The organism is Pseudomonas sp. CAN1, from assembly GCF_030462585.1.
Lineage (GTDB): Bacteria > Pseudomonadota > Gammaproteobacteria > Pseudomonadales > Pseudomonadaceae > Pseudomonas.
The window spans coordinates 1-52,503 of sequence record NZ_JASMRU010000034.1; the positions used below are offsets into that span (position 1 = coordinate 1).

45 protein-coding genes and 2 pseudogenes are annotated in these 52,503 nt (G+C 67.2%); 24 read left to right on the forward strand and 23 right to left on the reverse strand.

Annotated elements, in window-relative coordinates:
• A partial coding sequence (locus QO207_RS26870; protein ID WP_301535302.1) for a branched-chain amino acid transport system II carrier protein occupies positions 1 to 407 on the forward strand: 407 nt, incomplete at its 5' end.
• Between the two features lie 293 nt (positions 408 to 700).
• Positions 701 to 1,168, forward strand: coding sequence for a hypothetical protein (locus QO207_RS26875; protein ID WP_301535303.1), 468 nt, complete (start codon positions 701 to 703; stop codon positions 1,166 to 1,168).
• A gap of 95 nt (positions 1,169 to 1,263) precedes the next feature.
• On the opposite strand, the gene QO207_RS26880 is transcribed toward QO207_RS26875, so the two are convergent.
• The 3 genes from QO207_RS26880 to QO207_RS26890 form a co-directional block, all read right to left on the reverse strand.
• Complete coding sequence (locus QO207_RS26880; protein WP_301535304.1) at positions 1,264 to 2,412, reverse strand: 2-methylaconitate cis-trans isomerase PrpF family protein; 1,149 nt, start codon at positions 2,410 to 2,412, stop codon at positions 1,264 to 1,266.
• Positions 2,409 to 2,945: a flavin reductase family protein gene (locus QO207_RS26885; RefSeq protein WP_301535305.1), complete on the reverse strand. Its 537-nt coding sequence runs from the start codon at positions 2,943 to 2,945 to the stop codon at positions 2,409 to 2,411. The genes QO207_RS26880 and QO207_RS26885 overlap by 4 nt, the downstream gene beginning before the upstream one ends.
• Before the next feature lie 112 nt (positions 2,946 to 3,057).
• Positions 3,058 to 4,020 (reverse strand): LysR family transcriptional regulator, encoded by a 963-nt coding sequence (locus QO207_RS26890; RefSeq protein WP_301535306.1) that lies wholly within the window; start codon positions 4,018 to 4,020, stop codon positions 3,058 to 3,060.
• A 137-nt stretch (positions 4,021 to 4,157) separates the two neighbouring features.
• Here QO207_RS26890 and QO207_RS26895 point away from each other — a divergent pair, with 137 nt between their 5' ends.
• The 10 genes from QO207_RS26895 (at position 4,158) to QO207_RS26940 (ending at position 17,328) form a co-directional block, all read left to right on the forward strand.
• Positions 4,158 to 5,522, forward strand: coding sequence for an LLM class flavin-dependent oxidoreductase (locus QO207_RS26895; RefSeq protein ID WP_301535307.1), 1,365 nt, complete (start codon positions 4,158 to 4,160; stop codon positions 5,520 to 5,522).
• An 11-nt stretch (positions 5,523 to 5,533) separates the two neighbouring features.
• The gene (locus tag QO207_RS26900) at positions 5,534 to 6,898 is read left to right on the forward strand and encodes an acyclic terpene utilization AtuA family protein (RefSeq protein WP_301535308.1); all 1,365 of its coding nucleotides are present in this window, start codon (positions 5,534 to 5,536) and stop codon (positions 6,896 to 6,898) included.
• Positions 6,895 to 7,206, forward strand: coding sequence for a DUF4387 domain-containing protein (locus QO207_RS26905; protein WP_301535309.1), 312 nt, complete (start codon positions 6,895 to 6,897; stop codon positions 7,204 to 7,206). The genes QO207_RS26900 and QO207_RS26905 overlap by 4 nt, the downstream gene beginning before the upstream one ends.
• 29 nt (positions 7,207 to 7,235) lie before the next feature.
• Positions 7,236 to 8,621: an MmgE/PrpD family protein gene (locus tag QO207_RS26910; protein WP_301535310.1), complete on the forward strand. Its 1,386-nt coding sequence runs from the start codon at positions 7,236 to 7,238 to the stop codon at positions 8,619 to 8,621.
• A 90-nt stretch (positions 8,622 to 8,711) separates the two neighbouring features.
• Entirely contained in the window at positions 8,712 to 10,145 is a 1,434-nt protein-coding gene (locus QO207_RS26915) for an MFS transporter (protein ID WP_301535311.1), read from the forward strand.
• A 124-nt stretch (positions 10,146 to 10,269) separates the two neighbouring features.
• Positions 10,270 to 12,129, forward strand: coding sequence for a DUF1302 domain-containing protein (locus QO207_RS26920; RefSeq protein WP_301535312.1), 1,860 nt, complete (start codon positions 10,270 to 10,272; stop codon positions 12,127 to 12,129).
• Positions 12,130 to 12,173: 44 nt separating this feature from the next.
• Positions 12,174 to 13,520, forward strand: a complete 1,347-nt coding sequence (locus tag QO207_RS26925; RefSeq protein ID WP_301535346.1) for a DUF1329 domain-containing protein — start codon at positions 12,174 to 12,176, stop codon at positions 13,518 to 13,520.
• 302 nt (positions 13,521 to 13,822) lie between these two features.
• Positions 13,823 to 14,587, forward strand: coding sequence for an SDR family NAD(P)-dependent oxidoreductase (locus QO207_RS26930; RefSeq protein WP_301535313.1), 765 nt, complete (start codon positions 13,823 to 13,825; stop codon positions 14,585 to 14,587).
• 104 nt (positions 14,588 to 14,691) lie between these two features.
• Positions 14,692 to 16,098 carry a cytosine permease gene (locus QO207_RS26935; protein ID WP_301535314.1) on the forward strand — a complete coding sequence of 469 codons (1,407 nt, stop codon included), beginning with the start codon at positions 14,692 to 14,694 and terminating at the stop codon, positions 16,096 to 16,098.
• A gap of 423 nt (positions 16,099 to 16,521) precedes the next feature.
• The gene (locus QO207_RS26940) at positions 16,522 to 17,328 is read left to right on the forward strand and encodes a helix-turn-helix transcriptional regulator (RefSeq protein ID WP_301535315.1); all 807 of its coding nucleotides are present in this window, start codon (positions 16,522 to 16,524) and stop codon (positions 17,326 to 17,328) included.
• Between the two features lie 84 nt (positions 17,329 to 17,412).
• Here the strand turns inward: QO207_RS26940 and QO207_RS26945 are convergent, their stop codons facing one another.
• The 12 genes from QO207_RS26945 to QO207_RS27000 all read right to left on the reverse strand — a co-directional run bounded on the left by QO207_RS26945 (position 17,413) and on the right by QO207_RS27000 (position 29,043).
• Positions 17,413 to 18,687: an acetyl-CoA hydrolase/transferase family protein gene (locus QO207_RS26945; protein ID WP_301535316.1), complete on the reverse strand. Its 1,275-nt coding sequence runs from the start codon at positions 18,685 to 18,687 to the stop codon at positions 17,413 to 17,415.
• An 84-nt stretch (positions 18,688 to 18,771) separates the two neighbouring features.
• Positions 18,772 to 19,050, reverse strand: coding sequence for a muconolactone Delta-isomerase (gene catC, locus QO207_RS26950; RefSeq protein ID WP_301535317.1), 279 nt, complete (start codon positions 19,048 to 19,050; stop codon positions 18,772 to 18,774).
• A 16-nt stretch (positions 19,051 to 19,066) separates the two neighbouring features.
• The gene (locus QO207_RS26955) at positions 19,067 to 20,365 is read right to left on the reverse strand and encodes an MFS transporter (protein ID WP_301535318.1); all 1,299 of its coding nucleotides are present in this window, start codon (positions 20,363 to 20,365) and stop codon (positions 19,067 to 19,069) included.
• Between the two features lie 191 nt (positions 20,366 to 20,556).
• On the reverse strand, positions 20,557 to 21,444 hold the full coding sequence (locus QO207_RS26960) for an acyl-CoA thioesterase II (protein ID WP_301535319.1): 888 nt from the start codon (positions 21,442 to 21,444) through the stop codon (positions 20,557 to 20,559).
• Positions 21,445 to 21,454: 10 nt separating this feature from the next.
• Positions 21,455 to 22,159, reverse strand: coding sequence for a 3-oxoacid CoA-transferase subunit B (locus tag QO207_RS26965; RefSeq protein WP_301535320.1), 705 nt, complete (start codon positions 22,157 to 22,159; stop codon positions 21,455 to 21,457).
• Between the two features lie 2 nt (positions 22,160 to 22,161).
• Positions 22,162 to 22,851 carry a 3-oxoacid CoA-transferase subunit A gene (locus QO207_RS26970; protein WP_301535321.1) on the reverse strand — a complete coding sequence of 230 codons (690 nt, stop codon included), beginning with the start codon at positions 22,849 to 22,851 and terminating at the stop codon, positions 22,162 to 22,164.
• Positions 22,852 to 23,051: 200 nt separating this feature from the next.
• Positions 23,052 to 23,753, reverse strand: coding sequence for an SDR family oxidoreductase (locus QO207_RS26975; RefSeq protein ID WP_301535322.1), 702 nt, complete (start codon positions 23,751 to 23,753; stop codon positions 23,052 to 23,054).
• A 12-nt stretch (positions 23,754 to 23,765) separates the two neighbouring features.
• The gene (locus tag QO207_RS26980) at positions 23,766 to 24,818 is read right to left on the reverse strand and encodes a cyclase family protein (protein ID WP_301535323.1); all 1,053 of its coding nucleotides are present in this window, start codon (positions 24,816 to 24,818) and stop codon (positions 23,766 to 23,768) included.
• Between the two features lie 127 nt (positions 24,819 to 24,945).
• A complete protein-coding gene (locus QO207_RS26985) occupies positions 24,946 to 25,848 on the reverse strand; it encodes a LysR substrate-binding domain-containing protein (RefSeq protein WP_301535324.1) in 903 nt (300 codons plus the stop codon).
• A gap of 138 nt (positions 25,849 to 25,986) precedes the next feature.
• Entirely contained in the window at positions 25,987 to 26,877 is an 891-nt protein-coding gene (locus QO207_RS26990; protein ID WP_301535325.1) for an MBL fold metallo-hydrolase, read from the reverse strand.
• A 79-nt stretch (positions 26,878 to 26,956) separates the two neighbouring features.
• Positions 26,957 to 27,838, reverse strand: a complete 882-nt coding sequence (locus QO207_RS26995; RefSeq protein ID WP_301535326.1) for an alpha/beta fold hydrolase — start codon at positions 27,836 to 27,838, stop codon at positions 26,957 to 26,959.
• A gap of 8 nt (positions 27,839 to 27,846) precedes the next feature.
• On the reverse strand, positions 27,847 to 29,043 hold the full coding sequence (locus QO207_RS27000; protein WP_301535327.1) for an acetyl-CoA C-acetyltransferase: 1,197 nt from the start codon (positions 29,041 to 29,043) through the stop codon (positions 27,847 to 27,849).
• A 290-nt stretch (positions 29,044 to 29,333) separates the two neighbouring features.
• Here QO207_RS27000 and QO207_RS27005 point away from each other — a divergent pair, with 290 nt between their 5' ends.
• The gene (locus tag QO207_RS27005) at positions 29,334 to 30,572 is read left to right on the forward strand and encodes an OprD family porin (protein ID WP_301535328.1); all 1,239 of its coding nucleotides are present in this window, start codon (positions 29,334 to 29,336) and stop codon (positions 30,570 to 30,572) included.
• 252 nt (positions 30,573 to 30,824) lie between these two features.
• On the opposite strand, the gene QO207_RS27010 is transcribed toward QO207_RS27005, so the two are convergent.
• From QO207_RS27010 to QO207_RS27020, 3 genes are read right to left on the reverse strand one after another with little or no spacing between them, the layout of a single operon-like run.
• A complete protein-coding gene (locus tag QO207_RS27010; RefSeq protein WP_301535329.1) occupies positions 30,825 to 31,640 on the reverse strand; it encodes a CoA ester lyase in 816 nt (271 codons plus the stop codon).
• Positions 31,641 to 31,653: 13 nt separating this feature from the next.
• The gene (locus QO207_RS27015; RefSeq protein ID WP_301535330.1) at positions 31,654 to 32,814 is read right to left on the reverse strand and encodes an acyl-CoA dehydrogenase family protein; all 1,161 of its coding nucleotides are present in this window, start codon (positions 32,812 to 32,814) and stop codon (positions 31,654 to 31,656) included.
• Positions 32,815 to 32,861: 47 nt separating this feature from the next.
• On the reverse strand, positions 32,862 to 33,689 hold the full coding sequence (locus QO207_RS27020; RefSeq protein WP_301535331.1) for a MaoC family dehydratase N-terminal domain-containing protein: 828 nt from the start codon (positions 33,687 to 33,689) through the stop codon (positions 32,862 to 32,864).
• Between the two features lie 160 nt (positions 33,690 to 33,849).
• Between QO207_RS27020 and QO207_RS27025 the strand changes: the two genes are divergently transcribed.
• A complete protein-coding gene (locus QO207_RS27025) occupies positions 33,850 to 34,749 on the forward strand; it encodes a LysR substrate-binding domain-containing protein (RefSeq protein WP_301535332.1) in 900 nt (299 codons plus the stop codon).
• Here the strand turns inward: QO207_RS27025 and QO207_RS27030 are convergent.
• The 4 genes from QO207_RS27030 to QO207_RS27045 form a co-directional block, all read right to left on the reverse strand.
• Positions 34,746 to 37,838: an efflux RND transporter permease subunit gene (locus QO207_RS27030; protein ID WP_301535333.1), complete on the reverse strand. Its 3,093-nt coding sequence runs from the start codon at positions 37,836 to 37,838 to the stop codon at positions 34,746 to 34,748. The genes QO207_RS27025 and QO207_RS27030 overlap by 4 nt on opposite strands.
• On the reverse strand, positions 37,835 to 39,010 hold the full coding sequence (locus tag QO207_RS27035; RefSeq protein ID WP_301535334.1) for an efflux RND transporter periplasmic adaptor subunit: 1,176 nt from the start codon (positions 39,008 to 39,010) through the stop codon (positions 37,835 to 37,837). The genes QO207_RS27030 and QO207_RS27035 overlap by 4 nt, the downstream gene beginning before the upstream one ends.
• The gene (locus QO207_RS27040; protein WP_301535335.1) at positions 39,007 to 40,449 is read right to left on the reverse strand and encodes an efflux transporter outer membrane subunit; all 1,443 of its coding nucleotides are present in this window, start codon (positions 40,447 to 40,449) and stop codon (positions 39,007 to 39,009) included. Before QO207_RS27040 ends, QO207_RS27035 begins: the two co-directional genes overlap by 4 nt.
• Before the next feature lie 138 nt (positions 40,450 to 40,587).
• Positions 40,588 to 41,271: a response regulator transcription factor gene (locus QO207_RS27045; protein WP_301535336.1), complete on the reverse strand. Its 684-nt coding sequence runs from the start codon at positions 41,269 to 41,271 to the stop codon at positions 40,588 to 40,590.
• A gap of 177 nt (positions 41,272 to 41,448) precedes the next feature.
• On the opposite strand from QO207_RS27045, the gene QO207_RS27050 reads away from it, so the two are divergent.
• The 3 genes from QO207_RS27050 to QO207_RS27060 all read left to right on the forward strand — a co-directional run bounded on the left by QO207_RS27050 (position 41,449) and on the right by QO207_RS27060 (position 44,255).
• A complete protein-coding gene (locus tag QO207_RS27050) occupies positions 41,449 to 42,141 on the forward strand; it encodes a response regulator transcription factor (protein ID WP_301535337.1) in 693 nt (230 codons plus the stop codon).
• Positions 42,119 to 43,492, forward strand: coding sequence for a HAMP domain-containing sensor histidine kinase (locus QO207_RS27055; RefSeq protein ID WP_301535338.1), 1,374 nt, complete (start codon positions 42,119 to 42,121; stop codon positions 43,490 to 43,492). Before QO207_RS27050 ends, QO207_RS27055 begins: the two co-directional genes overlap by 23 nt.
• 106 nt (positions 43,493 to 43,598) lie before the next feature.
• Positions 43,599 to 44,255: a class I SAM-dependent methyltransferase gene (locus QO207_RS27060; protein ID WP_301535339.1), complete on the forward strand. Its 657-nt coding sequence runs from the start codon at positions 43,599 to 43,601 to the stop codon at positions 44,253 to 44,255.
• A 60-nt stretch (positions 44,256 to 44,315) separates the two neighbouring features.
• Here QO207_RS27060 and QO207_RS27065 read toward each other — a convergent pair whose 3' ends face one another.
• Positions 44,316 to 45,071 carry a DUF899 domain-containing protein gene (locus QO207_RS27065; RefSeq protein ID WP_301535340.1) on the reverse strand — a complete coding sequence of 252 codons (756 nt, stop codon included), beginning with the start codon at positions 45,069 to 45,071 and terminating at the stop codon, positions 44,316 to 44,318.
• 94 nt (positions 45,072 to 45,165) lie between these two features.
• Here QO207_RS27065 and QO207_RS27070 point away from each other — a divergent pair, with 94 nt between their 5' ends.
• The 7 genes and pseudogenes from QO207_RS27070 to QO207_RS27100 all read left to right on the forward strand — a co-directional run.
• Entirely contained in the window at positions 45,166 to 46,362 is a 1,197-nt protein-coding gene (locus QO207_RS27070; RefSeq protein ID WP_301535341.1) for a helix-turn-helix domain-containing protein, read from the forward strand.
• Between the two features lie 41 nt (positions 46,363 to 46,403).
• A complete protein-coding gene (locus QO207_RS27075; protein WP_301535342.1) occupies positions 46,404 to 47,054 on the forward strand; it encodes a glutamine cyclotransferase in 651 nt (216 codons plus the stop codon).
• Between the two features lie 65 nt (positions 47,055 to 47,119).
• A complete protein-coding gene (locus QO207_RS27080; protein WP_301535343.1) occupies positions 47,120 to 47,569 on the forward strand; it encodes an isoprenylcysteine carboxylmethyltransferase family protein in 450 nt (149 codons plus the stop codon).
• A gap of 96 nt (positions 47,570 to 47,665) precedes the next feature.
• The gene (locus QO207_RS27085; RefSeq protein ID WP_301535344.1) at positions 47,666 to 48,358 is read left to right on the forward strand and encodes a response regulator transcription factor; all 693 of its coding nucleotides are present in this window, start codon (positions 47,666 to 47,668) and stop codon (positions 48,356 to 48,358) included.
• A pseudogene (locus QO207_RS27090) lies at positions 48,358 to 49,760 on the forward strand (histidine kinase sensor domain-containing protein). The gene QO207_RS27085 and the pseudogene QO207_RS27090 overlap by 1 nt, the downstream one beginning before the upstream one ends.
• Before the next feature lie 81 nt (positions 49,761 to 49,841).
• Positions 49,842 to 52,076, forward strand: coding sequence for a TonB-dependent siderophore receptor (locus QO207_RS27095; RefSeq protein WP_301535345.1), 2,235 nt, complete (start codon positions 49,842 to 49,844; stop codon positions 52,074 to 52,076).
• 16 nt (positions 52,077 to 52,092) lie between these two features.
• Positions 52,093 to 52,503: pseudogene (locus QO207_RS27100) on the forward strand (alpha/beta hydrolase); the annotation flags it as partial.

The following is a 52,503-nucleotide window of genomic DNA, read 5'->3' on the forward strand; positions in this document are numbered from 1 at the left end:
AGTACTTCTGCCGCATCGTGCCGCTGTCGTACCGCAGCCTGGTGGTGATCCTCGCCGGCTTCTCGCTGCTGGTATCGAACCTGGGCCTGACCAAGCTCATCCAGTTCTCGATCCCGGTACTGACCGCCATCTACCCGCCGTGCATCGTGCTGGTGGCGCTGAGCTTCTGCGCCAGCCTGTGGCGTTCGCAGACCCGCATTGTCGCCCCGGTGATGGTGATCTCCTTCGTCTTCGGCATCATCGATGCGCTGAAGGGCGCCAAGCTCGACGCCTGGACGCCGGCCTGGATGGAACACCTGCCGCTGGCCGAACAGGGCCTCGCCTGGCTGATCCCCTCGGTCGCCATGCTGGCCGTGATGGTGGTCATCGACCGCCTGCTGGGCAAACCCCAGGAAGCGATGGCCTGATCCCCGCCATCCCTGAAAAAAAGCCGCCCACGAGGCGGCTTTTTTATTGCCTGGAGAAATCTGCGGCAGTCTTTTTGTATGGGTGTAAATTCATGTAAATCAATTAACTACAGTATTTTTTGCCTGAATGGATCTACGTAAGGCTGACTGGTTCTACGTGAAGGTGGGGTACTTATCGCCCCTGGCGAGAGTCCGCTACCGATCCAAAGCGGACATCTTCGAAAATGGTGTTTAGACATCGCGAGTAGTGTTAAATCCTGCCGTGTAATCAGGACAGAACCAGGGAGCGTTCAATGCTTCATCAAATTCGGGCCATCTGCCACAAAGCAGGCTTTTCCAAAGGCCCCTGCGCCTGGCTTGCTATCGATGAGGTACCAATCGAGCAATGGATGGCGGGCCATATCGATGACCCAGAGGTCTCGAAGCTCGGATTGTCGCTAATGTGGCTACTGGACGAAGAGGAGGACGCCCTCGCTGAGCGCCGTTTTGCCCCGGGCGAGGATGGTACATCCACCTTAGTCCCGCTGCTGGTATGCAGCGACGATATGGATTTTGATTGCACTGTGCTGATGACAGAGCAGGTCATCGAGGGAGGAAAACTTCACTGGCGCCGCTTTGGCTGGAGCGCGTCGGGCGGTTTGGAGGTAGGGGTATCAACACGCTGGATCGCCGACAGCAAGCCAGTAAGTTTCGCTTTGAGCGACTTCAGCGATGCACTAAGCGAGCTGAAAAGAATAATGCGGCACTGTCGAGAGAACTGAGCCTCTTTCATCCACGCTTCCGTTTCTGACCGGAAGCTGCCGTTGCCCACGACAGCTTTCCTTTCTGGTGGAATCGTGAGGCCAGATACAACTACTCAGGGTACAAAGGCCACGCCCGCCATCAGGCAGCGTGCCGTGCGGCGGAAGCCGAGCAGGCTGAATTCCGGGCTGCCGTTGACTGAAGCCAATGAGACCCCTACCTCCATGACACCCAGTGGATGGCCGATTCTCAGCTGCTGTGATGCGGGCTCATGGCGGGACAGTCCGTGGGCGATCGATCCGCTGATCCGCGACGCTGCCGCCAGGCAGATTGCGCCGGTGGCCGCGAGGCTGTCGTGGCATTTGCCAAGGAAGATGAGGCGTGCGCGCACGTCCATGCTCGAAGCCGGATGAGGCTCGCCACAGCTGTCATGAAAGCTGGCCGGTTCGGCGAGGCTCAGCAGCAGCGGGAGGCCCGGTCGATCCTGGCTGCGCCAATCATCCCAGAAGCCCAGGCGCTGACCTGCCTTGGCCTGTATTTCGGCCATGCGCTGGATGAGTTGCGGGTTGGCACTGATCGCGTCGGGTGACTCGCTGCCTTCCAGGCCGAGATCGGCCGCAGCGACCATCACGCAGGGGTTGCCGGCGTCGCAGAGGGTGATCTCGATGGACTCTCCGTTCTCCAGCAGCAACGTTTCGCTCGGCTGGCCCGTCGGCAATAGGTGGCCAGTGGTAGCGCCAACGGTGCCGGTATAGTCCAGCAATATTCCGGCACCGCTGCCCGGCACGCCGGCGATCACGCAGTCACCGCTGACCTGCGCCTTGCCAGCCTGCACCGGGACCTGGGCGACCAGGATGCTGTCGGTGTTGCGGTTGTAGATGCGCACGGTGGTCAGCGGCTCGCGTGCCTCGACCAGGCCTTCGTCGATGGCGAAAGGTCCCACCGCCGCCGAGATGTTGCCGCAGTTCGCGCTGTAGCCGATCAGGTCGCGCTCGATGTCGACCTGGGCGAACAGGTAGTCGACGTCGGCATCCTCGCGCGAGGACGGGCGAATGATGGCGACCTTGGAGGTGACCAGGCGCGAGCCGCCCAGGCCGTCGATCTGCAGAGGGTCCGGGCTGCCCATGATGCGCTTGAGTAGCGCATCGCGAGCGGGCTCCGCGGCGGGCAGGTGGTGTTCGTGAAAGAACAGCGCCTTGCTGGTGCCGCCGCGCATGAGCACACAGGGAATGCCGCGTTGTTCCGCCGCCGCCTGAAGGCTCATGCCGAGGCGCTGCGGCTGGCGCGCAGGCCGGCAGCCGGATCGTGGCTGCGGGTAGCCAGGTAGCGGCCCGAGCCGAAGGCCAGCGGCTCGCGGTCGCTATGGCCGATGCGCAGGACCCGGCCCAGGTAGATGACGTGGTCACCGCCGGGGTATTGGGCGACTTTCTCGCACTCCAGGTAGGCCGTGGTGTCGGCCAGTACCGGCGCTGCATGCGCGCCGTCGAGCAACTCTATGCCGGCGAACTTGTCATCCCTGGACTGGGCGAAGTGGTTGGACAGCGCCACCTGGTCCTGGGCAAGGATGTTGATCGTGAAATGCGTGCCGGCCTGGAAGGCCGAGTAGCTGCGCGAGGACAGCGCCTGGCTCCAGAGCACCAGCGGCGGGTCCAGGGACACCGAGCTGAAGGAGTTGGCGGTAACACCGTGGGCTATACCGGCGGCGTCGCGTGTGGTGATCACGGTCACCCCAGTCACGAAGGTGCCCAGTACGTCACGGAGCTGGCGGGAGTCGAAGGGGGCATTGGCGATGGTCATTGGCGGGCGTTCTCCGGTGGCCTGATTGCTGCCGGAAAAGTCTAGGGAGCGCGCGGCTGGCCCAACAATTCATCAAATCCAATCGGCTTATAGAAATCGCGAATATATCGATCTAGCTGCTGATCTGCCGGGCAACGGTTTCCGGTTTCAGATTGCGCTCGAGGAACTCGCAGAACGCCTGGGTGGCTTGGCTTGGCTCGCCCTTGCGGGGGAACACCAGGCCAAAATCGCGGTGCAGCTCCAGCCCCTTCAGGCTGATGATCCTGTGCTCCGCGGCACTGCCGCTGAGGGCGATCAGGCGCGGCAGAAGGGTCACGCCCATGCCGGCATCGAGGAGCCCGACCAGGGTGTTCAGGTTGCTGACGATCTTTGCCGGCGGCATCGACAGCCCCAGCTCCTGCAGGCGCTCGTCGATACGCGCGCGGGTCGGCTGGTACTGCTCGATGAGCGTCAGCGGGTAGTCGACCAGCACCTCCGGCGCCACGCTGGCGTGCCGCGCCAGCGGATGGTTCGACGGTGCGACCAGGACCATTTCGCCGCTCCACAGCAGCTTGCGCGGGTAGGGTTCTGCCCGCTCGTCGAACGCCGCGACCAGGAAGTCGGCGCTACCGGCATCCAGTGCGTCCAGCGCGTCGGTGTACTGCAGGTCGAGCAGTTCCACCTGTACTTGCGGATAGCGCTCGCTGTAGGCGCGGATCACCGACGGCAGGCTGCGTGCCGCCAGGGTAGGGGTGGCGGCAACGCGTACGCGCAGCCGGGCTTCGTTGGCCTGCTGACGGAAATCGTCGATCAGCCGCAGCAGTCCGCGCAGGGCGATGGACGCTTCATCGGCCAGGCGCTGGCCGGCGTCGGTCAGCCCGACCTTGCGCGTAGTGCGCTCCAGCAGCTTGCAACCCAGGATCGCCTCCAGGCGCTGCACGCGACTGGTGATCGAGGGCTGGGTGACGTGCAGGCGCTGCGCGGCGAGGCTGAAGCTGCCGGTTTCGGCAACGGCGAGGAAGGTTTCGAGTTCGGACAGCTTGATGCCCATCGCGGAGACAGGTTCAGCGGCAGAAGCAGAGGTCGGGCGAGTCATGCGCGGTTCTTGTATTTATTGGCGTTGCCAATAAGTCTATCGCAGAAGGTGATTTGTTCAATCCCCGGATGCTCCCCAAAGATAGCGCCGACCCCAGGGCCGCCACAGGCAGCCCGCTACCGTTGGAGAGCTATCAGATGAGTTCCGAAGTGCCGCGCCAGATCAGCATGGTCGCCTTCATGCAGGCCCAGAATTGCTCGAATTATGTCGGCTCCTGGCGCCACCCGGCGACCATGAACGACTTCATGGAGCCGGAGTACTACCAGCGCATCGCCCGCACCCTGGAAGACGGTCTGTTCGACATGGCGTTCTTCGACGATCGCCTGGCGATGCCCGACATCTACGGTGCCGATCACCGCGAGACGGTGGCGCACGGCATCCGCGCGGTGAAGCTCGACCCGACCCCGGTGCTGATGGCGATGGCCGCGGTGACCCGCAAGCTGGGCCTGGGCGCGACCTGCTCGACCACCTACTACGAGCCTTTCCATGTGGCGCGCCTGTTCGCCACCCTCGACCTGATGACCAAGGGCCGGGTGGCCTGGAACGTGGTCACTTCGCTCAACGATTCGGAAGCGGAGAACTTCGGCCGCGACGCCCACGAAGAGCACGACCTGCGCTACGACCGCGCCGACGAATTCCTCGAAGTGGTGATGGGGCATTGGGATAGCTGGGAAGACGGCGCGCTGATCCTCGACAAGCAGGGCGACCGCTTCGCCGATCCGCAGAAGGTTCATCGCCTGGATCACGCCGGGCGCTTCTACAAGTCCCGCGGGCCGTTCACCGTGCCGCGTTCGCGCCAGGGCAACCCGGTGATCCTGCAGGCCGGGCAGAGTGGCCGCGGCATGGCCTTCGCCGCGCGCTGGGCCGAGCTGGTGTTCGCCGCCTACCCGAACCTGGAGATCGGCAAGAAGCAGTACGCCCACCTCAAGGGCGCTGCCGAAGCGGCCGGTCGTGACCCGGCAAGCGTGAAGATCGCCCCGGCGGTGAAGGTCTTCGTCGCCGAGAGCGAGGCTCTGGCGCGGGAGAAGTACGAGTACGCCGGCAGCATGGGCAAGCCTATCGACGCCTTGGCGCTGCTGTGCGAAGTGCTCAATGTCGACTTCTCCAGCCGTCCCTACGAGCAGCCTTTCAGTGATGAGGAGCTCGCCGCGGTGTCCTGGCACAGCCTGCGCGACCAGGTGATCCGCGTGAGCGGCAAGAAGAACCCCTCGGTGCGCGACTTCGTCGAGTGCAGCGGGCGCGGCACCATCAAGGAAGGCCCGGCCTTCATCGGCACGCCGACGCAGGTCGCCGACCAGATGCAGGAATGGTTCGAGAGCTGCTGCGACGGTTTCGTCCTGCAGGCCACCTCGATGCCGGGCACCTATGAAGAGTTCGTCCGCCTGGTGGTGCCGGAACTGCAACGCCGCGGCCTCTACCGCAAGGCTTATCCGGGCGAGACGCTGCGCGACACCCTGGGCCTGGAACGGCCGGCAGCGCGCGACTGGCGCCGCTACAGCTGAGGGCGCCGACGATGAAGGAAATCAGGATTCTCACGCCCATCGGCATGCTGGGCTACGGCGTCCCCGAGGGCGACTTCGAGGCTGGGCTTGAAGCCGGCGCGCAGGTGGTGATCGTCGATTCCGGTTCGACCGATCCGGGGCCTTACCAGCTCGGGTTGGGCGAAACCCTGGCCAAGCCCGAGGCCTACGCCCGTGACCTGCGCATCCTACTCAAGGGTTGCCGGGCGCACGGCGTGCCGCTGCTGATCAGCTCGGCCGGCGGCCCCGGTACTGCCGAGCAGGTCGATGACATGGTGCGGATGATCCAGGAGATCGCCGGCCAGCTGGCGTACCAGCCGAAGATCGCCGCCATCTACGCCGATGTCGACGCGGCCCTGGTCAGCGAGCGCTTTGCTGCCGGGCGCATCGAGCCGTGCGCGTCGGCGCCGGGGTTGACCCAGGAGGATATCGACCAGTCGGTGCGGATCGTTGCGCAGATGGGCGCCGAGCCGATCCTGCGGGTGCTGCGCGAACACCCGGATGTCGACGTGGTGGTGGCCGGGCGCGCCTACGATCCGGCGCCGTTCGCGGCCTTTTGCATGCTCCACGGCATCGAGCCGGGCATCTACTGGCACATGGGCAAGATCATGGAGTGCGGCGGCGTCTGCGCCGAACCCAAGGGCAAGGTAATCCTTGCCACGGTACGCGCCGACAGCTTCGACCTGGAGCCGATGAACCCTGCGGCGCGCTGCACGCCCACCTCGGTGGCTGCACACACCCTGTACGAGAAGAGTCGCCCGGACCTGTTGCCCGGCCCAGGTGGGGTACTGGACCTGGGGAACTCCCGCTACGAGGCGCTCGATGAACGCCGGGTGCGCGTCAGTGGCAGCGTGTTCCGCCCCTCGCCAACCTACCAGGTCAAGCTCGAAGGCGCGGCGCTGGAGGGCTACCGGACGATCTTCATCGGCGGCGTGCGGGACCCGATCCTGATCGGCATGATCGATGCCGCGCTGGGTTCGATCCGCCACTACCTGCATGGCTTCTACCCGCAGATGGCGACCGGCGAGGCGCAGCTGAACTTCCACGTCTACGGCAAGCACGCAGTGATGGGCGAGCGCGAGCCGCTGCGTCAGCACGACCCGCACGAGATCGGTGTGCTGGGCGAAGTCACCGCGCCGACCCAGGCGCTGGCCAACGCCATCTGCAGCACTGCGCGTATTGCCATGCTGCACATGCCCTATCCGGGGCAGTTGGCCACCGGCGGCAACTTTGCCATTCCGTTGAACCCGCCGGAGAACCCGCTGGGGCCGGTGTGCCGTTTCTCGCTCTATCACCTGATGGAGCTGGACTCGCCGCAGGAGCTGTTCCCCTATCGCATCGTGGAGGCCCGCGCATGACTGCCTTGAGGCATCTGGCCCAGGTGATTCGCAGCAAGAACGCCGGGCCTTTCGAGATCACCTTCGACGTCATCTTCGCCGAGCGGGCGGATTACCAGCGAGTCCGCGATAGCGGGGTGCTGACGCCGCAACTGATCGGCGAGCTGTATCAGGTCGATCCGCAGGAAATGGTCAGCTTCATGTTCTTCGAGCCGGCCCTGGCCTTCAAATTCACCCTCGTGCGCCCTGGCCGGCAGGGCGGTATCGGCGAGCGCGACACCTTCGGCGCCCAGCAGCATGCACCGCTGCTGGATATCGAGATTCCCTGACCCGCACCGAATACAAAAAGGAGAACCCCATGAGCTTGCATACCGCGCCGACCTCGCCGACCGACTCCGAGCGCATTGCCGACTTCGCCCTTCATCTGGACCTGGACGCAGTCCCTGCTGCCGTCCAGACCCTGGCCAAGGAACACCTGCTGGATGTGCTGGGCATCGCCCTGGCCTCGTCGAGCTTCGACTTCGGCCGCGCCGCCATCAGGGGCGTACGCGCCCTGGGGAATGGCGACCAGGCCAGCCTGCTGGGCAGCAGTGAGCGCCTGCCGGCGACTTCGGCGGCCCTGGCCAACGGCATCCTCGCGCACTGCCTGGATTTCGACGACACCCACATCGGTGCGATCTACCACGCCAGTGCGCCGGCAATGGCCGCTGCCCTGGCGGCTGGCCAGGCCAGCGGTGCCAGCGGCCGGGAGGTGCTGACCGCTTTCATCATCGCCCTGGAAATCGGCTGCCGCCTGGGTAGCGCCGCTGCCGGTCAGCTGCATGGCCGTGGCTTCCACCCGACGGCGCTGTGCGGCACCTTTGCCGCGGCAGCCGCGGCGGGCTACCTGAATCGGCTCGATCATGCGCAGATGGTGTCGGCGCTGGGCCTGTGCGGCAGCATGGCGGCAGGCATCCTCGAAGTCGGCGAGTCCTGGCTCAAGCGCCTGCATCCGGGCTGGGCTGCGCACGGCGGCTTGAGTGCGGTGGCGCTGGCGCAGGCCGGCTTCCTCGGGCCGAACACCGTGCTGGAGGGCGCGCGCGGCTTCTACGCGACCCACGTGCAGACGGTGCCGAGCGGCGAACGCTCGCCCGCCCATGCGCTGGGGGAGCAGTGGCAGAGCCTGGGCATCGCGCTCAAGCCGTATCCCTGCTGCCATTTCCTGCATGGTTTCGTCGATGCGGCGCTGTCGCTGCGCGGACAGTTCGAGCTGGACGACATCGAGCGCATCGAATGCCCGCTGACGGCGATGCTGCACCCGCTGGTGGGTGCGCCGCGCGAGCGCTGCGTGCGCCCGCCGACCGTCTATGCCGCGTTGTTCAGCGTGCACTACGTGGTCGCGCTGGCGCTGCTCAAGGGGCGTGTCGACCTCGGCAACTTCTACGACGAGCCGCTGAACGATCCGCAGGTGCTGGCCCTGGCCGACAAGGTGCACGTGCTGGATGACCCGGCGAGCGACTTCCCCCGGCATTTCCCCGGCGAGGTGCGCGTTCACCTGAAGGACGGCCGGGTCATCCAGTGCCGCCAGCCGACCAGCCTGGGCACGCCGGAACGGCCGCTGACCCGTGCGCAGATCGAAGAGAAGTTCTTCGCCAATGCCAGCCGTGCCATCAGCCGCGAGGCTGCCAAACAGCTTGCCGAGCAGGTGCTGAACCTGGACCGGGTGAGTTCGCTGGAGCCGTTGCTGGCGCTGTGCCGCGCCTAGCGTTCTGACCGGCGCGTCCTCTGCGGGCGCGCCGGCCCGGCCTGCGGGCCGATGCGTGCATGAGAACAATAAGAGAGCAGGAGTACTGCCATGCGTGACCAGGTTCTTTGCTATGCCACCGACAGCACGCCATGCCAGCGTGAAGGCGCCGGTTCTGGCGCTATCGCCGCGCGGCTCGACCGCTTGCCGGCGACGCGCTCGGTGTGGGCGTTGGTGCTATTGCTGGCGCTGGGTTCGTTCTTCGAGTTCTACGAGATCTTCTCTACCGCCTACGTCATGCCCGGCCTGATCCAGGCCGGCATTCTCACCAGCACCACTGAAGGCTTCTTCGGCATGACCGGCGCGGCCAGCTATATCGCTGCGACCTTCGTTGGCATGTTCCTCGGCGTGCTGCTGTTCGGCCAGGTGGCTGACCGCTTCGGCCGCCGCAGCGTGTTCACCTGCGCCTTGCTGGGCTATTCGCTGGCCACTGCCATCATGGCGCTGCAGACAGACGCCCACGCGCTGAACTTCTGGCGCCTGCTGGCCGGGCTGTGCCTGGGAGTGGAGGTGGTCACCATCGACACCTACCTGAGCGAGCTGGTGCCGGCGCGTATTCGTGGCCGTGCCTTTGCCATCCTGCGTCTGTGCAGCTTCCTTGCGGTGCCGGTCGTTGCGCTGGTCGCCTACTGCCTGGTGCCGACCCGCGTGCTCGGGCAGGACGGCTGGCGCTGGGTGTTCTGGATTGGCGCCTGCGGTGCACTGTGGGTCTGGTACCTGCGCCGGCGCCTGCCGGAGAGCCCGCGCTGGCTGGCCAGCCGTGGTCGCCTGGATGAGGCCGAGGCGATCATCCAGGCGCTGGAAGCCAAGGTCGCCCGGGAGGCCGGCGCACCCTTGTCGTCGGTGGAGCAGGGCGCCGAGGTGCCGCGCCGCGAGTCGGTGCGTTTCACCGAGATATGGAGCGCCCGCTACCGCGGCCGCACGTTGATGCTGCTGGTGTGCCAGGCGGCGATGGGAATCGCGCTGTTCGGTTTTTCCAACTGGATGCCGACCTTCCTCGTCGAGCAGGGCGTGCAGCTTGCGCGCAGCCTGGAGTACGGCCTGGCGATTTCCTGCGTGACGCCTTTCGGCCCGCTGCTGGCGTTCTTCTTCGCCGACCGTGTCGAGCGCAAGTGGCAGCTGCTGGCAGCCGGCAGTCTGGTGATCATAGGTGGCCTGGCGTTCCTCGGCCTGAGCAGCATGCTGCCACTGATACTCGCCGGCTCGCTGATCTCGCTGGGCGCAACCGTGGTGCCGATGGTCGTGCACACTTACCAGACCGAGCTTTATCCCACCCGCAATCGCGCCCTGGCCACTGGCTTCGTGATCGCCGTGGGCCGTCTGGGCGGCGCGCTCAGTGGCTTTCTGATCGCTGCCGCGCTCAAGCATGGCGGTGTACCAGGAGCCCTGGGGCTGATCTGCGGCGCCATGCTGGTGGCCATGCTGGTCATCGCGCTGTTCGGCCCGCGCACCCGCGGCCGCTCGCTGGAGCAGACCAGCCTGTAAGTACGCCCAGCCCGGCGTCCTGACGCCCGTTTCCCTGTCCCCTGAATCCGACGGCCACGCCCGCGTGGCCTGAAGGCTATCGGCTTGCCTTGCGCCGGCCTCCAATGCTCCCGGAGTGACGAGAATGACAACAATAAGAATCCCCAGACACTTCCGCCGTGCCTGCCTGGGCCTGGCTATTTCCCTGGCGCTGGTCGAACCGGCGCTGGCGCTGAACTTCCAGCTCGGCGAGATCGACGGCCAGTTCGACAGCGCGCTGTCGATCGGCGCCGGCTGGTCGACGCAGAATCCCGATTCGCGTCTGTTGCACGTTGCCAGCGTCGATGACGGGCGGCGCAACTATGAGGCCGGTGACGCCTTTTCCAAGCTGCTCAAGGGCACCCACGACCTGGAGCTGAAGTACGCCGACAGCGGCGTCTTCCTGCGTGGCACCTACTGGTATGACTATGCGCTGGCCGACGAGGACCAGCGCTTCAAGGATGTCGAGGACTCCGGGCGGCGCACGGCCAACCGCTCCTCCGGGGCGCAGCTGCTGGATGCCTTCGTCTACCACCGCTACGACATCGCCGAGCAGCCGGGTTCCGTGCGCCTGGGCAAGCAGGTGGTGAACTGGGGCGAGAGCACCTTCATTCCCGGCGGCATCAGCGTGGTCAACCCGGTGAACATCTCGGCCCTGCGCCGCCCCGGCTCGGAGCTCAAGGAAGCGCTGGTGCCGGTGAACATGTTCTACCTCTCGCAGAGCTTCACCGAGAACCTTTCCAGCGAGATGTTCTACCAACTGGACTGGCAGCAGAGCGACCTGGACAACTGCGGGACCTTCTTCTCGATCAGCGACTACCTGGCCGATGGCTGCACCGGGCTCAATGTCGGCGGCGACCTCACCGGCAACCCATTGGCGGAGCGCGCGCTGAGCCCGTTTGGCGTGACGCTGCAGCAGGAGGGCATCCTGATTCCGCGCGGCCCGGATCGCTATGCGCGCAACGGTGGCCAGTTCGGCCTGGCGCTGCGCTGGTTCGTGCCGGAGCTGGACACCGAATTCGCCGCCTACCTGATGAACTACCACAGCCGGCTGCCCTATGTCGGCTCGGTGGCCAGCCCCTACCTGACCAACACCGACTTCGCCCCGCAGGTCTGTGCCAGCCTCGGCCTGTCGGGTGCCAGCTGCGGCGCCGCACTCAACAGCAGTACCGGAAAGTCGCTGGCCGGTGCGTTGCGCCTGGGCACTTCGCAGTACTTCCAGGAGTACCCGGAAGACATCCGCCTGTATGGCCTGACGTTCTCCACCACGCTGCCCACCGGCACCGCGCTGCAGGGCGAGATCAGCTACCGGCCGAACCTGCCGCTGCAGTTCAACGGCATCGACATCATCCAGGCCAGCCTGAACGACCCGTCGCGCTCGCCGCTGGTGGCGTCCGGGGCGATGGTTGCTGCCGACAGCGCGGTGAACACCGGCTACCGACGCAAGCCGGTGACCCAGGTGCAGAGCACTGCCACGCACCTGTTCAGCCAGGTGCTGGGCGCCGAACAGCTGCTTCTGGTGGGGGAGGCGGGCATGACCTATGTCGGCAACCTGGAGGGCAACGGCGGGCCGCGCTATGGCCGCAACATCGCCTTCGGCGGCGGCGCGCTGAACGATAACGCGCTGTGCACGGGCAATTCGGCCACGCCCGGGAACTGCACCAACCAGGGCTTCACCACGCGCTTCTCCTGGGGCTACCGCGCCCGCGCGGTGCTGACCTACGCCGATGCCTTCGCCGGCATCGACCTCAAGCCGAGCCTGTCCTGGTCGCAGGACGTGAAGGGCTACGGGCCGATCGAAACCGCCGGTTTCGTCGAGGGTTCCAAGGCCGTCAGCTTCGGTCTGGATGCCGACTACAAGAGCACCTACAACGCCAGCCTGTCGTACACGAACTATTTCGGCGGGGATTACAACATCCGCACCGACCGGGACTTCGTGGCGCTGAGCCTGGGCGTCACATTCTGATGCGGAGACGAGCGATGATTCCTTCCAGACAATTGTTCCAGGTCATGTTCCAGGTCGGCCTGCTGTTCTGCCTGGCCGGCGCGGGCGACGCCGGCGCTGCCGGCGCTCCCCAGGAGCTGGCGCAACTCGGCCAGCGCCTGACCCCGGTGGGCGCCGAACAGGCCGCCAGCGCCGATGGCCGCATACCTGCCTGGCAGGGCGGGCTGGCGGCCAGCGCCGGGCCGGTCGAGAGCAACGGCCAGCTCGGCGATCCGTTCGCCGGCGAGAAGCCGCTGTTCATCATCACGGCTGCCAACTACCAGCAGTACCAGGCCAACCTGAGTCCCGGCCAGGTTGCGCTGCTCAAGCGCTACCCGGACTACCGCCTGCCGGTCTACCCCAGCCACCGCAGCGTGGCCGTGGCCGATTACCTGAAGCAGGCCGTGGCGCACAATGCCGCCAGCACGCAACTGATCGACGATGGCAACGGCGTGGACAACTACCAGGGCGCCGTGGCCTTCCCGATACCGCATGACGGCCTGGAAGTCATCTGGAACCACGTCACCCGTTATCGTGGCAAAAGCTTCAACGTGACCACCGACAGCATGGCGCCGCAAGTCAACGGTGATTTCACCGTGACCAGTACCGACCGCCGCTTCACGCTTCGCGATCAGGTCAGCGACTACCGCCCCGGGCAGAACGACCAGGTACTCTTCTACTACTTCCAGAAGATCACCGCGCCCGCCCGCGAGGCCGGTGAGGTACTGCTGGTCCACGAGACCGTCGACCAGGTGAAGGAGCCGCGCCAGAGCTGGATCTACAACGCCGGCCAGCGCCGCGTGAGGCGCGCCCCGGACGTTGCCTACGACGCAGTCGGCCCCGGCACCTCCGGGTTGCGTACCGCTGACAACCTGGACATGTACAACGGCGCGCCGGATCGTTACGAGTGGAAGCTGGTGGGCAAGAAGGAACTGTTCATCCCTTACAACAGCTACCGGCTTGCCTCGCCGTCGCTGAAGTACAAGGACATCATCCAGCCCGGGCACATCAACCAGGACCACACCCGCTACGAACTGCACCGCGTCTGGGAAGTGGTCGCCACGCTGAAGCCCGGCGCCCGGCACATCTATGCCAAGCGCCACTTCTTCATCGACGAAGACAGCTGGGCGATCGCCGAAGTCGACCAGTACGACAACCGTGGCGAACTCTGGCGCGTCGGCGAGGCCCATGCCTACTTCCGCTACGACGCCCAGGTACCGCTCAATGCCGCAGAGGTCTTCTACGACCTGCAAAGCGGCCGGTACATCGCTTCCGGGCTGATCAACGAGCAGCGCAAGGCCTATGACTTCAGCTACCAGGCCAGCTCTTCGGACTACACGCCAGCTGCGTTGCGCAGCGAAGGGGTGCGCTGAAGCAGGCCCTTGAGGCCCAATGTCCAGCACCGTCTGGGCATTGGCCTTCTGCTGAGGCGCTTACCCGTTTCGAGGCTGCTCGCCGTCAAGAGTTCGGCGGCAGACATCCGCTCTTCCAACGCAGGGGCAGGCCGGCCCGAGGCGCGTTCCCAAGGCCGCCCGTCCGTCTCTGGATTAAAGACTTATCTGTAGTTGAATCAATAGGATAGAAGTTCATATATCCCCCGATATATGGACGCCCCTGGCGACTGCCATTAGGTTCTGGCCCATCGGTTTTCCATAAAAACAATCAGGAGAAAATCATGGGACGACTCACCGGCAAGGTGGCTCTGATCACCGGGGGCGCTGGCGGCTGTGGCCTCGCAGCGTCCGAACTGTTTGCCCGTGAAGGCGCCAAGGTCGCCATCCTCGACCTGCCGCACAGCGATGGCGTGGCTGTGGCCGAGCGCATCAATGCCAGCGGCGCCAGCGCCTGCTTCATTGCCACCGACGTATCCAACCCCGGCCAGGTCCAGGCAGCCGTGACGCAAGTCGAACGGCGCTTCGGCGCGATCACGGTATTGATGAACCATGCCGGCACGATCCACGTCGGCCCGTTCCTGGAAACCAGCGAGGACGACTGGGACCGGCTGATGGCGATCAACGTCAAGAGCATGTTCCTGGTGACCCGCGCGGTGCTGCCTGGAATGATCGCCGCCGGCGGTGGCAGCGTGATCTGCACCTCGTCGATCTCCGGCGTGGTCGGCACGCCGATGGAAGTGCTGTATTGCACCAGCAAGGGCGCCTGTCACATGTTCGCCCGCGCCATCTCGGTGGAGTTCCGCGACCGCAACATCCGCAGCAACGCCATCTGCCCCGGCTTCATCGGCACCGCCCACGGACGCCGCGAGCTGGACCTGCTGCGCGAACACGGCACCGAGATTTCCGACGCCATGCTGCAAGGCATGCAGGGGCGCCTGTGCGCCCCGGCGGAAGTGGCCGCGGCGGCGCTGTTCCTGGCCAGTGACGATTCCAGCTTCGTCAACGGCACGCACCTGTTTGTCGATAACGCCTACACCGCGGCCTGAATGACTCGAGCCCGCGCCAGCAGCCCATAACAAGGCGCGGCTCTCGAACCCCTGAACTGCCAATGACAAGAACCTACAACACCCTTGGCGAGACGGAGCAATACATGGAAATCGAAAGCAGAAGCGTCGAGTTCATTCCCGAGAATGAACGTTATGGTTCGCCCAAGCGGCTCTTCACCATCTGGTGCAGCGCCAACATGCAAGTCACCACGATGGTGATCGGTGCACTGGGCGTGGTGGCGGGGCTGAACCTTGGCTGGACCGTCATCGGGCTGATCCTGGGCAACCTGATCGGCTCCATCTTCATGGCCGCGCACTCCGCACAAGGCCCGCATCTGGGCATTCCGCAAATGATCCAGAGCCGGGCGCAGTTTGGCGTGATCGGTGCGGGCCTGCCGCTGTCCATCGTGGTTCTGGCGTACATCCTGTTCACCGCGGCCAATGGCGTGGTGATGCGAGACTCGATCAAGGCGGTGGTGCCGGTCTCGGACAACAACGCAATCATCCTGTTCGGCGTACTCACGCTGATCGTTGGCTTCGTGGGCTATGAGCTGATCCACAGGATCGGTGTCTGGATGAGCGCCATCTCGGGCGCCATATTCGCGATGGCCGCCTACATCGTCCTGCAGCACGGGCTGCCGGAGGGTGTGTGGCAGCTATCTGAAAGCACGTTCAAGTTCGCCACCTTCTGCCTGGTAGTGACCCAGGCCGCTTCCTGGACCCTGGGCGCCGGCCCCTACGTGGCCGACTACTCGCGCTACCTGCCGACAAACACATCCACCCGCTCGACCTTCTGGTACAGCTACCTGGGCATCGTGGTGGGTTCCTCCGTCGTCATGCTGCTGGGCGCCATCATGGCGAGCGCGGCCATGGACGTCATCACCGATCCCGGTAGCGCCATTGCCAGGCTGTTCCCCGGATATGGCAAGCTGGCGTACTACGTGATCATCATCGGCGTGCTGGAGTGGAACGTGATGAACCTGTACAGCTCGTACATGTCCACCACGACGATCTTCACCGGCTTCAATGGCACGGCGCGGATCGGCAAGCTGACCAAGTTCATCATCATGGCCATCGTCGCGGCCATCGTGACCTGGATCGCCATCGCTGCCCAATACAACTTCGGTGCCTACTTCAGCGATATCCTGATCGGCCAGGTGTATGTCCTGGTGCCTTGGAGCGCGATCAACCTCGCCGACTATTACCTGATCCGCAAGGGCCGCTACAGCGTGGCGGCGATGTATGACGTCAATGGCATCTACGGCAAGGTGAACTGGACGACCCTGTCCATCTACGCCGCTGCCGTGGTGGTGCAGATTCCTTTCATGGAGCTGTCGTTCTACAAGGGGCCGATCGATCGCATTGTCGGCACGGACATCTCGTGGCTGCCTGCGCTGGTCATTCCCGCCGTCCTGTACTACCTCGTGAACCGCAACAAGCGGCTGCACCTGACGCCGTTCGATAAGGTCCACTCTTCTGCCGCTCCCATCGGCAACCTGAATGGCGCATAGGCAAGGCGAACAAATCAGGGCGCCTGGCAGGTAATGCGGCCAGCGCCGCGCAACTTCGGGCGTCCTGACCATTCCCGCTTCGACACTCGCATCCAGCGTCCCCTCGGTGATGGTGCTTCGGCCAATCTGCTGTAACGGCGAGCACCGGGGACAGCCTGGAGAAGGGCGCTGACGCCGCCCGGTGGGAAGTCAGCCGCCGGGCACCACCCAGTAGAGGGAAGAAGGTTCTTCGTTCGCCCGAATGGATGCACGAGGACTGACTGCCGGCTGAGTCGCCCGCCGCCTGGTTTGCCTGTATCTGGTATTCTCCTTGGCCTCATTCAGGGCCCGTGACGATGCTGCCGAACAGACCCCGACTGCGTACCGCCAGTGAGCAGGCCTGAGAGCGCTTCTGTCCTGGCACTCTTGTGAAGGAGCGCCGAGATGAATAGCCAAGACGCCGAATCCGTAGCGCAGCTGATCGCCGCCGTCGGCAGTGCCAATCTGGGGCGTTGCCTCTGCGCGCTGCTGAAAGGTGTGGTCAGCTTCGACATGAGCGGCCTCTACCTGTTTCGCTTCGATCGTCCCGCCGAACTGCTGCACAACGGCTACAACGGCCAGGTCGCAGCCCGCACCCTGGACGCCTACAGCCGTGGCGGCTACCTGCTCGATCCCTACTATGTCGCCAGCATGAACTCTCATCCCGGCGGCCTGTGGCGGATGAGCGAACTGGCACCGGACAGCTTCTTTTCCTCCGGCTTCGCCATTTCCCCCGACTTGCATCCCTGCGTGTCGTCCAGCCACGGCACGCAGATCGACGAGATTGGCTACATCGTCCACCTGCAGGGTCGCACCGCACTGGTGTTCAGCCTGATGAAGGCGCAGGAACGCGGCCCCTTCGATAGCGCCGAGGTTGCCCATCTGCACCTTTTGACCCCGCTGATCAGCGCAGTGCTGGAACTGCACGGCCGCCTGCTGCCACGCGAGGCAGAGCCAGCCGATGTGAACAGCCAGCTGGAAGGCGCCTTCGTCGGCGCCCTCGGCCAGTTGACCGAGGCCCAGCGCTACATCGCCAAGCTTCTCCTGCAAGGCCACAGCAATGCCTCCATTGCCCGCGAGTTGCGGATATCCGAAGGCACGGTGAAGGTGCACAAGCACAACCTTTATCAGCGCCTGGAGATTTCCAGCCACGCGGAGCTGTTCCGCCTGTTCATCGGCTATATCGCCCAGGCAGGGCGTGAGGCGACATAGCTCAAGCCTGCCTGTGGGCTCTGGCAGGCGTGACCACCCTGGACAGCAAGCCCACTTCCTTGCGGGCGGATACCTCAAGGCGGCCTATTCCAGGGGCGGACATCCGGCCACGGTGCACAGTTGCTCCTCCAGCGCCGCCCGATGTTGCGGGTGGGCGATCTGCAGCATGCATTCCAGGCGTTGGCGCAGGCTCTTGCCGCGCAGGTCGGCGACGCCGTATTCGGTGACGATCAGCCCGGCATCGCTGCGCGGCAGGGTCACCGGGCCGTTGAGCCGGGCGACGATGCGGCTGCTGGCGCCGGCGGTGGAGGGCAGGGCGATGATCGGCAGGCCGCCGCGGCTGCGTGCGGCGCCGCGGAGGAAGTCCAGCGCGCCGCCTACTGCGCCGACGTAGCTGCCGGCGGCGACTTCCGAATTGACCTGGCCGCTGAGGTCCACCTCCACCGCGGAATTGATCGCCACGAACTGGTTCAGGTTGGCCAGCACGTCGGCGTCGTGGGTGTAGGCCGTGGAGCGCAGCTGGATCTTCGGGTTGTCGTGGGCGTAGTCATGGATCACCCGGCTGCCCAGCAACAAGCCGCCGATGGTCACGCCGCGGTCGAGGTTCTTGCGCGCGTTGGTGATCACCCCGGCCTGCATCAGTTGCGCCACGCCGTCGCCGAGGCTGCCCGAATGCACGCCCAGGTCACGGCGGTCGCGCAGGGCGCCGAGCACGGCGTCGGGGATGGCACCGATGCCCATTTGCAACGTGGCGCCGTCGTCGATCAGCCCGGCGATGTGCGCGGCGATGCGGCTATCCGCTTCGCGGATGCGCGCTGGCGGGTTCTCCAGCGGTGGCCGGTCAGTGTGGAGGATGGCGTCGAGGTCTTCGGCACCGAGGGTGCGTTCGCCGAAGGTGCGCGGCGCCTGGCGGTTGACCTCGGCGATGACCACCCGCGCCCGTTCCAGCGCCGGCAGCAGGTATTCGTGGGCGATGCCCAGGCTGTAGCGGCCGTTGGCGTCGGCCGGGGCCAGTTGCAGCAGCAGGACGTCGATGCGCAGCGCACCGCTTTCGATCAGCGCCGGCAGCTGCGAGTAGTGGCAGGGCAGGATGTCGAGCACCCCGGCGTTGCCCAGTTCGCGGTTGGCGCCGGCGCCGCAGTAGGCGAGCAGGTCGACATGCTCGGCGTGCTCGGGGCGGCAGGTGGTGCTGTTGGCGATGCCGAGCAGCACCCGGAAGCGGCCGATGCGCGCACGCTGGGCCATCAGCGCCTCGGTCAGCGGCAGGGGTTCGGCGTTGGCCTGGCCCCAGAGCACGGTGTCGCCGGGGTGGATCAGTTCACTGAGGTCGAGCGCGTGCGCTTGCAGCAGCTGGGGCATGGCTTGGCCGCATCCTGGAATTCTTTTGGGGGAGGGAAGCGGCGGCCCGGGGGGCGGGCCGCCGTACAGCAGGTGGCGAAGGGGTCAGGCGATGGAGGAAGGGTGCTTCGCCAGCGGGGTGACCTGCATGGTCATGTAGGGGAACAGCGGCAGGCTGGAGAGCAGGGCGTGCAGCTCGTCGTTGCTCTCGACATCGAACACGCTGATGTTCGAGTACTGGCCGACGACACGCCACAGGTGCGGCCATTTGCCCGAACGCTGGATCTCGGTGGCCCGGGCCTTCTCGGCGGCCTTGATCGCCTCGACTTCCTCGGCCGGGATATCACGGGGAATGTTCACGTCCATTCTTACGCAGTACAGCATGGTGATTCCTCGGGTTTCAGAGTTTGCTCTGGGACAGCTGCGCGCCACTGGCGGGCTCGCTGTCGTCGTCGTTCAGGAGCTTCGCGTCGACGTCCTGCAGGCGTACGCCACGGGTTTCCGGGAGCAGCAGCACGGCGGTGACGGAGAGTGCGTAGGCCACCAGGCAGAAGGTGCCGATGGACTGCGCCAGGCCGATCTTCTCGGAGAGCACGCCGACGCCGGCGATGGACAGCGCGCCGAGGGACTTGCCCAGGTTGTAGGAGAAGCCCATGCAGGTGGTGCGCACGTGGGTCGGGAACAGTTCGCTGAGGAACGGGCCGAGCACCGCGAAGATGCCGGTGGCGAAGGCGCCCACCGGGAAGGCCATGACCATCAGCAGCTCGGTGCTCATCGGCACCAGCATGTAGACCACGGTGAAGATCCACGCACCGACGCTGAACAGCAGCAGGGCGGGGCGGCGGCCGTAGCGGTCGGCGATCCAGGCGGTGACCATGAAGCCGGCGAAGGCGCCTGCACACATGATCAGCATGGTGAAGATCACCGGACCGGGCTTCAGGCCGCGCTCGGAGACCATCAGCGTCGGCAGCCAGGCCATGATGGTGTAGGCGGCAGCCTGCAGGCCGGTGACCAGTACCGCGCCAAGCAGGGTCAGGCGGATCACCGCGGGGCGGAAGGCGGAAAGCATCGAAGCCTTCTCTTCCACGTTGGCGGTGGCCTGCTGGTAGATCTCCGGGTCCTTCACGTGGCGGCGGATGAACAGCACGAAGCCGGCCGGGATCACGCCAACCCAGAAGGCCACGCGCCAGGCCATGTCCTGCGGCAGCCAGGCGAGCAGGCCGGTCATGATCACCGCAGCGCCCGCCCAGCCCAGGGCGAAGCCGCTCTGCACGAAGCCCAGCGCCTTGCCACGGTGTTCCGGACGGATGACCTCGGCCATCAGCGCCGCGCCCACCGCCCACTCACCGCCGAAGCCCAGGCCCTGCAGGGTGCGGATCACCAGCATCTGCTCGTAGCTCTGGGCGAATCCGGCGATGAAGCCAAACAGGGTGAACCAGCAGATGGTGAAGATCAGGATGCGCACGCGGCCGTAACGGTCGCTGAGGATGCCGGCGATCCAGCCTCCGATGGAGGCGGAGAGCAGCGCGGCGGTGCCGACCACGCCGGCCTCGCCCTTGGAGATCTGCCAGACCGCCATCAGCGCCGGCAGCAGGAAGCTGAACATCTGCGCGTCGTAGGTATCCAGCGCCCAGCCGGAGAAGCAGGCCCAGAAGGTCTTGCGCTCCTGCCGGGAGCCGGTTTTGTACCATTCGAACATGGGGATTACCGTCCTTATTGTTATTGGGTGTCGGTTCGTGGCGGGCCACGATTGCAGCGTTTGGGTGGTGCCCGTTGGGCGAGCTGACCGCCAGGCGGGCGGGGTGTCAGTTCGTGCAACGAGCATGCGGCAGATTGCTTCGCGCGCCCATTTGCCTTTGCGAAAGCCTGCCTTTGCGCGGGGTTAAGCGCTCAGTCGGTCCTCGGCGAAATCAGCAGGTCCTGGGCCATGCTGGCGATCAGGCGGCCGTCGCGGCGGTAGATGTGCGCCAGCGCCAGGCCGCGCCCGGCGAGGCTGCGTGTGCCCTGGCTGACGAACAGCAGCCAGTCGTCGCAGGCCGGCTCCGGGGTATGGAACCACAGCGTGTGATTGAGGTTGGCGACGTAGTGGCCGTGGCGCAGCCCGCCCGCGCTGGCAGGCGGCGCCAGGGCGCCGTTGAACCAGCAGTCGGAGAGGTAGGCCAGTGCCGCATGGTGCAGGCAGCCCTCGGCGGTCAGCGGTTGCAGCAGGCGCACCCAGTAGGCGATTTCGCTCGGCGCCGAGGCGTTGCCAAAGTACGCCTCGGGGTTAACCGGGCGGATATCCAGCAGCGGTTGCCCGGTGAAGCGCAGCTGCACCGCCTCGCCCTGGCCCGGATAGCGCTCGGCCAGCTCGCGCAGGTCCGGCAGGCTTTCCGGCGGAGGGATATCGCCCGCCAGGCGCGGCGCCGCCTCGGCACTCTCGCCGGGCAGCTGGAAGGTCGCGTGGGCGCTGAGCACCACGGCGGTGCCCTGTACGCCGTAGATGTGCCGGCTGGAAAAACGCCGGCCATCCTGCAGCGCTTCCACCTTGTACTCCAGCGCGTCCTCGGGGCGGGCGCCCTGCAGGAAGGTTGCCTGCAGGGTGCTCGGTACGCGGTTCGGCACGGTTTGCGCGGCGGCCCAGAGGGCCTGGCCTAGCAGTTGTCCGGCATAGACGCGGCCGTTGACGTTGCTGTCGTTGACGGTGGCGCGGAAGGTGTCCTGCGGGCCGTCTTCCAGGCTCAGCAGCTGTGTCAGATCGCCCTGGTCCCAGGCTCTTGCGCGGTCGAAGGTGCCCACGGTGGCGTCCTCAGGCGGAGCTGCCCAGGGCGCGCTCGGCGCTCGGGCTCAGGGCCCGCACCGGGCGGTTGGGCAGCAGGGAGAAGTCCAGCGGAATCGGCGTGATCGCCTGCAGCGCTTCGGCCGTGGTCTCGCCCACCAGCTCGATCACCTGCACGCCTTCGGCAGTGATCTCCAGGGTGGCGAGGTCGGTGTAGACGCGGCTGACGCAGCCGATGCCGGTGAGCGGGTAGGTACAGCTTTCGATGAGCTTGCACGCGCCGTCCTTGGCCAGGTGCTCCATCATCACGAAGATGCGCTTGGCGCCGATGGCCAGGTCCATGGCGCCGCCGACGGCGGGGATGGCGTCCGGCGCGCCGGTGTGCCAGTTGGCCAGGTCACCGTTGGCGGCGACCTGGAAGGCGCCGAGCACGCAGATGTCGAGATGGCCGCCGCGCATCATGCCGAAGGAGTCGGCGTGATGGAAAAACGCAGCCCCCGGCGCCAGGCAGATGGGCTCCTTGCCGGCGTTGATCATGTCCCAGTCTTCCTCGCCGGGCTTGGCCCCGGTCCAGCGGCCGAGCACGCCGTTCTCGCTGTGCAGGAAGATGTCCTTGTCCGCCGGCAGGTGGTTGGCCACCAGGGTCGGGAGGCCGATGCCGAGGTTGACGTAGGCGCCCTCGGGGATGTCGCGGGCCACGCGGGTGGCCATGGCGTTGCGGGTCTGTTTGTCCATGCTCAACCTGCCTTGCTCTGGCTGACGGCGCTGCTGCGCTGCACGATGTGCTTGACGAAGATGCCGGGGGTGACCACGTGCTCCGGGTCGATCTCGCCCAGGGCGCAGACGCGGCCCACCGAGGCAATGGTGTGGCGCGCGGCCATGGCCATCACCGGGCTGAAGTTGCGCGCGGTCTTGCGGTAGGTGAGGTTGCCCCAGCGGTCGCCGAGTTCTGCGTTGATCAGCGCGTAGTCGACATGGATCGGCGACTCCAGCACGTAGTGGCGGCCGTCGATCAGCCGGGTTTCCTTGCCCTCGGCCAGCAGGGTGCCGTAGCCGGTGGGGGTGAAGAAGCCGCCGATGCCGCAGCCGGCGGCGCGCAGGCGTTCGGCGAGGTTGCCCTGGGGGACGATCTCCAGCTCGATCCTGCCGGCGCGATACAGCTCCTCGAAGACGTGGGAGCCGACCATGCGCGGGTAGGAACAGAGAATCCGCCGTACCTGGCCGGCCTTGAGCAGGGCGGCCAGGCCGGTGTCGCCTTGGCCTGCATTGTTGCTCACCAGGGTGAGGTCGCGCGCGCCCTGGGCGATCAGCGCGTCGATCAGGTCCTCGGGCATCCCGGCACCGCCGAAGCCGCCCACGGCGATGGTCGCGCCGTCGGGAATCTCGGCCAGCGCCTGGGCGGCACTGGGGCAAAGCTTGTCGATCATGACTGCGGGTCCTTTGTCGTTTTTATCGCGGACGGACGCGGCTTTCGAAAGCCCTCATCGCCCCTGGAAACCAGCTTGCCAGTGCGCCTGGAGGGTCACAATTTCAGTCTGCGGAAGGGGCGTTTAACCCCCGGTTAAGAGGGCGCGCCGGCCTTGTGTGGTGCGGGCTGGCGCGCTTCGGGAGCGCTTGAGACGGCGGTTCAGACAGCGGCAACACCGACGGTCATGCCGCCGCAGACGTAGAGCACCTGGCCGGTGACGAAACCGGCGCGTGCATCGAGGAAGAACGAGGCGGCCTGGGCGATGTCGTCCGGCACGCCGAGGCGCTTCACCGGCACGCTGTCGATGATCGCCTGGGTGCGCGGGCTGTCCGGCGGGTTGGCGCGCTCGAACAGCTCGGTGCGGATCGGCCCCGGGCCGATGGCGTTGGCGGTGATGCCGTGGCGGCCCAGCTCCAGCGCCCAGACGCGGGTCATGCCCAGCAGCCCGGCCTTGGTGGCGGCGTAGGCGGTACGCAGCTCCTTGCCCAGCGCGGCGCGCGAGGACATGTTGAGGATGCGCCCGAAACCGGCTTCCTTCATTCCCGGCAGCAGCGCCTGCATGCACTGCAGCGAGCAGCGTACGTTGAGCGCCCAGACCCGCTCCAGCTCCTCGAAGCTCTGCTCGTCCGCCGGGTTCGGGCAGACCATGCCGACGTTGTTCACCAGGCGGGTGATCGGCCCGTCGACCAGTGCCTGTTCCAGCGCGGCAGCAGTGGCGGCGGTGTCGGTGAGGTCGGCGATCAGGCCGTCGCCGATGCGGTCGATGATCACCGGCTCGAAGCCGTCCTCGCGGCAGCGTTGGGCGATAGCGGCGCCGATACCGGAGGCGCCTCCGGTGATGAGTACGCGTTCTTTGGGCACGGTGGGACTCCGTCAGACAGTGGCGATGGGGTTGAGCGGCGCGCCCACGGCGCCGGGCAGGCGCAGCGGCGGGGCGGTGAGCAGGAAGCGGTTGCGGCCGTTGGCGCGCAGCCACTGGGCCAGCGGCGTTAGGTGCCACAGCTCGCCCAGGTGCACGCCGAGCTTGAACAGGCAGTGGTGGTGCAGCGGCATCACCGAGCAGCAGTCACCGGCTTGCCCGGCGGGGAAGATTTCCACCGAGTAGTTGTCGGCGGCGATGGCCACCAGGTTGCTGTCGGTGATCCAGTTCAGCAGGCGGCTGTCGTTGCCATCGAGCACCGCGGCGAGGCGTTCCAGCTCTGCCGGGTCGGGGTTGCGGTTCATCCCCAGCAGGGCTTCGGCGTAGCCGGTGTGCAGGCAGACGAGGTCGCCGGCTTCCACTTCCACGCGGTCGGCTTCGAGCACGCGCATCAGCTCGTCGTAGCCGACGTGGGTGCGGCCCAGGCCGTAGTGATGGTGCAGGTCGATCATCACGCCGCGGCCCTGCACGCAGGTCTCGGCCATCCGTTCGATGCCCAGGGCGTGGGCGCAGGAAGTGCTGTGGGGCTTGATCGGCCCGGCGATGCCGCAGTCCTCCAGCTCGCTGGGGCCTTCGATGTCGCCACCGGCGCTGAAGCCGTTGTAGTACAGCGGTTCGGGTACGCCGTCGTCGTTGGCGTCGAACAGCGCGCCGACGTGGGACAGCGCATCCCACTGCGTGGAGTACTGCAGGTGGAGGATCGCCAGGTCGTCGCTGAGCACGTCCGGCCGGCCTTCCTGGATCCACTGGTACTGGTAGTTCATGTTGACCCCGCCCTTGCGCAGCAGCGGGCGCAGGATCGGCGGCAGGCGGTTGACGTTCATCGCGTTGCCGCCCGGGTAGTCCAGCGGCAGGCTGAGGCAGAAGGCCAGGCCTTCGCGGACTTCGGCGACGCCCTGCAGGACCTTTTCCGGAGTCAGCAGGTTCAGTCGTCCCCTCTGGTCGTCAGGGCCGAAATCGCCCCAGTTCGAGCCCTCGGGGCGTTTCTTCCAGCGTGGTTCGGCCATGGTCGATGGTCCTTGTTGTTGTCGGTGGCGGGTCGCCCGGGATGGCGGCGCGTCCTTGTGCTGCAAGGCTCCCAGACTCGTTGGAGGCGGACAATTGGCCTCTTTGGAAGGCGGCTTTAACGCAGGATTAAGCCGCGCGGTAGCAGTCGATCAGGCTGTCGGCGAAGTCGCGGGCGAAGGCCGAGAGGCCGTCGAAATCCTGCGCGCAGAGCTGGAAGGTGCGCACCGCCCAGGGGTCGAGCAGCTTGCAGGAGCCGATCTTCTGGCTGCCCTTGAGGCGCTCGAAACCGGCCTGGGGCACGATGGCGATGCCGGCGCCGGCTTCCACCATGCGGAAGATCGCGTCGGAACTGGCGACCTGCACGCGGATGGTCAGCGGGATGTGCAGCGCCGCTGCCGCGCGACTGAGGAAGACGTGGATGGCGCTGCCTTCGAGCAGGGAGACGAAGGCGTACTGCAGCGCCTCCTTGAAGTGCACTTCGCCGCCTTTGAGGATCGGGTGACCTTCCGGGGCGATGACCATCAGCCGGCTGCTCACCAGCGGCACGCTCTGCAGGCCGTCGGTGACCACGCTGCCGGAGACGATGCCCAGGTCCGCGCTGCCGTCGCGGATGCAGCGCACGATGTCGTCGGAGAGGCGCTCGCGCATGTCGATGTGCACGTCGGGGTGGCTCTTGAGGTATTCACCTACCACCGGCGGCAGGTACTCGGTGATGGCGGTGGTATTGGCCAGCAGGCGCAGCTGGCCCTTGAGCCCTTCGGCGTACTGCTGCAGGTCGCCGGTGAGCATCTCCAGCTGGGAGAGGATGATGCGCGCGTGCTGCAGGTAGGTCTTGCCGGCGTTGGTCAGGGTCACGCCCTGGGGCGAGCGCTCCAGCAGGCGCATGCCGAGGTTGTCCTCGAGGTTCTTGATGCGGTTGCTGGTGGCCGGCACGGAGAGGAACGAGCGTTCCGCGCCGCGGGTGAGGCTGCTGGTTTCCGCGATGTTGATGAACAGCCGGAAATCCGTGATATCGAAATGCATCGCCATGGTCTGGTACTTCTTGCCAAGTGGTATACCACGGTACTGGCTGGCGAATAGCCTGCATAGACGGCATTCGTCGGTCCGGCGCCGCTCTGGTAGCCCGCGCCGGCATTGCTCGGGAGCACGCCGGCGCGGGCTGCCGGATCACCAGTGGGCCGCCTCGAAGGCGAAGCCCGAGCCCTGGCGGCGGATGAAGCCGCAGTGCGGTTCGCCGAAGTGCACCGGCAGGATCAGCGCGCCGGAGTCGGCCGCGTCGTTGAGGAAGGCCAGGCGCGTCTGACGGGCGGTGTCCTCCCAGATACAGTAGCCGGAGTTGATTTCCGGGCGGACGATCTGCACCGGGCTGTGCAGGATGTCGCCGCAGAAGATGCCTTCCTCGCCGCCGGAGCGCACCTTGAAGATCACCTGGCCGGGGCTGTGGCCGGGGGCCGCCTGCACCTGCAGGCAGTCGGCGATTTCCTCGCCGGGCTCCATCATCTTCGCCAGGCCGGCATCGACGATGGGCATCACGCTGTCGAAGAAGGACTCGCCGAACACGTCGATGACGCCGCCTTCCCTGTTCTTGCCCTGGTGGCAGAAGTCGAAGTCGTCCCTGGGGAAGTGGTAGGTGGCGTTGGGGAAGGTCGGTTCCCAGCGGCCATCCTTCCAGGTGGTGTTCCAGCCCACGTGGTCCGAATGCAGGTGGGTGATCACCACGTGGGTGACCTTCTCCGGCGGCGCGCCGGCGGCGATCATCCACTCGCGCACCAGGCCGTTGAGCATGTTCATCCGCGCGATGCCGGGGCGCGGCTTGAAGTTGCCGACGCCGGTGTCGACCACCACGATCTCGTTGCCCACGTGCACGATCCAGAACTGGATGGTGACGATGAGCTTGTTCATGTGCTCGATCCAGTGGTTGGGCGCCATCAGCTCGCGGTGTTCGGCGAGCACGTCCTGGTCCATTTGCGGGAAGAGGAAAGCCGGGTCGTGGGTGGGGCCGGCGTATTCGAGAATGCGGGTGACCTTGATGTCACCGATCATGCGGGACTGCATCATGGCGCGGTGTTCCTCATTGTTGTTCTGTCTTTGATTGCACGGTTGATTGCACGGCTGGCAAGGCCGCTCACGGTGGTGGTCAGGCTGCGTGGCGGCTGGCGCCGACGCGGTGCCGGGGCTGTTCGATGAACTCGCGGTAGATCGCCGCGCCCGACAGCCCGGAGCACACATAGCCGCGCACCAGCGCCGCGACCAGGCGCGGGCTCTGCAACGGCATGAAGTGCCCGGAGGCTACCTGCAACGGCTCAATCTGCGTGGCGAAACCGGCCAGGCGGTCGATTTCCGCCGGGGGCCGCAGGGCGTCGTATTCGCCGGCCACCAGCAGCGTGCGGGCCGGCAGGCGCGGCAAGTCAGCCTCCAGTTCCAGGCCGGCGAGCATGGCGAAGGTGGCGGCGAATCCCTGCGGATCGGCAGCGCGCCAACGCAGGCGGAAGGCCTCGAAGACTTCCGCATCGGTACGCAGCGGCGCGGGCCAGGTCTTGTCCAGCAGCGCCGGCACCAGTTCGCCCAGGCCTTCGCTGCGCAGCGCAGCGGCGCGCTGGCGAGTCGCCTCGCGAGCCGTGGCGGCGACGCCGCAGGCCGGCGCCAGGCCGATCAGTTGCTGGCAGCGCTCGGGGTGGCAGGCGGCGAAGCGGATGGTGATGGCCGCGCCGACCGCCACGCCCATCAGCGCGACAGGTGACTCGATGCGCAGCGCGTCGAGCAGCGCAGCCAGGTCGGCGACATGGTCGTCGATGGCCAGCTCGCCGGGGAATTTCTCCGACAGCCCGGCGCAGCGCGTGTCGTAGCGCAGCAGGGTGAGCTCGCCGGCCAGCGTCGCGCAGAGGTCATCCCAGCTTTCCAGGCTGCCGCCCATTTCGTGCACCAGCACCAATACGGGCGCATCCGTGCTTTCAGCCGGCAACAGCTGGTAGCGCAGGGCGGTGCCGTTGACCTCGATCCAGCTCAGATTCTTCGACATGGTTGACCTCACACCCGCTCGAACAGCGCGGCCAGGCCCTGGCCGCCGCCGATGCACATGGTCTCCAGGCCGAAGCGCGAGCCGCGGCGCTGCATCTCGTGGAGCAGGGTGGTCATGATGCGCACGCCGGTGGCGCCGATCGGGTGGCCGAGGGAGATGCCCGAGCCGTTGACGTTGACCCGCTCGTCGTTCTCCAGGCCCCAGGCCTTGAGCACCGCCAGCGCCTGGGCGGCGAAGGCCTCGTTGACCTCGATCAGGTCCATCTCCGCCAGGGTGCGCTGGCTGCGTTGCAGCAGGCGGTCCACCGCCGGCACCGGGCCGATGCCCATGCGCGCCGGGTCGCAGCCGGCTGCCGCCCAGTCCACCAGGCGCGCCAGCGGCTGCAGGTTGTGGCGCCGTGCGTAGTCCGGCGAGACCACCAGGCAGGCTGCCGCCGCGTCGTTCTGCTGGCTGGAGTTGCCGGCGGTGCAGACGCCATCGGGCAGCAGCGTGCGCAGGCCGGCCATGCCGTCGAGGCTGGCGTCTTCGCGGATGCCTTCGTCCATCGACACCAGGGTCTGGCTGCCGCGCTTGCCCGGCACGGTCACCGGCACCACTTCATTGGCAAAGCGGCCCTCGCGCCAGGCGGTGGCGGCGTTCTGGTGGCTGCGCACGGCGAAGCGGTCGGCTTCCTCGCGGCTGATGGCGTAGTCGCGGGCGAGGTTCTCGGCGGTCTCGGGCATGCCGGAGATGCGCCCGAAACGCTCCTGCGGCTGCGAGCGCTCGCGGCCACGCTCCAGGCGGTCGTGGAACTTCACGCTGCCGGCGCGGGCGCCCCAGCGCATGTCGGTGCTGTAGTACTCGATGTTGCTCATGCTCTCCACACCCACCACCAGCACCGCCTGGGCGGCGCCGGTCTGCACGTGCATGGCGGCGTCGATCACTGCCTGCAGCCCCGAGCCGCAGCGGCGGTCGAGGGTGTAGCCGGGCACTTCCAGCGGCAGGCCGGCGGCCAGAGCGGCGTAGCGGCCCATGCAGGGCGCCTCGCTGGAGGCATAGGACTGCGCAACGATAACCTCGTCCAGGGTGGCCGGCGGGACGTCCACCCGCTGCAGCAGCGCCTGGATGATGCCGGCGGCGAGCTGGTCGGCGGTCAGCGGGGCGAGGGCGCCGCCGAACTTGCCGATGGGGGTTCGCAGGGGGGAAACGATCAGCGCGTCGTGCATGGGGTCGGCCTTGTTCTGGAAGATGGGAGTGGGGCGAGGGAATGCCGGCCAGCATGGGCAAGGCGATGCGGTGCGGGAATTTCGCATCGCGAAAGCCTGCCTTCCGCGTTGCTTAAGTCGCCACGCCTGCCGGGGCTGCGCAGCGCTCTTCGTTTTCCTGAAACGGCTCCTTAAGCAAAACCCAATACCTGCTCGCGCCTTCGCCTTTGCATCCTTCTGCGCATCCCGGCGTTCCCCCTCCGGGTCATTTCCCGTTTCGCAAAACAACAACAACCAACACGGATACCCCCATGCAGAATCCTTCCCTGGCGCAGCTCTTCGGTCTGCTCGCGCTGCCGCCCGCCCTCGCTCTGCCGACCCTGGCCCAGGCCGAATTCATCAAGGACAGCAGCGTCAGCCTCAGCCTGCGCAACGTCTACTTCAACCGCGACTTCCGCCAGGACAACGCGGCGCAATCCAAGCGCGAGGAGTGGGCCCAGGGCTTCATGTTCAGCGCCAAGTCCGGCTACACCGAAGGCACCGTGGGCGTCGGCCTGGACCTCTACAGCGCACTGGGCGTGAAGCTGGATTCCTCCGATGCGCGCGCCGGCACCGGCCTGCTGCCCAACCGCTTCGGCGACTCCGGGCCGGGCAGCTACAGCGACCTGTCTGGCGTCGCGAAGATGAAGATCGCCAAGACCGAACTGAAGGTTGGCGGCTTCACCCCGAAGACGCCGATCCTGCTCTCCAGCGATGCGCGCCTGCTGCCGCCGATCTTCAACGGCGCCACCGTCAGCTCCACCGACATCGACAACCTGACGCTGGACCTGGGCCGCTTCGACAAGGTCAACTTCCGCAACTCCAGCGGTAACCACGACAAGATTCTCGCCGGCAACTACGGCGTCAGCGGCGATCACTTCGACTACTTCGGCGCCACCTACGCCTTCTCGCCGACGGTCAACCTCGCCTACTGGCGCGCCGAGCTGCAGGACGTCTACCAGCAGAACTACCTGGGCTTCAACGGCAGCCGCAAGGCCGGCGACTGGGTACTGAGCGCCGCCCTCGGCTACTTCGATTCCTCGGAGAACGGCGCCGCCCGTGGCGGCGACATCGACAACGGCCTGACCACCGCGATGCTCTCGGCCAACTATGGCGCGCAGACCTTCCGCGTCGGCTACCAGGACAACAGCGGCGACAGCCCCTTCCCGTACCTGCAGGATGCCGACACCTACGGCGCCAACGTGGTACAGATCCTCGACTTCACCCGCGCCCGCGAGACCTCCTGGCAACTGCGCCACGACCTCGACTTCGCCGCCTTTGGCGTGCCTGGCCTGACCGTGATCAACCGCTACATCCGCGGCGACGGCTACGAGATCGGCGGCCAGTCCGGCAAGGAATGGGAGCGCAACCTCGACGTCACCTACGTGGTGCAGAGCGGCCCGCTGAAGAACCTCGGCGTGCGCTGGCGCAACGCCACGGTGCGCTCCGATGGCGCCGGCGAGCTGGACGAGAATCGCCTGATCCTCTCCTACACGCTGCCGCTCAAATGAGTCGCGCCGGCCACCCTCCACAAGAGGGTGGCCGGTCGATCCACCGCGCCGCTTCAGCGAGCGGCGCGGTGCGTCATCCGGACGGCGAAACATCCGTCGCCGCCTCCGGAATCCCCACCCTGCGGTACCTCAACGCCCGGTCTCCACGATGGACCGGGCGTTGTTGTTTGCGCAGCTTCGCCGCCGGCCGGGCAGGAATCGCAGGCATAAAAAAGCCGGCCACGTGAGCCGGCAAAAGCGAGTTCGATGAGCTCAGTCGTGCAGGGCGAGCAGGCGGCGGGCGCGCTCGATCACCGGGGCGTCGACCATCTGCCCGTCGAGCTGGAAGGCGCCGTTGCCCTGGGCCGCGCCGACGATCTTCTGCGCCCAGTCGAGCTGCTCGCGGGTCGGTGCCAGTGCCTGGTGCACGCCGATGACCTGGCGCGGGTGGATGCACAGCATGCCGGCGAAGCCGGTGTCGCGGGCATCACGGGCGAAGCGGGCGAGGCCGTCGAGGTCGGCGATGTCGGGGAACACCGTGTCCAGCGGCGCCGCCAGGCCGGCCAGGCGGGTGTGCAGCAGCAGGTCGTAGCGCACCTGGTCGAGCAGGCGCGCCGCGGCGCTGCTGCCGGCGCTCATGCCCAGGTCCAGGCACAGGTCGAGGCCGCCGAAGGTCAGGCGCTGCACGCCGGGCACACGGGCCATCTCCGGCAGGGCCAGCAGGCCGAGGGCGCTCTCGATGATCGGCAGCACCGGCTTGCCGAGGGCGGCGGCGTTGACCACCTGCTCGACGCTTTCCGCCTTGGGCAGCAGCACGCCGAGCACACCGCGATGGCGGCACAGGTCCAGATCGTCGTTGTGCTCCAGATGACCGGCCATGTTCACCCGCACCCACACGCCGGCTTCCGGCGTGGCGTCGAGGAAGGCGCGCAGGTGTTCCCGCGCCTGGGCCTTGGCGGACGCCTGCACGGCGTCCTCCAGGTCGACTATCACCACGTCGGCGCCGCTGGCCAGGGCCTTGGCGAAACGCTCCGGGCGATCGCCGGGCACGAACAACGCGCTGCGCAGTTTTTCCAGGGGCATGTCCATGGGCAAACCTCCCTTAGAACGAACGCGGCAGTTCGAGCAGGTGCTCGGCCACGTACGACAGGATCAGGTTGGTGGAGATCGGCGCCACCTGGTACAGGCGGGTTTCGCGGAACTTGCGCTCGACGTCGTATTCGTTGGCGAAGCCGAAGCCGCCGTGGGTCTGCAGGCAGGCGTTGGCGGCTTCCCAGCTGGCCTTGGCGGCCAGGTACTTGGCCATGTTGGCGGCGGCGCCGGCGTTCTTGCCGCTGTCGTATTCCTGGCAGGCGCGCCAGCGCATCAGGTCAGCCGCTTCGATCTCGATATAGGCCTCGGCGATGGGGAACTGCACGCCCTGGTTCTGCCCGATCGGGCGGCCGAACACCACGCGGTCGCGGGCGTACTGCGCGGATTTTTCATTGAACCAGCGGCCGTCGCCGATGCACTCGGCGGCGATCAGCGTGCGCTCGGCATTGAGGCCGTCGAGGATGTACTTGAAGCCCTTGCCCTCTTCGCCGATCAGGTTGCCGGCGGGGATTTCCAGGTTGTCGAAGAACAGCTCGTTGGTCTCGTGGTTGACCATGTTGGCAATCGGCTGCACGGTCAGGCCGTTGCCGATGGCTTCGCGCAGGTCGACGAGGAAGATCGACATGCCYTCGGACTTCTTCTTCACCTCGGCCAGCGGCGTGGTGCGGGCCAGCAGGATCATCAGGTCGGAGTGCTGGACGCGCGAGATCCACACCTTCTGGCCGTTGATCACGTACTTGTCGCCCTGGCGCACGGCGGTGGTCTTGATCTTGGTGGTGTCGGTGCCGGTGGTGGGCTCGGTTACGCCCATGGACTGCAGGCGCAGTTCGCCGCTGGCGAGCTTGGGCAGGTAGTAGGCTTTCTGCTCGGCGCTGCCGTTCCGCAGCAGGGTGAACATGTTGTACATCTGCCCGTGGATGGTGCCGGAGTTGCCGCCGCAATGGTTCACCTCTTCGAGGATCACCGACGCCTCGGCCAGGCCCAGGCCGGAGCCGCCGTATTCTTCCGGGATCATCGCCGAGAGCCAGCCGGCTTCGGTCATGGCGCGGACGAAGTCCTCGGGGAAGCCTTTCTCTTCGTCGATCTTGCGCCAGTACTCAGCGGGGAACTCCGCGCACAGGGCGCGCACGCCGTCACGGATGGCCTGGAGTTCTTCGTGGGTGGACGTCATCGAAACACCTCATGTCTTTCTTGTTGGAGGCACCGGGAAGGGTGCGGTCAGTCGAATTCCACTTCGCCGCGCTGGGCGATGCCGGCGCCGTTGCCGGCCCAGACTTCGGCCTTGCCGGGGCCGCTCAGGCGGCCGCCGACCTGGAACGGCTCGGGGCTGATCAGCGGGCGCAGGCCGCGATAGGCGTAACGACGCAGGCGTGCATTGGGATTGGCGCGGCAGAACGCGCGCAGGTTCAGTGTGCCGATCAGCGGGCCGTGCACCACCAGGCCGGGGTAGCCCTCGGCGCCGGTGACGTAGGGCCAGTCGTAATGGATGCGGTGGCCGTTGAAGGTCAGCGCGGAGTAACGGAACAGCAGGATCGGCGAGGGCTCCACCGCCTCGCTCCAGTCCCCGGCGGGCAGCGCATCGCCGCTGGCGAGCTTGGGCGGCGTGGGCTCGCGGTAGACGATGTCCTGCTCCTCGCTGAGCGCCAGGCGGCCGTCCTGGGCGAATTCGTGGCGCAGGGTGACGAACAGCAGCGCGCCGGTGCGGCCGTGCTTTTCCTCGACATTGAGGATGGTGGTGGTGCGCTTGGCCACGCCGCCAACCCGCAGCGGCTCGTGGAATTCCAGGCGGCCGCCGGCCCACATGCGGTTGCGCCCATCGGCCGGCGGCAGGAAGCCGCCGCGTGCCGGATGGCCATCGGCGCCCAGGCCGGACTCGACCACTTCGTCCTGGAAGAACATCCAGTGCCACAGCGGCGGCAGCGCGTCGCCCGCCGCCGGCACCTCTTCCGCCAGGGTCACGGCCAGGCGGCGCACCAGCAGCGCACTCAGTTCTTCCTCGCGTTCCTGGGAGCGGCCGATCCAGTCGGCGTAGGGCGAATCGCTCATTTCTGCTCTCTCATGGCTGTCAGAGTGGATGGACGGAGCATGCAACAGGGCTTGCGTTCATCGAATCCACATTTTCATAATCCAGCGTTAGGCTTTGCCTAACGCCATTTCTACACTTCAAGCCTAGCGCTGCTGTTTGTCGCTTCACGGAGAACCGTCCATGCACTTCGACCTCGCCGACCTGCGGCTTTTCGCCCATATCGCCGAAGCCCCCAGCCTCACCCAGGGGGCGCGCCGCGCGCATCTGTCGGCGGCGGCCGCCAGCGCGCGGATCAAGGCCCTGGAAGGCCAGCTGGAGTGCCGCCTGCTCTACCGCGACAACCGTGGCGTCGAGCTGACCCCGGCGGGCCAGCGCCTGCTGCAGCACGCGCGGCTGATCCTGCGCCAGGTGGACCACCTGAAAAGCGACTTCAGCGGCCAGGCCGGCGACCAGGTCGGGCATATCCGTATCTTCGCCAACACCACGGCCTGCACCGAGTTCCTCCCCGAGCTGCTGGCCGACTTCCTCGCCGGCCGCCCCGGCGTCAGCGTCGACCTGCAGGAGCGGCTGAACCGCGACATCGTCCGCGCCATCCTCGATGGCTCGGCGGACCTGGGGATAGTCGCCGGGCCAGTGCGCGCCGAAGGCCTGCAGGTGGTGCACTTCAGCACCGACCGCCTGGTGCTGGCGGTGGCGCCGGAGCACCCGCTGTGCGCCCTGCCCCGGCTGACCCTGGCCGATACCCTGGGTTACCCGCACATCGGCCTGCACGAAGGCAGCACCCTGCAGAGCTTCCTGCGCGAACGGGTGGACCGCATGGGCGGCGAGCTGAACCTGCGCATCCAGGTCGCCAGCTTCGAGGCGATCTGCCGGATGATCGAGGCCGGCGTCGGTATCGGCGTGATCCCGGAAACCGCCGCGCTGCGCCACAGCCGCACCATGAGCCTGCGCATCCTGCCGCTGGACGAGCCCTGGGTGATCCGCGAGCGCAGCGTGCTGCTGCGCGACCGCGAGGCCCTGCCCGCCTGTGCGCGGGCGCTGGTGGACCGTCTGCAGGAGATGAAGGACCCCGCCCCCTAGCCAGGCAACGCCTCGGCAGCCGCTGTGGCAGCCGGCGAGCGTCCCTCGCGCAGGCGCTCGAACCACAGGTAGATCACCGGCGTCGAGTACAGCGTGAGGATCAGCGACACCAGCAGCCCGCCGACAATCGCGATCCCCAGCGGCTGGCGCAGCTCGGCGCCGGCGCCATGGCCGAAGGCCAGCGGCACTGCGCCCAGCAGCGCCGCCAGCGAAGTCATCAGGATCGGCCGCAGGCGCAGCAGGCACGCCTCGCGCACCGCCTCGGTGGCCGGCATGCCGCGTTCCTGGGCGGCCTGGGCGAAGTCGACGATCATGATCGCGTTCTTCTTGACGATGCCGATCAGCAGCAGGATGCCGATCAGCCCCAGCACCGACAGGTCGAGGCGGAACAGCAGCAGCGCGATCAGCGCGCCGAAGCCGGCCGAGGGCAAGGTGGAGATGATCGTCAGCGGGTGGATGGCGTTCTCGTAGAGCACGCCGAGCACCACGTAGACGGTCAGCACCGCCGCGAGGATCAGCCAGGGCTGCGACTTCAGCGAGTCCTGGAAGGCCTGGGCGGTGCCCTGGAAGCTGCCCTGCACCGAATCCGGCAAGCCGATCTGCGCGGTGGTCTGCCTGATCGCCGCCACCGCGTCGCTCAGCGACATGCCCGGCGCCAGGTCGAACGACAGGGTGATGGCCGGGAACACGCCCTGGTGGTTGATGACGATGGGCACCAGTTCGCGGTGGAGGCTGGCGAGCATGTCCAGCGGCACCAGGTTGCCGGCGTCGGAGCGCGCGTAGAGGTGTTGCAGGGTCGACAGCGACACCTGCCATTTCGGGTCCAGTTCGAGGATCACGTGGTTCTGGTCCAACTGGGTGAACATGGTGGCGATCTGGCGCTGGCCGAAGGCGTCGTAGAGCACGTCGTCGATGGTCTGGATCGACACGCCCAGGCGCGCCGCCGAAGCGCGGTCGATCTGCAGGGTCGCCTGGGCGGTACCCTGCTGCTGGTCCGAGGCCACGTGCTGCAGTTGCGGCAGGGCCTGCATGCGTTTGAGCAGCAGGTCTGCCCAGTGGCTGAGCTCGCTGCTGTTGGGGTCCTGCAGGGTGTACTGGTAGAGGGTCTTGCTGATGCGCCCGCCGAACTGCAGGTCCTGGGTCGGCTGCATATACAGGCGCAGGCCGGTCACCGCGCCCAGCGGCGCCTGCAGGCGGTTGATCACCTGGCGCGCCGAGACGTCGCGCTGTGCGAAGGGTTTCAGCGCGAGGACGATGCGCGCCTGGCTGATGGTCGGGCTGGGGCCGATCCAGAAGTACACCTTGTCCACCGCCGGGTCCTGGCGGGCGATTTCCGCCGCCTCGCGGACCTGCTCTCGCATCGCCTGCGGCGAGCTGTCCGGCGCGCCCTCGGCGACGGTGACGATCAGCCCGGTGTCCTGCTCGGGGAAGAAGCCCTTGGGAATCACCACGTAGAGCACGCCGGTGGCCAGCAGCGTCGCCAGCACGCCGGCCAGGGTCACGCGCTGGTGCCGCAAGACCCAGTCCAGGGTGCGCGCGTAGCCGTCGTGGATCGCTTGCAGGCAGCGCTCGCAGAAGGCCGAGAAGCGTCCCGGCGCAGCCTCCTCGGCGTGGGGTTTCAACAGCCAGGCACAGAGCATCGGCGTGATGCACAGGGAAATCACGCAGGACACCAGGATGGCGATGCTCACCGTGATGGCGAACTCCCGCAGCAGGCGCCCGACAATGCCGCCCATCAGCAGGATCGGCAGGAACACCGCCACCAGCGACACGGTCATCGAGACGATGGTCATGCCCACCTCGCGCAGGCCGTCCATGGCGGCCTGCAGCCGCGGCTTGCCCATCTCCAGGTGGCGCACGATGTTCTCCATCATCACGATGGCATCGTCCACCACGAAGCCCACGGCAATCGCCAGGCCCATGATCGACAGGTTGTCGAGGCTGTAGCCGAGCACGTACATCACCGCGAAGGTCACCGCCAGCGACAGCGGGATGGTCATCGCCGGGATCAGCGTCGCCGTGGCCCGGCGCAGGAACAGGAAGATCACCAGCACCACCAGGCCGATGGACAGCAGCAGGGTGAACTCCACGTCAGCCACCGAGGCACGGATGGTCTGGGTGCGGTCGCCGGCGATGTGCACCTGGACGTCCGCCGGCAACTGCGACATCAGCGCCGGCAGCCGCGCCTTGATGTTCTCGATGGTCTGGMTGACGTTGTAGCCGGGCTGCTTGTGGATGTCGGCGATCACCGTCGGCTGGCCGTCGAGCATCGCCGCCTGCTCGGTGTCCTCGGCGCCGGCGATCACATCACCGACATCGCCGACCTTGATCGGCGTGCCGTTGCGGTAGGCGATCACCTGCTCGCGGTAGTGTTTCGGGTCGAGCAGCTGGTCGGTGGCGCCCAGGGTGATCGAGCGCGTCGGCCCGTCGAGGTTGCCCTTGGGCTGGTCGAGGGTGGCGTTGCCGATGGTCGCGCGCAGGTCTTCCAGTGTCAGGCCGCGGGCGGTCAGGCGGTCCGGGTCGATGCGGATGCGCACCGCCGGCTTCTGCTGGCCGTGGAAGTCGATCAGGCCGACGCCGGGGATCTGCGACAGCTGCTGGGAGATGTAGTTGTCGATGTACTGGTTGAGCTCGGGCAGCGTGCGCACCGGCGAGGTCACCGCCAGCGACAGCACGGTGGCCTCCGCCGGGTTGACCTTGTTGAAGGTCGGCAGGCTGGTCATGGTCTTGGGCAGGTTGGCGGTGGCGGCGTTGATCGCCGCCTGGACGTCCCCGGCGGCGCCGTCGATGTCGCGGTTGAGGTCGAACTGCAGGACGATCTGGGTCTTGCCGGCGGCGTTCGAGGACGTCATCGCGGTGATCTGCGGCACCGCCGAGAACGCCCGCTCCAGTGGCGTCGCCACCGAGCTGGCCATGGTCTCGGCGTTGGCCCCGGAGAGCAGCGCGGTGACCTGGATGGTCGGGAAGTCCACCGTCGGCAGCGCCGCCACCGGCAGGTTGAGGTAAGCGAAGGCGCCCAGCAGCATGGCGCCGATGGCCAGCATGCTCAGGCCGACGCGGCGCGGGATCAGCCCCATCAGGCCGTTCATGGCTGGCGCTCCGCGGCGTTGCTGGTGGTTGCCACGGATTCTGCCTTGACCGACGCCACGCGAGCGCCGGGGGCGATGCGCGACTGGCCGATGGTCACCACCGTTTCGCCCGGCGCCAGGCCCTGGCGTATCCACTGCATGCCGTCGACCACCACGTCCGCGGCCTGCACCTGGCGCGCCTCCACCTGCTGGCGGGCGTTGACCACATAGACATAGTCGCCATCACGGCCCAGCTGCACGGCGTTCTGCGGAATGGCGGTGACCGCGCGCTGGGTATCCAGCAGCAGGCGCGCGGTGACCAGCTGGCCCGGCCAGAGCTTCTGCGCGCCGTTGTCGAACTGCGCCTTGAGCTGCACCTGGCCGCTGGCGGTGGCGACCTGGCTGTCGATGAAGCTGAGCTTGCCGTGGGCGATCTCCTGGGTGCCGTCGCGGCTCATGGCGACCACCTCCAGCGGCGCCTGGGCCTGGCGGGCGAGAATCTGCGGCAGCTGGTCCTGGGAGACGGCGAAGGCCACCGAGATCGGGTCCATCTGGGTCAGTGTCACCAGGCCGGTGGCCTCGCTGCCGTGGACGATGGAGCCGGCATCCAGCAGGCGCTGGCCGGTACGGCCGGTGAACGGCGCGCGTATCTGGGTGAACGACAGTTGCAGGCGAGCGCTGTCCAGGGCCGCCTGGTCCGCCCGCAGGGTGGCCTGTTGCGCGGCCAGCTGCGCGCGGTAGGTGTCGACGTCCTGGCTGGGCCCGGCCTTGGCGGCGGCGAGCTTGCTGGCACGGTCGAGGTTCGACTTCAGGTTGGCGACCTGCGCCTGGTCACGGGCGACCAGTGCCTGGGCCTGGTCCTGCTGCGCCTGGTACGGGCGCGGGTCGATTTTCGCCAGCAGGCTGCCGGCCTGGACCATCTGCCCTTCACCGAACAGCACGCCGGTCAGCTCGCCATCGGCGCGCACGCGCACGTTGACGCTGTTCAGCGGCTGCACGTCGCCGATTGCCGACAGCCACACCGGCATGTCGCGGCGGTCGACCTGGGCGGTCTGCACCGGAATCGCGGCGGGCTCCGCCTTGGCCGGCGCCGCACCGACCCTGGGCAGGCTCACCGCGGCGATGGCGATCACCGCGACGCCAGCCGCGACGCACCAGGCCAGGCGCTGGCGTGACAGAGAGGGGAAGTTCATGGACGGGGCTCCTGGCGGGCGGAATCGGACGGCGTGGAAGTGGCAACGCTGGAAGCCTGCGCCACAGCGGCGCCGGCCTGCCTGAAATCGCCACCCAGGGCGCGGAACAGGCCAACCGAAGACTGCAGGTGCTGCAACTGCACCTGCAGCAGCGCGTCCTCGGCCTGGTACTGGGTGCGCTCGGCGATCAGCAGGGTCTGGAAGTCGATGGAACCGAGGCGGTAGCGCACCTGGGCCAGCTGCGAAGCCTCGCGAGCGGCCTGCACGGCGGCCTGGTTGAGCCCGTAGCTCTGCTGCAACTGCTGGCGGGCGCTGATCTGCGTCTGCACGTCCTGCAGCGCCTCGATCCACTGTTCGCGGTAGTTCGCCAGCAGCTCGCGGGAGTGCGCCTTGCTGGTATCCAGCTGGCCTTCGAGCTGGCCGCCGGTGAACAGTGGCTGGGCAATCGAGCCGAGCACACTCCAGATCGCGCCGGAGCCGAGGGTGTCGACGCCGCCCAGCAGGTTGATCGAGACGTTCGGCAGGAACGCCGCGCGGGCCACGCCGACGTCGAAGTTGGCGGATTTCAGGCGTGCCTCGGCGGCCTGGATGTCCGGGCGCTGGGCCAGCAGGTCGAGCGGCACGCCGACGCTTGGGAAAGGCACGGCCATTTCCCCCAGCTGCTGGCGTTGCAGGCTGAAGCCCTGGGGCGCCGCGCCGACCAGCACGGCCAGTTGATACAGCGCCTGGTCGCGCTGCTGACGCAGGGTCGGCACGGCGGCCTCGAAGGTGCGCAGGGCATTGCGTTGCTGGGCGACTTCCAGGTCGGACGCCGAGCCGAGGCTGGCCTGCACCTGCACCAGTTGCAGCACCTGGCGGGCGTCATCGGCGATGGTCTGCGCCAGGCGGATGCGGTCCTGCAGCGAGAGCACCTGGAAGTAACTGTCGGCGATGCTGGCGGTGAGGGTCATGCGCACGGTCTGCGCATCCAGCAGCGAGGCCTGGGTCAGTTGGTCCGCCGAATCGGCCGCCGCACGGTGGGCGCCCCAGAAATCGATCTCGTAACTGGCGCCGAGGGCAACCGAGCGCTTGGCGGTGGTCGAATAGTTGTCCTGCCGCTGGTAGGTGCCATCCAGGCTCAGTTGCGGAAACAGCCCGCTGGCGGCTACTTCGGCATTTCCCCGCGCCTGGTCGATGCGCGCCATGGCGGCGGCGAGGTTGTTGTTGCTTTGCAGGCCACGCTGGACCAGCGCATCCAGTTCGCTGTCGGAGAACTCGCGCCACCAGGCGCCACCAGCGGCGGCCGAGCCCTGTTGCGCACTGACTGAATCCCAGCTGGCGGCGGCGGGAACCGCAGGCGCCTGGTACTGCGGCACCAGCGAGCAGCCCGCCAGCAGGCTCAAGCCCAGGGCGAGCGGCAGCGGAAGGAATAGGCGCTTGGGACGGGCAGCGTCTGGCACGGGTGGGGTCTCCATGGAACCTGGTTGGACGGCGTCCTGACTGGGTTCCACGGTAAGGCCGGCTTGCTGGCAGGCCATTCCCCGGAAGTTAAACTTAAATTTAGCTGGGCCATTTAGGCGGCAGAAGGAGCCGAAAGATCAGTCCGGATCGTCCGTCTCCAGCAGGTAGCCGGCGCCCGCCACGGTGCGGATGATCGAGCGCGAATGGCCCTCGTCGAGTTTGCGGCGCAGGCGATAGATGTGCTTGTCGATCACGTTGTCGTTGGGGTCGAAATGGTAGTCCCAGGCGCTTTCCAGCAACAGGTCGCGGCTCACCGGCTGGCCCTGGTGGCGCAGCAGCCGGGCCAGCAGCAGGGTCTCGCGGAACTGCAGGCGCACTTCCCTGCCCCGCCGCCAGGCCAGGCGCGCACTGCAATCCAGTTCCAGGCCGGGCGCACGGAGCACCTCCCCCGCCGCCACGGGGCCGGGCCGGCGCAGCAGCGCCTGCAACCGCGCGAGCACCTCGACGAAGGCATAGGGCCGCGACAGGTAGTCGTCGCAGCCGGCGCGCAGCCCTTCCACGCGCTCCAGCGCACTGGCCTGGGCGCTGCACATCAGCACCGGCAGGTGCAGGTCCTCGGCGCGCAGCCGGCGTACCAGCTCCAGGCCGCCCAGGCGCGGTAGCTCGCGCTCCACGATCAGCGCGTCGTAGATGCCTTCCAGGGCCATTTCCAGGCCCTCCACGCCATTACCGGCGACATCGGCGACGTAGCCGCTCTCGCTCAGCCCGCGCGCCAGGTAAGCGGCCTGGCTGGCGTCTTCGGCCACCAGCAAAATTCTCATCCAGGGCGCTCCCCAGCTCGATAAACTTCGGCTCGATAAACTTCAGCCAGATAAACTTTTGTTCAGGTTGCGGCGAGCTGTGCTTTCGCCGCCGGGCAGCAGACTATGCCCGGGCGGATGTGAATCCGCCGTGATTGCCGCTGCTGCTGGAAAATGATGTTGCCTGGAGAATACCGCATGGCCCACGTTCTGGTGGTCGAGGACGACAGCTCTACCGCCCTGGAGATCGAAGCGGCGCTGGTCGACCACGGCTTCGCGGTGACCCTGGCTGCCGACGGCCGCAGCGGCATCGTGCAGGCGCTGAGCCTGCCCTTCGACCTCATCGTCCTCGACCGCATGCTGCCGCTGGTGGATGGTCTGGGCGTGCTGACGGCGATCCGCACCGCCGGCGTACTGACCCCGGTGCTGATCCTCAGTGCCCTGAGCGCGCTCGATGAACGGGTGCGCGGCCTGCGCGCCGGTGGCGACGACTACCTGACCAAACCCTTCGAATTCATCGAGCTGACCGCGCGCCTGGACGCCCTGCTGCGCCGCGGCAGCAACCTGCGCCCAGTGCTGCCGGCGAGCAACCAGCTGCGCATCGGCGACCTGGCCATCGACCAGCTGCGCCGCAGCGTGCGCCGCGGCGAGCGCAACATCGAACTGCTGCCGCGCGAGTACGCCCTGCTCGAACACCTGGCGCTGCACGCCGACGAGGTGGTTACCCGCACCATGCTCTTCGAGGCGGTGTGGAACTACACCTACGACGAGCGCACCAACGTCATCGAGGTGCACATCGGCCGCCTGCGCCGCAAGATCGACGGCGACGGCGAAGAACCCATGCTGCACACCGTGCGGGGAGCCGGCTATGTCCTCCGTTCGCCTCGCTGAGATCCCGCGTACCAGCGGCTTCCGCGTCGGCCTGCTGTTCCTCGCGCTGTTCGGCGTCTCGTTCCTTGCCCTGTTCGGTTACACCTACTGGCAGACCGCGGTCTACCTGCGCAGCGAAGTGGACGCCAACCTGCACCGGCAGATCGACAACCGCAGCGCCCAGGACGCCGGCACGCGCCTGCAGGAAATCCGCCGCCACGCCCTGCAGGACCACGACGGCCGCGTGCCGCACACGCTGTTCGACGCCCAGGGCAAACCGCTCGCCGGCCCGCTCAAGGAGTTGCCGGCCGGCAGGCGCTTCGATGCGCCGGGCGAGTTCCACTGGCAAAGGCCAGACGGTGAGCTGCGGCCGATCCGCTACCTCAAGCACCGCCTGGAGGACGGCAACATCCTGGTCGCCGCCCAGGACGTGCACGATATCCACGAGTTCGACGAGCTGCTGGTCAACGCCCTGGCCTCCGGCGGCGTGCTGTTGCTGGTGGTCGGCCTGATCGGCGCGGTGTGGCTGGGCAACTCGACGCGGGTGCGGTTGAACGACCTGAGCACCGCCATCCGCCGCATCGTCGAGGGCGACCTCAGCCGGCGCCTGCCGGTGCGTGGCAACGACGACGACATCGACCGCATCTCCGCCGTGGTCAACGGCATGCTCGACGAACTGGAACGGCTGATGAGCGAGGTCAAGGGCGTCTGCGACGACATCGCCCACGACCTGCGTACCCCGCTCACCCGCCTCATCGCCGGCCTGGAACGCACCCAGCGCCGCGAGCTGCAGGCCGAGGACTACGAGCAGACCATCGATGCCGCGCTGAACGAGGCCAAGGGCCTGCTGCTGACCTTCCGCGCGCTGCTGCGCATCTCCGAGATCGAGGACAGCGTGCGCCGCAGCCACTTCGCCCCGGTGGACCTGAATCGCATCGGCAGCGATGCGGTGGAACTCTTCGAGCCGCTGGCCGAGGAACGCCGCATCCACCTCGAACTGGTGCCCTCGCCGGCTCCGGCGCTGCTCTCGGGCGACGCGCAGCTGCTGTTCGACGCCAGCTGCAACCTGATCGACAACGCCATCAAGTTCTCCCCCGAGGGCGCGCACATCCGCGTCGAGATCGGCGCGGCGGACGGCGATGTCGGCCTCACTGTGCGCGACAACGGCCCCGGCATCCCCGAGGCCGAGCGCGAATCGGTGTTCCGCCGTTTCTACCGCGCGCAGAGCAGCCGGCAGACCGCCGGCAACGGCCTGGGGCTGAGCCTGGTGGCGGCAGTGGCGCGGCTGCATGACCTGCAGCTGCGCGTCGACGACGCCCGGCCCGGCTGCATCATGAGCCTGCGCGGCAAGCCGGCCGATCAGGGCGCTTGACGCGGCTTGCCACGACGAGATTTTCACATGTCCTTGACGAGGCCTTGATCGGCCCACTCGATAATGGCCGGAACCCCTGAGCCTTCTCGGCTGCCGAGCCCTGTCCATGAACGAACCCCAACGCCTGGTGGTCCCTGCTGCGCCGCGTGAAGGCGATAACGGCTCCGGCCGGCTGTTCACCGCCCGGCTGCGCGCCAGGCTCGCGGCGTGGCGCAAGCGGCGGCTGTTGCGGCTGGCGTTGCGGGTGGCGGAGGAGCCGATCCTGATGCTGGAAGTCTCGCAAGCGCCGGGGCTGTTCTGGCCGGTGCTGACCGAGCACAACAACCGCGTGATCGTGGCGACTTCCCCGGCTGCGGAATCCCTGCTCGAAGCCCACCGCCTGCTGCCCCAGGGCGTTACCCGGCGCATCCGCGTGATGCCCGGCCCGCTGGACTATGCCGAGCTGCGGCCGGCGTCGGTGGACTGCATCCTGCTCGCTGAAATCCCGCCGTCGGAGTGCAACGCGAACACGCTGCGCCTGCTCGGCCAGCTGCACCACGTCACCCGCGACAGCGCGATCCTCTTCGCCCGGATCGGCTCGCCGCGGCCAGCGCCGCAAGTCGGCGACGCCTGCCGCTGTGGCGACTCACATGCCGTGGCGGCCGAGGCCAGCCATGCCAGGGCGCTGGAGCAGGAATTCCTGCGTATCGGCTTTTCGCATATCCATCACTACAACTTCACTCCAGGTTCCACTGGTGTGCGCGTCTACATCCTGCGCAAGTGATCCCACTCCTGCACCAATATCCCTCCAGCTTCTTCACCACCGGACGCCCGGTTTAGAAGCTCAACGCCCGTACTCGTCATGCCGACGCCACCACATGCTGTGCTCGTTGCGCCCCAGCGGCGCGCGGTCGAGCCACTGGAACAGGCCCCATAGCGAGTCCAGGCCGCGGGCGTAGGTCGAGTAGCAGTGATAGATCGTGTCGCCCTCGCGGATGAAGCTGCTCATGCCCGGCAGGTCGCGGGTGAAGGTCGCCACGTCGGTGCCGCAGCAGGCAGCGGTGGCCACCACCGGCTCCGGCGCCGGGCCGCTGGCGGGGCATTCGCGGCGGAAGTTGTAGTCGACCTCCCCGCCCCGCTGCTGCGCCTCGGTGAAGGACACGTTGAAGTCGTAGTTGAATTCGCTGCCGTGGGATGACGCCCAGGGGAAGCTCCAACCCATGCGTCGACGGTACGCCAGCAGCTTTTCCAGCGGCGCGCGGGACACCGCCAGCAGGCTGACATCGTGGTTCGCCAGGTGCGTGGCGTAGCCGTCGAAGCCATCGGCGATGTTCGAGCAGGACGGGCAGCCGGCCACATAATCCGGGCCGAACATGAAGTGGTAGACCAGCAGTTGCGAGCGCCCGGCGAACAGGTCGGCCAGGCTCGCCGGGCCGTGTTCGGTGTCGAAGCGGTAGTCCTTTTCGACGCGTACCCAGGGCAGCGCCTGACGTTTGCGCGCCAGTTCGTCGCTGCGCCGGGTCAGGGCCTTCTCCTCGGCCAGCAGTTCCAGGCGCGCGGCCAGCCATTCTTCGCGGGTGCCTGTTGCGTGGGCAGTCATGGCAGTTCTCCTCCGCCAGCGGCGGCTCGGTGGGCATGACTTAGACTAGGCAACGGGCCGGAACGACGGGAGTGACAAAGGTGGCGGGATTTCCATGGATTCGCTGATCACCGCAGCAGCCGCTGCACTGGCGGCAGGCGACCCGCTGGGAGCGCTGAACCGCGTGGCGCTGCGTGACGATCCCCCGGCATTGGCCCTGCGCGGTATCGCCATGGCGCAGTTGGGCGACTTCCCCCGTTCACGAACTTTGCTGCGCCGCGCCGCTCGTGCCTTCGGCGCCCATGAACCGGCGGAACGCGCACGCTGCCGAGTGGCCGAGGCAGAAGTGGCGCTGGCCAGCCGCGAACTGAACTGGCCGACCGAACCGCTGCAGCGGGCCGCGCAGGAACTGCTGGCCCACGGCGACGCGGGCAATGCCGCCCATGCCCGCTACCTGCTGATTCGCCGCGCGTTGCTGATCGGCCAGCTCGATGAAGCCAGCGAGTTGCTCGCTGAGCTGGAGCCGGGTTCGCTGCCGGCGCCGCTGCGTGCCGTGCACTGGCTGATCGTTTCCGGTATCGCCGTGCGCCGTTTGCACGCAGGCGAAGCCCGCAGCGCACTGCACAGGGCCAGCGAAGCGGCAGGTGCTGCGGGCATTCCGGCCTTGCGCGCGGAAGTCGAACAGGCGACGCGCATCCTCGATGCACCCGCGGCCCGTCTGATCTCCCGGCAGACCGAGCACCTGCTGTCGCTGGATGAGGTGGAAAACCTGCTGGGCTCCGCTGCCCTGGTGGTGGATGCCTGCCGTAACCGCATCGGCAGCCTGGCGCTGGCCAGCCGCCCGGTGCTCTTCGCCCTCGCTCGCGAGCTGGCCGAGGCCTGGCCGGCTGACGTCGCACGCAACGAACTGATCGGCCGGGTGTTCCGCACCCGCCACCCGGACGAAACCCACCGCGCGCGCCTGCGGGTGGAAATCGGCCGCTTGCGCCGTCTGCTGCAGCCTTTGGCGGGCATCGAGTCGACGCCACGCGGCTACCTGCTGGTCGCCAGCAATCCGCTGGTTCTTGCGCCGCCGCGGGAAGACGCCAACGCTGAAGTCCTGGCACTGCTCAGCGATGGTCAGGCCTGGTCCAGTTCGGCGCTGGCCCTGGCGCTGGATAGCAGCCAGCGCAGCGTGCAGCGCGCCCTCGAAGCGCTGGCCAGCGCCGGCCGGGTACAGGCGCTCGGGCAAGGCCGCGCGCGGCGCTGGGTGCTGCCACCGGCGCCGGGATTCGCGACGACCTTGTTACTCCCAGGCCCCTTCGGCGCCTGAATAGGCTGAAGGCTCCCACCCACAACGTGCAGGGCTCGACCATGACCACCCACTACAAGCAATCCCCGGCGCAGGTGCTGCAGGAATACGGTCCCTTCCCCGGCGTCAGCGCCGTTCACGGCCTGACCTTCGACGGCCAGCGCGTCTGGTTCGCCACCGGCGACCAACTGCAGAGCCTCGACCCCAAGGACGGCCGCCTGGAGCGCTCCATCGAAGTGCCCGCCCACGCCGGCACCGCGTTCGATGGCACGCACCTGTACCAGATCGCCGAAAGCCGCATCCAGAAGATCGACCCGGCCAGCGGCAAGGTGCTCTCGATCATCCCCGCGCCGGGCAACGGCGGCGATTCCGGCATGGCCTGGGCGGAAGGCTCGCTCTGGGTCGGCGAGTACCGCGCCAGGAAGATTCACCAGGTCGACCCGGAAACCGGCGAAGTCCTGCGTACGATTGATTCAAATCGTTTCGTTACCGGGGTGACCTGGGTCGAAGGCCAACTCTGGCATGGCACCTGGGAACCGGAAGCGACCTACAGCGAGCTACGCCGCATCGACCCGCAGTCTGGCGCAGTTCTGGAGCAACTGGACCTGCCCGATGGCGTGCACGTTTCCGGCCTGGAGGCCGACGGCGGCGAGCGCTTCTACTGCGGCGGCGGCAACAGCGGCAAGCTGCGGGCAGTACGCCGGCCGCGCTGAGACCGGCAATCTGGGCTAGTGTGGGCACTTCACTGGCAATGGCCGCACTGGCCCGGAGAGCGAGCATGGCTTGGCTGGAACACCGCATTCCCCCGCCCCTGGTGGCGTTCGTCACGGCCGTGCTGATGTGGCTGGCAGTGCGCCCGATCGATCCGCCGGGCAACCGGCTGTGGCTGGCCCTGCTGGTGGTGCTGGCCGGGGTCGCAGTCTGCCTGGCGGGCGTAGCGTCATTTCGCCGCGCGCGCACCACGGTCAACCCGCTGAAGCCGGAGTCCGCCTCGTCGCTGGTGGTCGCCGGCATCTACCGGCACACGCGCAACCCGATGTACCTGGGCTTCGCCATCATCCTGCTGGGCTGGTGCGTCTTTCTCGGCTCGGCGCTGGCGGTGATTGGCGTGGCGGCCTTCGTGCTGTACATCGGGCGCTTCCAGATCCGCCCGGAAGAACGGGCACTGCGCGAGCTGTTCGGTGCGGAGTTCGAGGCTTTCTGCGGGCGGGTGCGGCGCTGGGTCTGAGGTCATTTCTGACAGATGCTTGGCAGATCGCCATTGCCTTCTGACAGACAGGGATGAGATATTTGCAAATGGTAAATATTCGCATCAAGGCCTGCCGTGTCCCCTTCGCTCTTGCTGGTGGAAGACGATTCCCGTCTTCGCCTGGACCTCGAACGTCATTTCTGTCAGCGCGGATTTTCCGTCACCACCTGCGCGAACGGTGACCAGGGGCTGGTCGCCGTGCACCAGAGCCGCTTCGACCTGGTGCTGCTGGACATCATGCTGCCCGGCATCGACGGCCTGTCGCTGCTCGACGACCTGCGTCGCGAGCGCAGTACGCCGGTGATGCTGATGTCCGCCCTGGGGGCGGAACAGGATCGCATCACCGGCTTCACCCGCGGCGCCGACGACTACCTGCCCAAGCCCTTCAGCCTGGCGGAGCTGGATGCGCGCATCGATGCGTTGCTGCGCCGGGCCAGCCTGGATCGCGCCCGCGAAGTGCCACGGCCGCAAGGCTCGCTGCAGTTTGACGACGAGCTGCAGGACGTTTCGCGCAACGGTGAACACGCCGGTCTGACGCACTCCGAGTACCGCCTGCTGGCCACGCTGAACGCCCATGCCGGCGAGGCGCTGAGCAAGAGCTTCCTCTACCAGAGCGTGCTGCATCGCGCCTATACCCGACTGGATCGCGGGCTGGATGTGCACGTCTGCAACCTGCGCCGCAAGCTGGCCGCCATCGGCGCGCAGCAGGTGCAAATCCAGGCCGTGCGCGGCCAGGGCTACATCCTGGTGGATGCGGAACGCCACTGATGCGCCGTCATCCCCTGCTGTGGAAACTCGCTGCGCTGCAGGTCGGCTTCTGCCTGCTGCTGACCTGGCTGATCTGGACCTGGGGCCTGTCGCTGGAGCGCAGCACCTACTTCCTCGGCAGCGAGGACCGCGACTACCTGGCGCGTTATGCCGAACAGGCAGAGATGGTCTGGGAGCAACAGGGCGCCGAGGGCGTGGAGCGTTTCCGCCGGGAGCTCTCCGCCGCCGAGGACACCTGGGTCGCAGTGATCGGCGAACACCTGCAGAGCCTGGGCACCACGCCGCTGACGGCGGAGGAATCCAGCCACCTGACCTTCATGCGCATGCTGCACTGGCCATGAGCCGGCGCCTGCAGGACGAGCTGCCCTACGTCAGCATCGCTTTTCCGCAGCACCCCGAGCGCGGCCGGCTGGTCATGCAGCTACCTGAACGCTTGCTGCCCAGCGGCCTGACGCCCTGGACACACCTGTTCAGCCACGGCGTGGTGCCAACCCTGCTGGCCGCCCTGCTCGGCCTGCTGATCTACCGCCACCTGGTGCTGCCGCTGAACCGCCTGCGCAGCCGCGCCGACGCCCTGCGCGCGGACGATCTCGACAGCGAAGGCCCCGGCACGCCGCTGGCCCACCGCCGCGACGAACTGGGCGAACTGGCGCTGGCCTTCGACCACATGGCCGAGCGCCTGCGCCATAGCCTGGGCCAGCAGCGCCTGCTGCTGCGCACCTTGTCCCACGAACTGCGCACGCCCCTGGCGCGCCTGCGCATCGCCCACGACAGCGACCTGCCGGCAGAGCAGCTGCGCGAGCGGCTGGACCGGGAAATCCAGGACATGCAGCGCCTGCTGGAAGACACCCTCGACCTCGCCTGGATGGACACCGAGCGCCCGCAACTGGAGCGCGAGCCTGTGCTGGTGCTGTCAGTGTGGGAAGCGCTGCGCGAGGACGCCTGCTTCGAAAGCGGCTGGGAGGCCGAGCGGCTGCCCTGCTCGCTGGGCACCGACTGCGTGGTGCAGGTGCACCTGGACAGCTTCGCCCAGGCCATCGAGAACCTGCTGCGCAACGGCATCCGCCATTCCCCGCGCGGCGGCAGCGTGCGCCTGGACGGCTGGCGCGAAGGTGAGTTCTGGCACCTGTGCGTCAGCGACGATGGCCCTGGCGTCGCCGAGCAGGACCTGGAACGTATCTTCCAGCCCTACCAGCGCTTGCAGCCGTCCGAATCCAGCGGCTTCGGCCTCGGCCTGGCCATCGCCCGCCGTGGCGTCGAGCTGGCGGATGGGCGCCTGTGGGCGAAAAATGGCTCCGCCAATGGCAACTCCGGCCTCTGCCTGCACCTGCTGCTGCCTGCCGCACTCTCGCCGACGAGCAAACCTGGCCAGCCAGGCCAACAAGGCCGCGCAAGTGTTTAGAAAGTTAATGCGCTTTACTAGCAAATAGCAGTCATTATCATTTGTGATCTTCCAGTAATCGTCCTCCTCCGGAGATCACCGATGTCGTCCCGTCCGCTGCCGTTCCTTCCGCCCTTCCTGCTGCTGTCCAGCTGCCTGCTGTCCTTCGCCGTCCAGGCCGCCAGCGCCGATGCCGATGTCGTCGAGTTCGACAGCGAGACCATCGTCGCCACCGCCGCCGAAGAAGCCAAGCAGATGCCCGGCGTGTCGATCATCACCGCCGAGGACATCAAGAAGCGCCCGCCGGCCAGTGACCTGTCGCAGATCATCCGCACCATGCCGGGGGTCAACCTGACCGGCAACTCCACCAGCGGCCAGCGCGGCAACAACCGACAGATCGACATCCGCGGCATGGGCCCGGAGAACACCCTGATCCTGGTGGACGGCAAGCCGGTCGCCAGCCGCAACGCCGTGCGCTACGGCTGGCGTGGCGAGCGCGATTCGCGCGGCGACACCAACTGGGTGCCGGCCGACCAGGTGGAGCGCATCGAAGTGCTGCGCGGCCCGGCGGAGGCACGCTACGGCAACGGCGCGGCCGGCGGCGTGGTGAACATCATCACCAAGCAGGCCGGCAAGGAAACCCACGGCGACGTCACCGTCTACAGCAACTTCCCGCAGCACAGCGACGAAGGCGCCACCCAGCGCATGACCTTCGGCCTCAACGGCCCGCTGACCGACAGCCTGAGCTACCGCGTCTACGGCAACGTCGCCAAGACCGATTCGGACGACTGGGACATCAACGCCGGCCACGAATCCAACCGTACCGGCAACCAGGTCGGCACCCTCCCCGCCGGCCGCGAAGGCGTGCGCAACAAGGACGTCAACGGCCTGCTCAGCTGGCACCTGACGCCCGAGCAGACGCTGGACTTCGAAGCCGGCTTCAGCCGCCAGGGCAACATCTACACCGGCGATACGCAGAACACCAACAGCAACGCCAACGTGAAGTCCATGCTCGGTCACGAGACCAACCGCATGTACCGCGAGAACTACTCGATCACCCATCGCGGCGAGTGGGACTTCGGCAGCTCCATGGCCTACCTGCAGTACGAGAAGACCCGCAACAGCCGCATCAACGAAGGCCTGGCCGGCGGCACCGAAGGTATCTTCAGCAACACCGACTTCTACACCGCCACCCTGCGCGACCTGACCGCCCACGGCGAAGTGAACCTGCCGCTGCACGCCTGGCGCGACCAGACCCTGACCCTGGGCAGCGAGTGGGTACAGCAGAAGCTCGACGACCCCAGCGCCAACACCCAGACCACCAGCGAAGGCGGCTCGGTACCGGGCCTCAACGGTAGCAACCGTGACACCACCTCGCAGGCGCAGATCTTCTCGCTGTTCGCCGAGGACAACATCGAACTGCTGCCGGGCACCATGCTCACCCCGGGCCTGCGCTGGGACCACCACAGCATCGTCGGCGACAACTTCAGCCCGTCGCTGAACCTGTCCCACGCGCTGACCGACAGCGTCACCCTGAAAGCCGGCATCGCCCGCGCCTACAAGGCGCCGAACCTGTACCAGCTGAACCCCGACTACCTGCTCTACAGCCGCGGCCAGGGCTGCTATGGCCAGAGCACCAGCTGCTACCTGCAGGGCAACGAGGACCTCAAGGCGGAAACCAGCGTCAACAAGGAGCTGGGCATCGAGTTCCAGAAGGACGGCCTGATCGCCGGCCTGACCTACTTCCGCAACGACTACAAGAACAAGATCGAGTCGGGCCTGTCGCCCATCGATCAGGCCACCGGCGGCACCGGCAGCTACGCCAACGCGGCGATCTACCAGTGGGAGAACGTGCCCAAGGCGCTGGTCGAGGGCCTGGAAGGCACCCTGACCATCCCGCTGATGGAGCAGCTGAAGTGGAGCAACAACTTCACCTACATGCTGCAGTCGAAAAACAAGGAAACCGGCGACGTACTCTCGGTGACGCCCAAGTACACCCTCAATTCCATGCTCGACTGGCAGGCCACCGACGCCCTGTCGCTGCAGGCCAGCGTGGCCTGGTACGGCAAGCAGAAGCCGAAGAAGTACGACTACCACGGCGACCGCGTCACCGGCAGCGCCAACAACCAGCTCTCGCCCTACGCCATCGCCGGGCTGAGCGGCACCTACGTGTTCACCAAGAACCTGAGCTTCACCGCCGGGGTGGACAACGTCTTCGACAAGCGCCTGTTCCGCGAGGGCAACGCCCAGGGCGTCAACGGCATCGATGGCGCCGGCGCCGCCACTTACAACGAACCGGGCCGCACGCTGTACACCAGCCTCACCGCGTCGTTCTGATTAGAGAAAAAGCCTGATGAGAATTCGCCTCCTGGCCCTGGCACTGGCGTTCGCCGTGCCGGGGCTGGCAGCGCACGCCGCGCCTGCCCCCGACCAGAAAATGGACACCCACCTGCTGCAACGCCACGACCTGGCCTACCGCTTCAGCGAGCTGAAGCTGGATTCCGCCGATGGCCAGCGCCACTACCAGCTGTGGATCGCCCGGCCGAACCACCCAGCCCCTGCCGCCGGCTACCCGCTGGTGTGGATGCTCGACGGCAACGCCGCCATCGGCGCGCTGGACGAGAAGCTGCTGAGCGAACTGAACGACGGCAAGGCCCCGCTGCTGGTCGCCGTCGGTTACCAGACGCCGCTGCGCATCGACCGCAGCGGCCGCACCCGCGACTACACGCCGCCACGCCCGCAGCTGGCCGAACAGAAGGACCCG

What these genes read in the sequence shown, in the direction of transcription:
- QO207_RS26875 (WP_301535303.1), top strand. Translation starts at nt 701, where the DNA reads ATGCTTCATCAAATTCGGGCCATCTGCCACAAAGCAGGCTTTTCCAAA.
- QO207_RS26880 (WP_301535304.1), bottom strand. Translation starts at nt 2,412, where the DNA reads ATGAGCCTTCAGGCGGCGGCGGAACAACGCGGCATTCCCTGTGTGCTC.
- QO207_RS26885 (WP_301535305.1), bottom strand. Translation starts at nt 2,945, where the DNA reads ATGACCATCGCCAATGCCCCCTTCGACTCCCGCCAGCTCCGTGACGTA.
- QO207_RS26890 (WP_301535306.1), bottom strand. Translation starts at nt 4,020, where the DNA reads ATGACTCGCCCGACCTCTGCTTCTGCCGCTGAACCTGTCTCCGCGATG.
- QO207_RS26895 (WP_301535307.1), top strand. Translation starts at nt 4,158, where the DNA reads ATGAGTTCCGAAGTGCCGCGCCAGATCAGCATGGTCGCCTTCATGCAG.
- QO207_RS26900 (WP_301535308.1), top strand. Translation starts at nt 5,534, where the DNA reads ATGAAGGAAATCAGGATTCTCACGCCCATCGGCATGCTGGGCTACGGC.
- QO207_RS26905 (WP_301535309.1), top strand. Translation starts at nt 6,895, where the DNA reads ATGACTGCCTTGAGGCATCTGGCCCAGGTGATTCGCAGCAAGAACGCC.
- QO207_RS26910 (WP_301535310.1), top strand. Translation starts at nt 7,236, where the DNA reads ATGAGCTTGCATACCGCGCCGACCTCGCCGACCGACTCCGAGCGCATT.
- QO207_RS26915 (WP_301535311.1), top strand. Translation starts at nt 8,712, where the DNA reads ATGCGTGACCAGGTTCTTTGCTATGCCACCGACAGCACGCCATGCCAG.
- QO207_RS26920 (WP_301535312.1), top strand. Translation starts at nt 10,270, where the DNA reads ATGACAACAATAAGAATCCCCAGACACTTCCGCCGTGCCTGCCTGGGC.
- QO207_RS26925 (WP_301535346.1), top strand. Translation starts at nt 12,174, where the DNA reads ATGTTCCAGGTCGGCCTGCTGTTCTGCCTGGCCGGCGCGGGCGACGCC.
- QO207_RS26930 (WP_301535313.1), top strand. Translation starts at nt 13,823, where the DNA reads ATGGGACGACTCACCGGCAAGGTGGCTCTGATCACCGGGGGCGCTGGC.
- QO207_RS26935 (WP_301535314.1), top strand. Translation starts at nt 14,692, where the DNA reads ATGGAAATCGAAAGCAGAAGCGTCGAGTTCATTCCCGAGAATGAACGT.
- QO207_RS26940 (WP_301535315.1), top strand. Translation starts at nt 16,522, where the DNA reads ATGAATAGCCAAGACGCCGAATCCGTAGCGCAGCTGATCGCCGCCGTC.
- QO207_RS26945 (WP_301535316.1), bottom strand. Translation starts at nt 18,687, where the DNA reads ATGCCCCAGCTGCTGCAAGCGCACGCGCTCGACCTCAGTGAACTGATC.
- catC (WP_301535317.1), bottom strand. Translation starts at nt 19,050, where the DNA reads ATGCTGTACTGCGTAAGAATGGACGTGAACATTCCCCGTGATATCCCG.
- QO207_RS26955 (WP_301535318.1), bottom strand. Translation starts at nt 20,365, where the DNA reads ATGTTCGAATGGTACAAAACCGGCTCCCGGCAGGAGCGCAAGACCTTC.
- QO207_RS26965 (WP_301535320.1), bottom strand. Translation starts at nt 22,159, where the DNA reads ATGGACAAACAGACCCGCAACGCCATGGCCACCCGCGTGGCCCGCGAC.
- QO207_RS26970 (WP_301535321.1), bottom strand. Translation starts at nt 22,851, where the DNA reads ATGATCGACAAGCTTTGCCCCAGTGCCGCCCAGGCGCTGGCCGAGATT.
- QO207_RS26980 (WP_301535323.1), bottom strand. Translation starts at nt 24,818, where the DNA reads ATGGCCGAACCACGCTGGAAGAAACGCCCCGAGGGCTCGAACTGGGGC.
- QO207_RS26985 (WP_301535324.1), bottom strand. Translation starts at nt 25,848, where the DNA reads ATGGCGATGCATTTCGATATCACGGATTTCCGGCTGTTCATCAACATC.
- QO207_RS26990 (WP_301535325.1), bottom strand. Translation starts at nt 26,877, where the DNA reads ATGATGCAGTCCCGCATGATCGGTGACATCAAGGTCACCCGCATTCTC.
- QO207_RS26995 (WP_301535326.1), bottom strand. Translation starts at nt 27,838, where the DNA reads ATGTCGAAGAATCTGAGCTGGATCGAGGTCAACGGCACCGCCCTGCGC.
- QO207_RS27000 (WP_301535327.1), bottom strand. Translation starts at nt 29,043, where the DNA reads ATGCACGACGCGCTGATCGTTTCCCCCCTGCGAACCCCCATCGGCAAG.
- QO207_RS27005 (WP_301535328.1), top strand. Translation starts at nt 29,334, where the DNA reads ATGCAGAATCCTTCCCTGGCGCAGCTCTTCGGTCTGCTCGCGCTGCCG.
- QO207_RS27010 (WP_301535329.1), bottom strand. Translation starts at nt 31,640, where the DNA reads ATGGACATGCCCCTGGAAAAACTGCGCAGCGCGTTGTTCGTGCCCGGC.
- QO207_RS27020 (WP_301535331.1), bottom strand. Translation starts at nt 33,689, where the DNA reads ATGAGCGATTCGCCCTACGCCGACTGGATCGGCCGCTCCCAGGAACGC.
- QO207_RS27025 (WP_301535332.1), top strand. Translation starts at nt 33,850, where the DNA reads ATGCACTTCGACCTCGCCGACCTGCGGCTTTTCGCCCATATCGCCGAA.
- QO207_RS27035 (WP_301535334.1), bottom strand. Translation starts at nt 39,010, where the DNA reads ATGAACTTCCCCTCTCTGTCACGCCAGCGCCTGGCCTGGTGCGTCGCG.
- QO207_RS27045 (WP_301535336.1), bottom strand. Translation starts at nt 41,271, where the DNA reads ATGAGAATTTTGCTGGTGGCCGAAGACGCCAGCCAGGCCGCTTACCTG.
- QO207_RS27050 (WP_301535337.1), top strand. Translation starts at nt 41,449, where the DNA reads ATGGCCCACGTTCTGGTGGTCGAGGACGACAGCTCTACCGCCCTGGAG.
- QO207_RS27055 (WP_301535338.1), top strand. Translation starts at nt 42,119, where the DNA reads ATGTCCTCCGTTCGCCTCGCTGAGATCCCGCGTACCAGCGGCTTCCGC.
- QO207_RS27060 (WP_301535339.1), top strand. Translation starts at nt 43,599, where the DNA reads ATGAACGAACCCCAACGCCTGGTGGTCCCTGCTGCGCCGCGTGAAGGC.
- QO207_RS27065 (WP_301535340.1), bottom strand. Translation starts at nt 45,071, where the DNA reads ATGACTGCCCACGCAACAGGCACCCGCGAAGAATGGCTGGCCGCGCGC.
- QO207_RS27070 (WP_301535341.1), top strand. Translation starts at nt 45,166, where the DNA reads ATGGATTCGCTGATCACCGCAGCAGCCGCTGCACTGGCGGCAGGCGAC.
- QO207_RS27075 (WP_301535342.1), top strand. Translation starts at nt 46,404, where the DNA reads ATGACCACCCACTACAAGCAATCCCCGGCGCAGGTGCTGCAGGAATAC.
- QO207_RS27080 (WP_301535343.1), top strand. Translation starts at nt 47,120, where the DNA reads ATGGCTTGGCTGGAACACCGCATTCCCCCGCCCCTGGTGGCGTTCGTC.
- QO207_RS27095 (WP_301535345.1), top strand. Translation starts at nt 49,842, where the DNA reads ATGTCGTCCCGTCCGCTGCCGTTCCTTCCGCCCTTCCTGCTGCTGTCC.